This is a genomic window from uncultured Massilia sp. (assembly GCF_913773735.1).
Lineage (GTDB): Bacteria > Pseudomonadota > Gammaproteobacteria > Burkholderiales > Burkholderiaceae_D > Telluria.
Map to the genome: position 1 here is coordinate 110,986 of NZ_CAJYEB010000003.1, position 56,054 is coordinate 167,039.

General features: G+C 68.5%; 49 protein-coding genes, 1 tRNA gene and 1 pseudogene (2 of these 51 only partly in view). 23 read left to right on the forward strand and 28 right to left on the reverse strand.

All coding sequences use genetic code 11. The features are described 5' to 3' along the window. Positions 1–474: the 3' portion of a 16S rRNA (cytidine(1402)-2'-O)-methyltransferase gene (rsmI, locus tag QZ749_RS01755; RefSeq protein WP_296942604.1), read on the forward strand. 432 nt of this gene lie to the left of the window's left edge; the window shows 474 of its 906 coding nt (coding positions 433–906); its start codon lies off the left edge, out of view; the stop codon is at positions 472–474. Positions 475–584: 110 nt separating this feature from the next. Here rsmI and QZ749_RS01760 read toward each other — a convergent pair whose 3' ends face one another. The 3 genes from QZ749_RS01760 to QZ749_RS01770 form a co-directional block, all read right to left on the reverse strand. Beyond that, a complete protein-coding gene (locus QZ749_RS01760; RefSeq protein ID WP_296942606.1) occupies positions 585–1,157 on the reverse strand; it encodes a DUF308 domain-containing protein in 573 nt (190 codons plus the stop codon). Positions 1,158–1,241: 84 nt separating this feature from the next. Beyond that, a complete protein-coding gene (locus tag QZ749_RS01765; protein ID WP_296942608.1) occupies positions 1,242–1,826 on the reverse strand; it encodes a TetR/AcrR family transcriptional regulator in 585 nt (194 codons plus the stop codon). A gap of 38 nt (positions 1,827–1,864) precedes the next feature. Then, positions 1,865–2,497, reverse strand: a complete 633-nt coding sequence (locus QZ749_RS01770) for a hypothetical protein (protein ID WP_296942610.1) — start codon at positions 2,495–2,497, stop codon at positions 1,865–1,867. 111 nt (positions 2,498–2,608) lie between these two features. On the opposite strand from QZ749_RS01770, the gene QZ749_RS01775 reads away from it, so the two are divergent. Continuing rightward, a tRNA-Pro gene (locus QZ749_RS01775) sits at positions 2,609–2,685 on the forward strand. 56 nt (positions 2,686–2,741) lie between these two features. Here the strand turns inward: QZ749_RS01775 and QZ749_RS01780 are convergent. From QZ749_RS01780 to QZ749_RS01835, 12 genes are all read right to left on the reverse strand, one after another. Beyond that, on the reverse strand, positions 2,742–3,650 hold the full coding sequence (locus QZ749_RS01780) for a hydroxymethylglutaryl-CoA lyase (protein WP_296942612.1): 909 nt from the start codon (positions 3,648–3,650) through the stop codon (positions 2,742–2,744). Positions 3,651–3,663: 13 nt separating this feature from the next. Continuing rightward, positions 3,664–4,593, reverse strand: a complete 930-nt coding sequence (locus tag QZ749_RS01785) for a glyoxylate/hydroxypyruvate reductase A (RefSeq protein ID WP_296942614.1) — start codon at positions 4,591–4,593, stop codon at positions 3,664–3,666. A 77-nt stretch (positions 4,594–4,670) separates the two neighbouring features. Beyond that, the gene (locus QZ749_RS01790) at positions 4,671–6,707 is read right to left on the reverse strand and encodes an acetyl/propionyl/methylcrotonyl-CoA carboxylase subunit alpha (protein ID WP_296942615.1); all 2,037 of its coding nucleotides are present in this window, start codon (positions 6,705–6,707) and stop codon (positions 4,671–4,673) included. Positions 6,708–6,833: 126 nt separating this feature from the next. Then, entirely contained in the window at positions 6,834–7,904 is a 1,071-nt protein-coding gene (gene bioB / locus QZ749_RS01795; RefSeq protein ID WP_373896768.1) for a biotin synthase BioB, read from the reverse strand. Next, positions 7,883–8,719 (reverse strand): dethiobiotin synthase, encoded by an 837-nt coding sequence (gene bioD, locus QZ749_RS01800; RefSeq protein WP_296942619.1) that lies wholly within the window; start codon positions 8,717–8,719, stop codon positions 7,883–7,885. The genes bioB and bioD overlap by 22 nt, the downstream gene beginning before the upstream one ends. Further along, a complete protein-coding gene (bioF, locus tag QZ749_RS01805) occupies positions 8,716–9,909 on the reverse strand; it encodes an 8-amino-7-oxononanoate synthase (protein WP_296942621.1) in 1,194 nt (397 codons plus the stop codon). Before bioF ends, bioD begins: the two co-directional genes overlap by 4 nt. Further along, positions 9,906–11,249 carry an adenosylmethionine--8-amino-7-oxononanoate transaminase gene (bioA, locus tag QZ749_RS01810; protein WP_296942623.1) on the reverse strand — a complete coding sequence of 448 codons (1,344 nt, stop codon included), beginning with the start codon at positions 11,247–11,249 and terminating at the stop codon, positions 9,906–9,908. The genes bioF and bioA overlap by 4 nt, the downstream gene beginning before the upstream one ends. Before the next feature lie 19 nt (positions 11,250–11,268). Continuing rightward, a complete protein-coding gene (locus tag QZ749_RS01815; protein ID WP_296942625.1) occupies positions 11,269–12,054 on the reverse strand; it encodes an enoyl-CoA hydratase/isomerase family protein in 786 nt (261 codons plus the stop codon). A gap of 10 nt (positions 12,055–12,064) precedes the next feature. Next, positions 12,065–13,672: a carboxyl transferase domain-containing protein gene (locus tag QZ749_RS01820; protein WP_296942627.1), complete on the reverse strand. Its 1,608-nt coding sequence runs from the start codon at positions 13,670–13,672 to the stop codon at positions 12,065–12,067. 20 nt (positions 13,673–13,692) lie between these two features. Then, complete coding sequence (locus QZ749_RS01825) at positions 13,693–14,136, reverse strand: YchJ family protein (RefSeq protein WP_296942628.1); 444 nt, start codon at positions 14,134–14,136, stop codon at positions 13,693–13,695. 441 nt (positions 14,137–14,577) lie between these two features. Continuing rightward, on the reverse strand, positions 14,578–15,816 hold the full coding sequence (locus tag QZ749_RS01830; protein ID WP_296942630.1) for a D-amino acid dehydrogenase: 1,239 nt from the start codon (positions 15,814–15,816) through the stop codon (positions 14,578–14,580). Positions 15,817–15,949: 133 nt separating this feature from the next. Then, positions 15,950–17,290 carry a serine hydrolase gene (locus QZ749_RS01835; protein WP_296942632.1) on the reverse strand — a complete coding sequence of 447 codons (1,341 nt, stop codon included), beginning with the start codon at positions 17,288–17,290 and terminating at the stop codon, positions 15,950–15,952. 216 nt (positions 17,291–17,506) lie between these two features. Here QZ749_RS01835 and murQ point away from each other — a divergent pair, with 216 nt between their 5' ends. From murQ to QZ749_RS01880, 9 genes and pseudogenes are all read left to right on the forward strand, one after another. Further along, positions 17,507–18,388 (forward strand): N-acetylmuramic acid 6-phosphate etherase, encoded by an 882-nt coding sequence (murQ, locus tag QZ749_RS01840; RefSeq protein WP_296942634.1) that lies wholly within the window; start codon positions 17,507–17,509, stop codon positions 18,386–18,388. 52 nt (positions 18,389–18,440) lie between these two features. Continuing rightward, positions 18,441–19,709, forward strand: a complete 1,269-nt coding sequence (locus tag QZ749_RS01845) for an MFS transporter (RefSeq protein ID WP_296942636.1) — start codon at positions 18,441–18,443, stop codon at positions 19,707–19,709. Positions 19,710–19,772: 63 nt separating this feature from the next. Then, positions 19,773–20,927 (forward strand): acyltransferase family protein, encoded by a 1,155-nt coding sequence (locus QZ749_RS01850; protein WP_296942638.1) that lies wholly within the window; start codon positions 19,773–19,775, stop codon positions 20,925–20,927. Between the two features lie 85 nt (positions 20,928–21,012). Next, complete coding sequence (locus QZ749_RS01855) at positions 21,013–22,566, forward strand: glycoside hydrolase family 10 protein (RefSeq protein WP_296942801.1); 1,554 nt, start codon at positions 21,013–21,015, stop codon at positions 22,564–22,566. Between the two features lie 71 nt (positions 22,567–22,637). After that, complete coding sequence (locus QZ749_RS01860) at positions 22,638–23,588, forward strand: BadF/BadG/BcrA/BcrD ATPase family protein (protein ID WP_296942640.1); 951 nt, start codon at positions 22,638–22,640, stop codon at positions 23,586–23,588. Continuing rightward, a pseudogene (locus QZ749_RS01865) lies at positions 23,585–24,358 on the forward strand (N-acetylmuramoyl-L-alanine amidase); the annotation flags it as partial. The gene QZ749_RS01860 and the pseudogene QZ749_RS01865, both read left to right, overlap by 4 nt. Before the next feature lie 343 nt (positions 24,359–24,701). Beyond that, positions 24,702–25,607: a LysR family transcriptional regulator gene (locus QZ749_RS01870; protein ID WP_296942642.1), complete on the forward strand. Its 906-nt coding sequence runs from the start codon at positions 24,702–24,704 to the stop codon at positions 25,605–25,607. Next, positions 25,604–26,236, forward strand: coding sequence for a M15 family metallopeptidase (locus QZ749_RS01875; RefSeq protein ID WP_296942644.1), 633 nt, complete (start codon positions 25,604–25,606; stop codon positions 26,234–26,236). Before QZ749_RS01870 ends, QZ749_RS01875 begins: the two co-directional genes overlap by 4 nt. 157 nt (positions 26,237–26,393) lie before the next feature. After that, the gene (locus QZ749_RS01880; RefSeq protein ID WP_296942646.1) at positions 26,394–27,293 is read left to right on the forward strand and encodes a hypothetical protein; all 900 of its coding nucleotides are present in this window, start codon (positions 26,394–26,396) and stop codon (positions 27,291–27,293) included. 125 nt (positions 27,294–27,418) lie between these two features. Here the strand turns inward: QZ749_RS01880 and dacB are convergent, their stop codons facing one another. Together dacB and QZ749_RS01890 are read right to left on the reverse strand one after the other, a co-directional pair. After that, the gene (gene dacB, locus QZ749_RS01885) at positions 27,419–28,963 is read right to left on the reverse strand and encodes a D-alanyl-D-alanine carboxypeptidase/D-alanyl-D-alanine-endopeptidase (protein ID WP_296942648.1); all 1,545 of its coding nucleotides are present in this window, start codon (positions 28,961–28,963) and stop codon (positions 27,419–27,421) included. Positions 28,964–28,991: 28 nt separating this feature from the next. Next, positions 28,992–30,230, reverse strand: coding sequence for a nucleoside recognition domain-containing protein (locus QZ749_RS01890; protein ID WP_296942650.1), 1,239 nt, complete (start codon positions 30,228–30,230; stop codon positions 28,992–28,994). A 261-nt stretch (positions 30,231–30,491) separates the two neighbouring features. Between QZ749_RS01890 and QZ749_RS01895 the strand changes: the two genes are divergently transcribed. The 3 genes from QZ749_RS01895 to QZ749_RS01905 all read left to right on the forward strand — a co-directional run bounded on the left by QZ749_RS01895 (position 30,492) and on the right by QZ749_RS01905 (position 36,375). Continuing rightward, entirely contained in the window at positions 30,492–32,288 is a 1,797-nt protein-coding gene (locus tag QZ749_RS01895) for an ABC transporter substrate-binding protein (protein ID WP_296942652.1), read from the forward strand. A 180-nt stretch (positions 32,289–32,468) separates the two neighbouring features. Further along, on the forward strand, positions 32,469–35,231 hold the full coding sequence (locus QZ749_RS01900) for a TonB-dependent receptor (RefSeq protein ID WP_296942654.1): 2,763 nt from the start codon (positions 32,469–32,471) through the stop codon (positions 35,229–35,231). Between the two features lie 100 nt (positions 35,232–35,331). Beyond that, positions 35,332–36,375: an LD-carboxypeptidase gene (locus QZ749_RS01905; protein WP_296942655.1), complete on the forward strand. Its 1,044-nt coding sequence runs from the start codon at positions 35,332–35,334 to the stop codon at positions 36,373–36,375. Positions 36,376–36,505: 130 nt separating this feature from the next. On the opposite strand, the gene QZ749_RS01910 is transcribed toward QZ749_RS01905, so the two are convergent. After that, positions 36,506–37,105: an FMN-dependent NADH-azoreductase gene (locus QZ749_RS01910; RefSeq protein WP_296942657.1), complete on the reverse strand. Its 600-nt coding sequence runs from the start codon at positions 37,103–37,105 to the stop codon at positions 36,506–36,508. Positions 37,106–37,216: 111 nt separating this feature from the next. Here QZ749_RS01910 and QZ749_RS01915 point away from each other — a divergent pair, with 111 nt between their 5' ends. The 5 genes from QZ749_RS01915 to QZ749_RS01935 all read left to right on the forward strand — a co-directional run bounded on the left by QZ749_RS01915 (position 37,217) and on the right by QZ749_RS01935 (position 41,473). Next, on the forward strand, positions 37,217–38,137 hold the full coding sequence (locus QZ749_RS01915) for a LysR family transcriptional regulator (RefSeq protein WP_296942659.1): 921 nt from the start codon (positions 37,217–37,219) through the stop codon (positions 38,135–38,137). Positions 38,138–38,210: 73 nt separating this feature from the next. Further along, positions 38,211–38,654, forward strand: a complete 444-nt coding sequence (locus QZ749_RS01920) for a MarR family winged helix-turn-helix transcriptional regulator (protein ID WP_296942661.1) — start codon at positions 38,211–38,213, stop codon at positions 38,652–38,654. Between the two features lie 106 nt (positions 38,655–38,760). Next, a complete protein-coding gene (locus QZ749_RS01925; RefSeq protein ID WP_296942663.1) occupies positions 38,761–39,585 on the forward strand; it encodes an SDR family oxidoreductase in 825 nt (274 codons plus the stop codon). Between the two features lie 150 nt (positions 39,586–39,735). Then, the gene (locus QZ749_RS01930) at positions 39,736–40,197 is read left to right on the forward strand and encodes a MarR family winged helix-turn-helix transcriptional regulator (RefSeq protein WP_296942665.1); all 462 of its coding nucleotides are present in this window, start codon (positions 39,736–39,738) and stop codon (positions 40,195–40,197) included. Between the two features lie 91 nt (positions 40,198–40,288). Beyond that, positions 40,289–41,473 (forward strand): acetyl-CoA C-acyltransferase, encoded by a 1,185-nt coding sequence (locus tag QZ749_RS01935; protein ID WP_296942667.1) that lies wholly within the window; start codon positions 40,289–40,291, stop codon positions 41,471–41,473. A gap of 24 nt (positions 41,474–41,497) precedes the next feature. Here the strand turns inward: QZ749_RS01935 and QZ749_RS01940 are convergent, their stop codons facing one another. Next, the gene (locus tag QZ749_RS01940) at positions 41,498–42,406 is read right to left on the reverse strand and encodes a LysR family transcriptional regulator (RefSeq protein ID WP_307726643.1); all 909 of its coding nucleotides are present in this window, start codon (positions 42,404–42,406) and stop codon (positions 41,498–41,500) included. A 112-nt stretch (positions 42,407–42,518) separates the two neighbouring features. On the opposite strand from QZ749_RS01940, the gene QZ749_RS01945 reads away from it, so the two are divergent. Continuing rightward, positions 42,519–43,532 carry a zinc-binding alcohol dehydrogenase family protein gene (locus QZ749_RS01945; protein ID WP_296942669.1) on the forward strand — a complete coding sequence of 338 codons (1,014 nt, stop codon included), beginning with the start codon at positions 42,519–42,521 and terminating at the stop codon, positions 43,530–43,532. Positions 43,533–43,595: 63 nt separating this feature from the next. Here the strand turns inward: QZ749_RS01945 and QZ749_RS01950 are convergent, their stop codons facing one another. Continuing rightward, the gene (locus QZ749_RS01950; protein ID WP_296942671.1) at positions 43,596–43,784 is read right to left on the reverse strand and encodes a hypothetical protein; all 189 of its coding nucleotides are present in this window, start codon (positions 43,782–43,784) and stop codon (positions 43,596–43,598) included. 38 nt (positions 43,785–43,822) lie between these two features. Beyond that, positions 43,823–43,966, reverse strand: coding sequence for a hypothetical protein (locus tag QZ749_RS01955; RefSeq protein WP_296942673.1), 144 nt, complete (start codon positions 43,964–43,966; stop codon positions 43,823–43,825). Between the two features lie 474 nt (positions 43,967–44,440). Here QZ749_RS01955 and QZ749_RS01960 point away from each other — a divergent pair, with 474 nt between their 5' ends. Together QZ749_RS01960 and QZ749_RS01965 are read left to right on the forward strand one after the other, a co-directional pair. Beyond that, the gene (locus QZ749_RS01960; RefSeq protein WP_296942674.1) at positions 44,441–45,757 is read left to right on the forward strand and encodes an HlyD family secretion protein; all 1,317 of its coding nucleotides are present in this window, start codon (positions 44,441–44,443) and stop codon (positions 45,755–45,757) included. A gap of 57 nt (positions 45,758–45,814) precedes the next feature. Then, positions 45,815–47,965 carry a peptidase domain-containing ABC transporter gene (locus tag QZ749_RS01965; protein WP_296942676.1) on the forward strand — a complete coding sequence of 717 codons (2,151 nt, stop codon included), beginning with the start codon at positions 45,815–45,817 and terminating at the stop codon, positions 47,963–47,965. A 4-nt stretch (positions 47,966–47,969) separates the two neighbouring features. On the opposite strand, the gene QZ749_RS01970 is transcribed toward QZ749_RS01965, so the two are convergent. From QZ749_RS01970 to QZ749_RS02000, 7 genes are all read right to left on the reverse strand, one after another. Next, on the reverse strand, positions 47,970–48,563 hold the full coding sequence (locus QZ749_RS01970; RefSeq protein ID WP_296942678.1) for a GNAT family N-acetyltransferase: 594 nt from the start codon (positions 48,561–48,563) through the stop codon (positions 47,970–47,972). Next, on the reverse strand, positions 48,560–49,687 hold the full coding sequence (locus QZ749_RS01975) for an acyl-CoA dehydrogenase family protein (RefSeq protein ID WP_296942680.1): 1,128 nt from the start codon (positions 49,685–49,687) through the stop codon (positions 48,560–48,562). Before QZ749_RS01975 ends, QZ749_RS01970 begins: the two co-directional genes overlap by 4 nt. A gap of 32 nt (positions 49,688–49,719) precedes the next feature. Beyond that, positions 49,720–50,388: an SDR family oxidoreductase gene (locus tag QZ749_RS01980; protein ID WP_296942682.1), complete on the reverse strand. Its 669-nt coding sequence runs from the start codon at positions 50,386–50,388 to the stop codon at positions 49,720–49,722. Between the two features lie 133 nt (positions 50,389–50,521). Continuing rightward, positions 50,522–51,721, reverse strand: a complete 1,200-nt coding sequence (locus QZ749_RS01985) for an acetyl-CoA C-acyltransferase (protein WP_296942684.1) — start codon at positions 51,719–51,721, stop codon at positions 50,522–50,524. Next, the gene (gene aceK, locus QZ749_RS01990) at positions 51,714–53,552 is read right to left on the reverse strand and encodes a bifunctional isocitrate dehydrogenase kinase/phosphatase (protein WP_296942686.1); all 1,839 of its coding nucleotides are present in this window, start codon (positions 53,550–53,552) and stop codon (positions 51,714–51,716) included. The genes QZ749_RS01985 and aceK overlap by 8 nt, the downstream gene beginning before the upstream one ends. Positions 53,553–53,712: 160 nt before the next feature. Next, complete coding sequence (locus tag QZ749_RS01995) at positions 53,713–54,897, reverse strand: isovaleryl-CoA dehydrogenase (protein ID WP_296942688.1); 1,185 nt, start codon at positions 54,895–54,897, stop codon at positions 53,713–53,715. A gap of 94 nt (positions 54,898–54,991) precedes the next feature. Then, a complete protein-coding gene (locus QZ749_RS02000; protein ID WP_296942805.1) occupies positions 54,992–55,393 on the reverse strand; it encodes a MerR family DNA-binding transcriptional regulator in 402 nt (133 codons plus the stop codon). Positions 55,394–55,546: 153 nt separating this feature from the next. On the opposite strand from QZ749_RS02000, the gene QZ749_RS02005 reads away from it, so the two are divergent. Continuing rightward, on the forward strand, positions 55,547–56,054 hold the 5' end (the start) of the coding sequence (locus tag QZ749_RS02005; protein WP_296942690.1) for an MBL fold metallo-hydrolase. The gene runs 542 nt beyond the window's last position; 508 of the gene's 1,050 nt are visible here — the first part of the coding sequence; it begins with the start codon at positions 55,547–55,549; its stop codon lies off the right edge, out of view.

The window sequence follows — 56,054 nt, forward strand, 5'->3', positions numbered from 1 at the left end:
GCCAGCGGCCTCGTCAACGACCGCTTCCACTTCGTCGGCTTCCTGCCGGCCAAGGCGAAACAGCGCGAGACGGAATTGGCCGCGCTCAAGCCGCTGGCGGCCACCCTGGTCATCTACGAGGCGCCGCACCGCATCGTCGATTGCGTCGAGGCGCTGGCGGCCGTGTTCGAGCCGGCGCGCCAGGTCGTGTTCGCGCGCGAGCTGACCAAGCTGTTCGAGGAAATCCACCGCTGCCCGCTGGGCGAGGCGCTGGCCTGGGTCAAGGCCGACGCCAACCGCGAGCGCGGCGAATTCGTGGTGCTGGTCGAGGGCGCGGCGCCCGATGCCGACGCCGGCGACGCCGAGGCGCTGCGCATCCTCGACATCCTGCTGGCCGAGTGCTCGGTGAAGCAGGCGGCGAGCCTGGCGGCGCAGATCACCGGGCGCAAGAAGAACGCCCTGTACGAGCTGGCGCTGCAGCGCAAGAGAGCATAAGCCATGCCGTCGCCCCGGCGCAGGCCGGGGCCCGATGTCCGAGCGTTGCCGTAATGCGTGCGGATTGGACCCCGGCCTGCGCCGGGGCGACGTGCCAGCGCCGCCGGATGCTAGGCCGTCCTGCCGCGCAGCGCGCCGAAGCGCAGCCACAGCGCCGACACCAGGAAATAGAAGGCGCCCACGCCCGCATAGCCGGCGACGTTGGCGATCGACGGGATGGCCGGCATGCGCGCCTGCGCGATGAAGAAGGTGCCCGCCAGCGCCGATTGCGCGCCGCTGAGGATCATCGCCCACTGCGCGCCGGAGGTCTTCCAGCGGCGCAGCGCCGTGCCCAGTTGCAGCAGGCCGGACAGGATCGCCCAGGCGCCGAACACCCCCAGCACCAGGTGCATGTCGCGCAGCGCCAGCAGCACCGCGAGCGTGGTCGCCAGGCTGACGCCGACGTTGACGGCCTGGGTCCGGTTGGCGCGCAGGCCGCCGCTGCGCCGGGCATCGACGAGGTTGGCGAACGCATCCCAGGCCGGATAGCCGACCAGCAGGACCGCGGCGACGGCCGGCAGCCGCTGGCCGAGGGTCAGCGCCAGCGCCACCCAGGCGATCGAAAAGGCGGCGCGGAGCGCATAGTAGTGCATCAGCCAGCGTTCCTGGACGGCGCCGGCGTGGTTGGCATGGGACTGCGTCATGTGTTCTCCTTCATGGTTGTCTGCCTACTAGTCGGTAGGTGATTGATGCAATGAAAAGCCCCGCTCGGGGGCATGGCGCTGCCATTACCGGGATGCCGGAAGACGCTGCAGCAGCGGCGCGAGGATGATGCCGAACATCGCCGGGTCGCCGTAGGCCCGGGCCGACAGCATGGCCCCGTGCACGGTGGCCATGAACGCTTCCGCTTCCACCCGCGCCGGTCCCGCCAGCCGGATCGTGCCCTGCCGCACGCCGCGTTCCAGCACCGAGGCCAGCCACGCCGACAGGAACCGGAAATGGGCGCGCACCTCGAGCGCGACTTCCGGCGGCAGCAGCGGCAGTTCGCTGCCCAGCATCGCGCACACGCAGTACGGCATGCTGCCGTCGGCCAGGCAGGTTTCCCAGTAGCGGACATAGGCCTGCAACTGGGCCAGCGGTTCCGGCACGCCGCGCTCGAGCTGCGCGATCCCCGCTTCCACGTCTTCGCGGTAGCGCGCGACGAGCGTGCGCACCAGGTCGGCCTTGGCGGGGAAATGGTGGTGGATGCTGGCCTTGCGGATGCCGACGGCCTCGGCGATGTCGGCATAGCTGAACCCGTTGTAGCCGCCGCTCGCGATCAGCGTGCGGGCATGCGCCAGGATGGCATCGGAAGTCGGGGAGGATGTCTTCATTCGGCCATCCTACCTGTTGGTAGGCTGGCGGTCAAGCGCTACCACTTGCAGCCGCTGTCCTTCTTGTCCATCGCCAGGAAGATCGGCGCCAGCAGGCCGCCTTGCACGCCCTCCCTGCAGTCGCGCCGCCTGGCCGACTTGATCGCCCGTTCGAACTTGCTCTCGGTCTGCAGCGGCGGCTTGGGCAGGCGTTCCAGCGCGGTGCCCACCCTGGCCGGATCCGGCGCGTTCGCGACCTTGCGCGCCGTCTTGAGCGCGGCGTCCAGGTCGAACCCGGGTGCGGGCGGCGGCTCCGGTTGCGCCGGCAGCGCGGGTGCGGGCTCGACCGTATAAGTGTCGCCGCTGGACCGGCGGATGCTGGGATCGACGGCGATGACGGCGGTGGACGGCCGCGGGGCCGCCTGGCGCCGCGGCGCCGGCCTGGGCGCGGGTGCCGGTCCGGCGGGCACCGGCGCGCGCACGGCGGGCACGGGCGGCGCCGGCGGCGGGCGCAGGCGCACCGTCAGCGGCGCCGCGGGCGCGGGCAGGACGGGCGCGGCCGGCTGGCGGTGGACGGCCAGCAGCACGGCGTGCAACACGAGCGACAGCGCGATGCCGGCGCCGATGCGGGCGAGCTGGCGGCGCCGCGGCCCCGGCGCGCCGCCGTGGAAGATGTCGAAAGTGGCATTCACGTCGCGTCCCATCGAGGGTTGTGCCGGAAAGCCGCAATCGCGCGGGGTGCACGCGCATTTGCGGCGCTTTCCTTGACCGGGGCATCGTCCGAAGGTTATGATGGCCGTCTTCGGAGTGTAGCGCAGCCCGGTAGCGCATCTGGTTTGGGACCAGAGGGTCCAAGGTTCGAATCCTTGTACTCCGACCAAGTATAGCGACAAAGGCCGACGAGCGATCGTCGGCCTTTGTCATTTCCGCGCCGTATCAGCCGGCGCGCTTGGCCAGCAGCGCGTTGCCCGCCCGGCTCGCGCCCTTGCGGCCCAGGTGGCGCGAGATGAATTCGCCCGCGTCGACCACCTGCGCCAGGTCGATCCCGGTCTCGATGCCCAGCCCGTCCAGCATGTAGATGACGTCCTCGGTGGCGACGTTGCCGGTGGCGCCCTTGGCGTAGGGGCAGCCGCCCAGGCCCGCGACGGACGCGTGGAAGATCGCCACGCCCACTTCCAGGCTGGCGTAGATGTTCGCCAGCGCCTGGCCGTAGGTGTCGTGGAAGTGCCCGGCGATGCGCTCCAGCGCGAAGGCGCGCGCCGCCGTCTCCATCACGGCCTGGGTCTTGCGCGGGGTCGAGACGCCGATGGTGTCGGCGATGTCGATCTCGTCGCAGCCCAGGTCGCGCATGCGTCCCACCACGTCGGCCACGGCCCCGAGCGGCACCTCGCCCTGGTAGGGGCAGCCGAACGAGCAGCTGATGCTGCCGCGCAGGCGCAGGCCGTGTTCCTTGGCGGCGCGCGCGACCGGCTCGAAGCGCGCGATCGATTCCGCGATCGAGCAGTTGATGTTCTTCTGCGAGAACGCTTCCGAGGCCGAGCCGAAGATCACGACCTCGTCGGCGCGCGCCGCCAGCGCCGCCTCGAAGCCCTGCATGTTCGGCGTCAGCGCGGAATAGATCGTGCCGGGACGGCGCGCGATGCCGGCCATGACCTCGCCGCTCGTCGCCATCTGCGGCACCCACTTCGGCGACACGAAGGACGCCGCCTCCACGTTGGCGAAGCCGGCGCGCGACAGGCGGTCGACCAGTTCGATCTTCACGGCGGCGCCGACGTTTTCCTTCTCGTTCTGCAGGCCGTCGCGCGGGCCCACTTCGACGATCTTCACGTTGTGCGGCAGGTTCATGCTTGTCTCCTTGTCAGTATCCACGTTCGCGGTCGATCACGTCGGCGACCGGCTCGCCCCGTTCCAGCAGCGCGATCTTGGCGACGATCTGCTGCACGGCTTGCGTACGCAGCGTCACCGCCGCGACGTGCGGCGTGATCGCGATGCGCGGTTCGTTCCAGAATGGATGCGGCGCCGGCAGCGGCTCGTTGCGGAACACGTCCAGCATGGCGCCGGCGACGTGGCCTTCGCGGATCAGCGCCAGCAGGTCCGGTTCGGCCACCAGGCCGCCGCGCGCCACATTGACCAGGTAGGCGCCCTGCGGCAGCCGCGACAGGCGCGCGCGGTCGAGCAGGTGGGTCGTCTCCGGCGTGAGCGGCAGCATGCAGACCAGCACCCGGGTGCCGGCCAGGAAGTCGTCGAGCGCATCCAGGCCGGCGAAGCATGCCACGTTCGGCAGGTCCTTCGGCGTGCGGCTCCAGCCGCGCACCGGGAAGCCGAGCTGGCGCAGCGTGCGCAGCACCGGTACGCCCAGCTTGCCCAGCCCCAGCACGCCGACGCTGAAGTCTTCCTTGCGCCGGGGCGGCAGCGGCTGCCAGCTGCCGGCGCGCGCCTGGCGCTCGTAGTCGTCGAAGCGGCGGAACCAGCGCAGCACGGCGCCGGCGACGTAGTCGGCCATCTGCTCGCCCATGCCGGCGTCGCCCAGGCGCACGATGGGCACGTCCGGCAGCGCCGCGCCGAACTTCAGGAGCGCGTCGGCGCCGGCGCCCATCAGGAAGATCGCCTTCACGTGGGCCAGGTCGGCCAGCAGGGCCGGCGGCGGCGCCCAGATCGCGGCGTAGTCGCAGGGCGGGGTCGGCACGCCTTCGCGCCACGCGACGATCTCGACGTGCGGCAGGGCGGCGGCGAAGTCGGCGGCCCAGGGGGCGATGTCGCCGTCGCCGCGGTACAGCAGGATGCGCATGGTGGTCTCCGTTATTGTCGTTGGTGGCTGAACACCGGGGTCAGAGCCCTTTGAAAAGCAACACCGGGCTCTGACCCCTATGCTGCCTTGAAAGCCAGCAGCGGCGCCCCGTCCGCCACCTGGTCGCCCACCTGGTACAGGACCTCTTCCACCAGCCCGTCGCTCGGCGCAGCGATCGTGTGTTCCATCTTCATGGCTTCCATGATCACCAGCGGCTCGCCTTTCTTGACGGCCTGGCCGTTCGCGGCGATCACCGCCACGACCTTGCCCGGCATCGGCGCCGTCAGGCGTCCGCCCGCGGCCTCGTGTTCGCCGGCATGGGCCAGCGGGTCGTTCCACGCCAGCTGGTGGTGCGCGCCGCCGCAGAACACGTGCAGCACGTCGCCGTCGCGCCGCACGGTGCCCCGCACCGCGCGGCCGTCCAGGCGGATCGCCAGCCTGCCGCCGTCGTCCGTCACCAGCTGCAGTGCGTGCGACGCGCCTTGCGCATCCAGCGTCCAGCTGTCGCGGCCATAGGTCAGGCCGATGCGGTAGGCATTGTCGCCGCCGGCCGCGGCGCTGGATTCGTCCGCGAACGACAGCACGCGGCGGTAGCTGCCGTTCATGCGCCAGCCGTGCGTGCCGGCCCACGGATCGGCCGGGTTGGCCGCCGGGGAGGCGGGGTTGCCGGAGGCGGCCAGGAACACGCCCGCCAGCGCCAGCGCGTCCAGCGGCGCCGGCGCCGCGGGCGGGAACAGGCTGGCGTGGTTGCGTTCGATCAGGCCGGTGTCGAGGTCGGCCCGGGCGAACGCGTCGCCCTCGACCAGGCGCTTGAGGAAGGCGATATTGGTCGCCAGGCCGACGATGTGGAATTCGGCCAGCGCCTGCGCCATGCGCGCCAGCGCCTGCTCGCGGTCCGCGCCCCAGACGATCAGCTTGGCGATCATCGGATCGTAGAACGGCGAGATCGCGTCGCCCGCGCGCACCCCGGAATCGATGCGCACGGCGGCCGGCGCGGCCGCGTCGCCGCCCAGTGCGAACGCCGCGTGGGCCGGGGTGTCCATGCAGCGCAGGGTGCCGGTCGAGGGCAGGAAGCCCTTTTCCGGATTCTCGGCGTAGACGCGCGCCTCGATCGCGTGGCCATGGATGGCCAGTTCGTCCTGCCGCTTCGGTAGCGGCTGGCCGGCGGCGACGCGCAGCTGCCATTCGACCAGGTCGGTCCCCGTGATCATTTCCGTCACCGGGTGCTCGACCTGCAGGCGCGTGTTCATCTCCATGAAGTAGAACGAACCGTCCTGGTTGGCGATGAATTCGACGGTGCCGGCGCCGACGTAGCCGACGGCGCGCGCCGCCGCCACGGCCGCTTCTCCCATCGCGGCGCGGCGCTCGGCGGGCATGCCCGGCGCCGGCGCTTCTTCCAGCACCTTCTGGTGGCGCCGCTGCACCGAGCAGTCGCGCTCGTGCAGGTAGACGCAGTTGCCGTGCGTGTCCGCGAACACCTGGATCTCGATGTGGCGCGGGCGGGTCAGGTATTTCTCGACGAGCACCTTGTCGTCGCCGAAGGAGGAAATCGCTTCGCGCTTGCACGAGGCCAGCGCGGCCTGCAGGTCTTCGGAGCGCTCGACCACGCGCATGCCCTTGCCGCCGCCGCCGGCGCTGGCCTTGAGCAGCACCGGATAGCCGATGCGGTCGGCCTCGCGCTGGATCAGCTGCGGATCCTGGTCGTCGCCGTGGTAGCCCGGAACCAGCGGCACGTTGGCGCCTTCCATCAGCTGCTTGGCGGCCGACTTCGATCCCATCGCGCGCATCGAGCCGGCCGGCGGGCCGATGAACACGAGGCCGGCGGCGGCGCAGACCTCCGCGAACTCGGCGTTCTCCGACAGGAAGCCGTAGCCCGGGTGGATGGCCTGGGCGCCGCTGGCCCGCGCGGCTTCGATGATGCGGTCGCCGCGCAGGTAGCTGTCGCGCGCGGGGGCGGGGCCCAGCAGGATCGCTTCATCGCACACCGCCACGTGCTTGGCGCCGGCGTCGGCTTCCGAATAGACGGCTACGGTACGGATGCCCAGGCGGCGCGCGGTGGCGGCGACCCTGCAGGCGATTTCGCCACGGTTGGCGATGAGGATCTTGGTGAACATGTGGTGTCTCGTCTGTTTTGAATTTTATGAAAATCGCTTGCGTCGCCTCGGCGCAGGCCGGGGCCCAAGTTGCACGCTGTGCCGCGACGCGACATTGGACCCCGGCCTGCGCCGGGGCGACGGGTATCAGCACCCGCAACGCTCCTTCGGCGCCGATTCCAGCGTCGTCGCGCGCGTCTTGAGGCCCAGCTTTTCCAGCAGCGCTCGGTCGTCGTTCGCTTCCGGGTTGTCGGTGGTGAGCAGCTTGTCGCCGTAGAAGATCGAGTTGGCGCCGGCCATGAAGCACATCGCCTGCACCGCTTCGCCCAGCTCGCGCCGGCCGGCCGACAGGCGCACGCGCGCCTGCGGCATCGTGATGCGGGCCACCGCGATGGTGCGCACGAATTCGATCGGGTCCAGCGGCGGCAGGCCGTGCAGCGGCGTGCCCTCGACCTGCACCAGGTGGTTGACCGGCACCGATTCCGGGTACGGGTTCATGTTGGCCAGCTGGGCGATCAGGCCGGCGCGCTGCGCGCGGGTCTCGCCCATGCCGACGATGCCGCCGCAGCAGACCTTCAGGCCGGCGTTGCGCACGCGGCCCAGCGTGTCCAGGCGGTCGCGGTACTCGCGCGTCGAGATCACGTCGCCGTAGAAGTCGGGCGCGGTGTCGATGTTGTGGTTGTAGTAGTCCAGGCCGGCGGCCTTCAATTGCTCGGCCTGGCCGTCTTCGAGCATGCCCAGCGTGGCGCAGGTTTCCATGCCCAGCGCCTTCACGCCGCGCACCATGGCCTCGACCTTTTCCATGTCGCGTTCCTTCGGGCTGCGCCAGGCGGCGCCCATGCAGAAGCGGGTCGCGCCCTTGGCCTTGGCTTCGCTGGCGGCGGCCAGCACGGTGTCGAGATCGAGGATCTTCTTGGCTTCGACGCCGGTATCGTAGCGTGCCGCCTGCGGGCAGTAGCCGCAGTCTTCCTCGCAGCCGCCGGTCTTGATCGACAGCAGGGTGGCCAGTTCGACGTCGCCGTCCGGGAAGTTGGCGCGGTGCGCCTGCTGCGCGCGGAACATCAGTTCCGGCAGCGGCAGGTCGAACAGGGCCAGCACGTCCTGCAGGGGCCAGGTGGCGTCCTTGGGCAGGGTGACCGGGGCGACCGGAGGATGAAGGGTGAGGACTTGGGACATGGGCTTCCTTGTTTCGGGTTCTAGGTGCGCGTGGCCGGCCATCCCGGCAGGCCCGCGAGTTCGATATGGGCGGCCGCGGCGGCGGCCGTGGGCTGGTCCAGGCGCGGCACGCGGCCCAGCAGCGGGGCCGGCATGCGCTGCGCCAGGGCGGCGACGTTCTCGTCCACGAAGCGCATGGCCGGGTCGACCTGGTTGGCGACCCAGCCGGCCAGCACCAGGCCGCGCGCGACGACGGCTTCGGCGGTGAGCAGGGCGTGGTTGATGCACCCGAGGCGCAGGCCGACCACCAGGATCACCGGCAGGTTCAGCTCCACCGCCAGGTCGGCGCTGTCGAAGTCGTCGGAGAACGGGACGCAGAAGCCGCCCACGCCTTCGACCACGGTGGCGTCCGACGCCGCCAGGATTTCCGCGTAGGCCGTCATGATCGGCACCGGGCCGATCGTCACGTGTTCCAGCGCCGCGGCGATGTGCGGCGCGCACGGTTCGCGCAGCATGAACGGCGTGGTGATGTGCTGCGGCAGGTTGACGTTGCCGGCCGCGCGCAGCATGGCGGCGTCGTCGTTGTGGAGTTCGCCGTCGCGTTCTTCCGCGCCGGCCGCGATCGGCTTCATGCCGCAGGCGCGCTGGCCCCGCTGCACCAGCTTGTGCAGGATCGCGCTGGCCACCAGCGTCTTGCCGATCTCGGTGTCGGTGCCGGTGACGAAGCAGGCGAAGCGTGTCGGGATGCCTTCGGCGGCCAGCGCGGCCGGCACCTCGACGGTCTTCGGGGCGGTCGTGGCGGACGGCTCGGCGAAGCCGACGCCCGGTTCGGCGGCGCCGGTCCGTTCGGGGGCGTTGACGGGGTCGTTGAGGCTCATGCTCGGCTCCTTTCCAGGCGATTGAGTGCGGAAGTCAGTTGCGCGACGTCGGTGTCGAGGTGCGCCGCGCACAGGGTCACGCGCAGGCGCGCCGTGCCCGGCGCCACGGTCGGCGGCCGGATCGCCGGCACCCACAGGCCCTGCGCGTGCAGGTCGGCGGACACCGCCAGCGCCTCGTCGTTGGCGCCGATGACGATCGGCTGGATCGCGGTGTGCGACGCGGGACGGCGCCAGCGTTCCAGGCGCAGTTCGCGCTCGAACTGGGCGATGCCCGCCCGCAGCTGCGCGCGCAATGCGCGGCCCTCGTCGCCGTCGATGATGTCGAGGCTGGCCAGCAGCGCATGCGCCAGCGCCGGCGCCGCCGCCGTCGTGTAGATGTAGGGGCGGGCGCGCTGCACCAGCAGTTCGACCACGTCCGCGTGCGCGGCGACGAAGGCGCCGCCGACGCCGGCCGCCTTGCCCAGCGTGCCGACGTAGACCAGGTGGGGCGAGCGCAGCCCGAAATGCTCGAGCGCGCCGCGGCCGTGTTCTCCCAGCACGCCGAAGCCGTGGGCGTCGTCGACGACCAGCCAGGCGCCGTGGCGTTCGCACAGCGCCAGCAGCGCGGGCAGCGGCGCCAGGTCGCCGTCCATGCTGAACACGCTGTCGGTGACGACGATCTTCGTGCGCGCCGTGCTGGCGGCCAGCTGGGCGTCCAGCGCCGCGGTGTCGCCGTGCGGGTAGACCGTCACGCCGGCGCGGGCCAGGCGCGCGCCGTCGATCAGCGAGGCGTGGTTCAGCGCTTCCGAGAAGATCGCCGCGTCGGCGGCGCCGCCCAGCGCCGTCAGCACGGCCAGGTTGGCCATGTAGCCGGTGCAGAAGTACAGCGCGCGCGCCGACGCCAGGTGCGGCGCCGCGAAGGCGGCCAGGCGCTCCTCGAGCAGCGCGTGGGCGCGCGAGTGGCCCGACACCAGGTGCGAGGCGCCGCTGCCGGCGCCGTACAGCGACGCGCCCTCGCGCAGCGCCTCCACCACGCGCGGATGCGCCGCCAGGCCCAGGTAGTCGTTGCTGCAGAACGCCAGCATGGCGCGGCCGTCGACGACCTGGCGCGGCGCGCACGGCGTCTCGGCCGTGCGGCGCCGGCGCACCAGGCTGCGCGCGGCCAGCGCGTCGAGCTGGCCGCGGACGTCGGCAAGCAGGTCCGTCGTCATGCCGCGATCACCGCTTCGAACACCTGGCGCGTGCGCGCGGCCAGGCCGACGATCTCTTCCTCGTCGAGCACGTACGGCGGCATCAGGTAGACCGTGCGGCCGATCGGGCGCAGCAGCAGTTCGTTCTCGACGGCGCCGGTGAAGAAGCGCCGCGCGAAGGTGGCGGCGCGCGCCGGGTCGGGCTCGACCGCGTCGAACGCCAGGATCATGCCGCGCTGGCGGAAGTGCGTCGCGCGCGGGTGGTCGAGCAGCGGCGCCAGTTCCAGCGTCAGGCGCGTGGCGGTAGCGCGGTTGCGCGCGAGCACGTCGTCCTCCTCGAAGATGGCCAGCGTGGCCAGCGCGGCGCGGCAGGCCAGCGCATTGCCCGTGTACGAGTGCGAGTGCAGGAAGCCGCGCGTGACGTCCTCGCTGTAGAAGGCTTCGTAGACCTTGTCGGTGGTGAGCACCAGCGACAGCGGCAGGTAGCCGCCGCTGATGCCCTTCGACAGGCACATGAAGTCGGGCCAGATGGCGGCCTGCTCGCAGGCGAAGAAGGTGCCGGTGCGTCCGCAGCCAACCGCGATCTCGTCGGCGATCAGGTGCACGTGGTGCTTGTCGCACAGCTCGCGCAGGCGCTGCAGGTAGAGCGGATCGTGCATCGCCATGCCGGTGGCGCACTGCACCAGCGGCTCGACGATGATGGCGGCGATGTGGTCCGCGCGTTCGGCGAACAGGGCTTCCACGTCGCGGATGGCGCGCTGCGCCACGTCCCGGGCCGATTCGCCGTCGCGGGCGTTGCGCGCGTCCGGCGAGGCCACCGTGCGCGCCGCGCGCAGCAGCGGGCCGTAGGCGTCCTTGAACAGGGCGACGTCGGTGACGGCCAGCGCGCCGATCGTCTCGCCGTGGTAGGAACCCTGCAGGCAGACGAATTCCTGCTTGGCCGGATGGCCGGCGTTGCGCCAGTAGTGGAAGCTCATCTTGAGCGCGATCTCGACCGCGGAGGCGCCGTCCGAGGCGTAGAAGGCGTGGCCCAGGTTGTGGCCGGTGAGCGCGGCCAGCTTTTCCGACAGTTCCACCACCGGCTCGTGGGTGAAGCCGGCCAGCATCGCGTGCTCCAGCCTGTCCAGCTGGTCCTTCAGCGCGCCGTTGATGCGCGGGTTGGCGTGGCCGAACAGGTTCACCCACCACGAGCTGATGCCGTCCAGGTAGCGCCGGCCTTCATGGTCGTACAGCCACGGCCCCTTGCCGTGGCTGACGGCGATCAGCGGCACCTCTTCGTGGTGCTGCATTTGCGTGCATGGATGCCAGACGCTGCGCAGGCTGCGCGCGATCCAGTCGGAGGAGGTGGTGTTCTGCTTCAAGATGGGTTCCGGGGTTGTGCTAGTCCAGCCAGGATGGCCGGCGTTTTTCGAGGAAGGAGGCGACGCCCTCGCGCCCTTCGAGCGAGGCGCGGATGGCGGCGATGCGTTCGGCCGTGTCGTCCAGCAGCGCCTGCGTGACGGGCTGGCCGGCGACGTCGCGCACCAGGGTCTTGGCTGCGCGCACCGCGTTCGGGCTGTTCTTGGCCAGCGCGTCGGCCAGCGCGGCGACGCGCGCGTCGAGGTCGGCTGCCGCCACGACCTCGTGCACGAAGCCGATGCGGTGCGCCTCGCGCGCGTCGAAGCGTTCGGCGGTCAGGAAGTAACGGCGCGCCGCGTTCTCGCCCATCGCCTTGATGACGTAGGGAGAGATCGTCGCCGGGATCAGGCCCAGCCTGGCTTCCGACAGGCAGAAGCTGGCGGTATCGACGCCGACGGCGATGTCGCAGGCGGCCACCAGGCCCATGCCGCCGGCGTAGCAGTCGCCCTGCACCTTGGCGACCACGGGTTTCGGGCACAGGTAGATGGTGCGCAGCATGTCGGCCAGGCGCATGGCGTCGGCGCGGTTTTCCTCGTTCGAGTAGCCGGCCATCTTCTTCATCCAGTTCAGGTCGGCGCCGGCGCAAAAGGCCGGCCCGTTCGCCTGCAGGACGATGGCGCGCACCAGTTCGTGGCGTCCCAGCGCGTCGAAGGCCAGGGCCAGCTCGGCGATGGCCTGCTCGTTGAAGGCGTTGCGCAGTTCCGGGCGGTCCAGCGTGACGTGGGCGATGCGGCCGTCGATGGCGACGGTCAAGGTCTGGTAATCCATCTTCCTCTCCTCACATGCGGAATACGCCGAACTTCGTGTCTTCGATCGGCGCGTTGAGCGCGGCCGACAAGCCCAGGCCCAGCACCATGCGCGTGTCGGCCGGGTCGATGACGCCGTCGTCCCACAGGCGCGCGGTGGCGTAGTAGGGGTGGCCCTGGTGCTCGTACTGGTCCTTGATCGGCTGCTTGAACGCGGCTTCTTCCTCGGGCGTCCACTGGCCGCCCCTGGCCTCGATCCCGTCGCGCTTGACGGTGGCCAGCACGGACGCGGCCTGCTCGCCGCCCATCACCGAGATGCGCGCGTTCGGCCACATCCACAAGAAGCGCGGCGAGAACGCGCGGCCGCACATGCCGTAGTTGCCGGCGCCGAAGGAGCCGCCGATGATCACGGTGAACTTGGGCACGGCGGCCGTCGCGACGGCCGTCACCATCTTGGCGCCGTTGCGGGCGATGCCTTCGTTCTCGTACTTGCGGCCGACCATGAAGCCGGTGATGTTCTGCAGGAAGACCAGCGGGATCTTGCGCTGGCAGCACAGTTCGATGAAGTGCGTGCCCTTCAGCGCGGACTCGGAAAACAGGATGCCGTTGTTGGCGATGATGCCCACCTTCATGCCGAAGATGTGGGCGAAGCCGCACACGAGCGTCGTGCCGTAGCGCGCCTTGAACTCGTCGAACTCGCTGCCGTCGACGATGCGCGCGATCACCTCGCGCACGTCGAACGGCTTGCGGGTGTCGACCGGGATCACGCCGTACAGTTCTTCCGGCGCGTACTTCGGCGCGGCGGATTCGCGCACCACGCCCTGCCGGGGCTTGGTGCGGTTGAGGTTCGCGGCGATCGTGCGCGCCAGCGCCAGCGCGTGGGTATCGTCCACCGCCAGGTGGTCGGCCACGCCGGACAACCTCGTGTGCACGTCGCCGCCGCCCAGGTCCTCGGCCGACACCACTTCGCCGGTCGCGGCCTTCACCAGCGGCGGGCCGCCGAGGAAGATCGTGCCCTGTTCCTTGACGATGATCGACTCGTCGCTCATCGCCGGCACGTAGGCGCCGCCGGCGGTGCACGAGCCCATCACGACAGCGATCTGCGGGACGCCCTGCGCCGACAGGTTGGCCTGGTTGTAGAAGATGCGGCCGAAGTGGTCGCGGTCGGGGAAGACGTCGTCCTGGTTCGGCAGGTTGGCGCCGCCCGAGTCGACCAGGTAGATGCAGGGCAGCTGGTTCTGTTCGGCGATCTCCTGGGCGCGCAGGTGCTTCTTGACCGTCATCGGGTAGTAGGTGCCGCCCTTGACGGTGGCATCGTTACAGACGATCACGCATTCCTGGCCCGCCACGCGGCCGATGCCGGTGATGATGCCGGCGCTCGGGGCGGCGCCGTCGTACATCTGGTAGGCCGCCAGCTGGGACAGTTCCAGGAAGGGCGTGCCGGGATCGAGCAGCATCTCCACGCGCTCGCGCGGCAGCAGCTTGCCACGCGCGACGTGCTTCGCGCAGGCCGCCTCGCCGCCCCCTTGCGCGACGGCGGCGACTTTCGCGCGCAGGTCGTCGACCAGGGCTTGCATGGCGGCGGCGTTGGCCTTGAAGTCTTCCCCGCGCGGGTTCAGTTTGCTCTCGATGGATGGCATTGCGTCTCCTGGTCTCTTTCTTAATCTGGGAAAGTGCCGTCCAGGTAGAACCACCGCATCTTGCCGCCAACGGCAGGATCGGGCTCGCGCACGAAGCGGCTGATTTCGTGCAGGCGGTATGCGCGGCCGTTCACCTTGTAGCGTGCGACGAACTCGACGGTGTCCTTGTCTGGATCTTCCGGCTGGTCTGCTTGACGTTTACGTAAACGTAAAGAAGATTTTATCTCAAGTCCGAGCCATTGGATATGTTCTTTCTTGTCCACGATGGGCTCGCTGGGACGGGTGCTCGGATGCCAGGTGTCGCGCAGGTAATCCTCCTGCTGCATCTTGAAGGCGGTATAGCGCGAGCGCATCAGCGCCTCGGCGGTCGGTGGCAGCTCGGCGCCGGCGATGTACGGACCGCAGCAGCGCATGATGGCGGGACCGCCGCAGGGGCAGGGAGGGTGTTGGGCAGGGGTGGGCATGGCGGCAATTATCCGCCATTTCCTGGCCATCAGGCAGCCCGTGCGCCGAATCCGGTTTGGCGAGATGGCCGCACGTTGGCCGCAGTTGCCTCATCTGCAGCCATTTTTTGCCGAAAATAAATTGAACCGTCTAGAAAACCCAGCCGAATTATTTTGCGAAACCTCAAACCGGGGTCAGAGCCGGGGTCAGAGCCCGATTTTAAGAAAGGTCCATCAAGAAACCCGATTCGGGAGCAATGCCCGGGGCAAAGCATGCTGATTGTCCCCGCCAGTGGTTAGCTGGCAGGAAACACGTCCAGCGCAGCGTGACGGCGAACAACGCATCCGGCGGCAGGAGAACCCGGCGCCGAACGCGCATTGCAGTGGCCGCGCACAGGGGCCGAGTTGGTGGCAGGAAGTTGCCAAAAACCGGGCTCTGACCCCGGCTCTGACCCCGGTTTGTTAGAGCGTAAGGCCGTCGAGGGGGAATGGCGTGGGTTTGTCGCGCATCAGGTCGGCCAGCAGGCTGGCGGTGCCGCAGGCGAAGGTGAAGCCCAGCGGGCCGTGGCCGACGTTCAGCCACAGGTTGGCGTAGGGCGTCGCGCCGATGATCGGGGAACTGGTCGGCGTGGCCGGGCGCAGGCCGGCCCAGGGGGTGACTTGGGTGTAGTCGGCGGCGCGCGGCATCGTGTCGCGCACCTGGCGCACCAGGCTGGCGATGCGTTTCTCGTCCAGGCTCAGGTCTTCGCCGACCATGTCGACCATCGCCGCCACGCGCAGCTTGTCGCCGATGCGCGCGTACAGGACCTTGCGCTCGAAGTCGGTCACGCTGATCTCGGGCGCGACGTCGTCCTGGCGGATCGGCGCCGTCAGGCTGTAGCCCTTGAGCGGATACAGCGGCAGGGAGATGCCGGCGGTGCCGGCCAGCGCGCGGCTCTGCATGCCGGCCGCCAGCACGTAGGCGTCGGCGTGCAGCGAGCCCGCCGGGGTCTCGATGCCGGTCACGCGGCCGTGCATCGTCGCGATGCGCGTCGCCTCGCCGTGCACGACGCCCTGGAAGCGCGGGTGCAGGCGCAGCCGTTCGGCCAGCGCCACGCAGAAGGCGTAGCAGTCGGCCACCGCCTCGCCACCGTTGTAGATGCCGCCGGCGAGCCGGTCTTCCATCGCGGCGAGCGCGGGTTCGCGGGCGACGCACTCGGCGGCGCTCCAGACCTGGCGCGTGCCGGCCGGATCCGGCTTGGCCACGGCGGCCTCGAAGGCCTTGCGGGTGCGGTAGACCACCAGCTTGCCGGCGTCGCGCCAGGCGAAGGCGTCGAGCGGCACGATGGGCTGCAGCCGGGCCATGCCCTGGCGCGACAGTTCGCCCAGTTCGAGCAGCTTGTCGGTCATGCGGCGGTTGACGTCGGCGCGGCAGTTGGCGAGGAAGGCGGCCAGCCAGCGCCACTGGTGCGGGTCGAACTGCGGCTTGAAGCGCAGCGGACCGTGTTCCTGGAACAGCCACTGGACGGCCTTCAGCGGCACGCCGGCATCGGCCAGCGGCGAGACGTAGCGGTAGCTGAGCTGCCCGCCATTGCTGTAGCTGGTACCGGTGCCCACTTCCGGTGCACGTTCGAGCAGGGTGACGCGGTAGCCGGCCTCCAGCAACCACCAGGCCGAGGCCAGGCCGACGACGCCGCCACCGATGACGATTACTTGTTGCATCCGCGCACACTATGGTCCATTGACATGACTCAGGAGCTTAGGCGCTGGCCGGTGCCGCGGCCAATGAATGTAGCGCAGGCAGGCATAACCGGCAGTCATGCGATGCACTATTTGGAAGCTTATCGGTGATAATTCACGCTTTTTGCACCAGGATGGCGCGCCGATACAGCACCGTCAGGATGCGCTCCTGGAAGCGCGCCAGCGCCGAATAGCGGCCCTGGTTGGGCGGCGCCAGCGGGTCGCTCGCGGTCCCGCCGACCAGCACGATCATGCCGTTGCGCCGCGCGAGGTCCGCCAGGAACATCGATTGCAGCCCGTAGGCATCGCCCAGGTGCCCCACCGCCGCGAAACCGCCGCCGTCCACGAGGCGGGTACGGTCTTCCGGCCGGTCCGGGAACTGCGCGTTGCCCAGGCCCCAGCAATGGAACAGGCCGTCCAGCGTGTCGCCGTTGCTGCCGTCGTAGGTCCACTGGCGCGCGAACATGCGCGCCAGCGTGTCCGCGCGCAGGAGGCGCCGGCCCTCGTGCACGCCGCCTTGCATCAGCATGCGCATCACGGTGCCCAGCCCGCGCGCCGAGATGCGCAGGCCGCCCGTCGGACTGAAAGGGGTGGCGTTGACGCCGATCGGATGGCGTTCCAGGCCGGCCGGCGGCGCCGGCGGGTGCAGGTGGTAGTCGTCGGCCTGGGCGATCCAGGGACCGCGCGCGTCCCAGACCTCGGTGTCGACGGTGCGCTTGCGGTACAGCGTGGCCAGGTTGGCCAGGGCCGCCGGCGCCAGCGCGGCCGGGTCGTAGCCGGCCTGCAGGCCGAGCGGATCGAGCAGCAGGCGCCGCATCAGCCGGTCGAAGCGCTCGCCGCTCACGCGTTCCATCAGCGTGCCGATCACGCCCCAGCCCAGGTTGCAATACGTGAAGTAGTCACCGGGGCCGGCCTGCGCCGACCACATCCCGGCGGCATCGGGCAGGAGCACGTCGCGTAGCGCGGTGCCGGCGGGCCAGGAATAGCCGGCGTCGTCGCGCAGCGAGGAGGTGTGCGTCAGCAGGTGGCGCAGGGTGATGGCGCGGTCCGGGAAGTGCGGATTGCGCAGCGCGAAGCCGAGGGCCGTGGAGACGTCCGCATCCAGGTCGACCCGCCCTTCCTCGACGAGGCGCATCAGCCCCAGCGTGGTCATCATCTTCGATACCGAGGCGATGCGGTACAGGGTGTCGACGCCGGCCGGCAGGTCGGGCGGGTCGCCGGCGCCGCCCGTGCCGATGAAGCGCCGCCCGCAGGCGTATTCGTAGGCGACGGCGCCGTCGCGGATCGCCAGCACCGCCAGGCTGGCCAGCTCGCAGCGCGGGTCGAGGGCGATCGCCTCCAGTTCCCGGTCGAGCGTCGCCGCGCCCCCGGGCGCGGCGGCCGGGAGCGCCGCCAGCAGCGGATTGGCCACGCCCAGCAGGGCCATTCCCAGTACCTTGCGCCTGCCACCATGCATGGAAGCCCTCCCCGGAAGTATGATGGAGCGAGAATACGGACTCGGCGGGCGCCAGGCAATGGCAGGAATGAACGGCATGCATAACCCGGGGATATGCACCCTGGTTCTTGCATAACTTTTCGGAATGCCAGCGCCCGATCCTTTCATGGCAAGCCGGTCCTGATTGGTACTACACTGGTCATATCGACAATCCACGCAGCCCCACGTTCCCAGGCCATGCTCAATACCGAAACCCCCGCCCGGCAGCACGCCACCCTCGACCAGTACCCGACCACCGAACTGGTGAACGTGCTGGTCGACGACCAGTTCCAGGCCGTCGAAGCGGTCCGCGCCGCGGCGCCGCGCATCGCCGCCGCCGTCACGGCCGCGCTGCCGCGCATGGAGGCGGGCGGGCGCCTGGTCTACGTGGGTGCCGGCACCTCGGGCCGCCTGGGCGTGCTCGACAGCGTCGAACTGTACCCCACGTTCTCCTGGCCGCACGAGCGCGCGGTGGCGCTGCTGGCCGGTGGGGAAAAGGCGATGTTCGTCGCCGTCGAGGGGGCCGAGGACGACCTCGCCCAGGGCGCGGCCGACATCGCCAACGCCGGCGTGGGGCCGAACGACGTGGTGCTGGCGCTGGCCGCATCCGGCGCCACCCCGTACGTGCTGGGCGCGCTGCGCGCGGCGCGCGCGGCCGGCGCCCTGACCGTCGGCTTCGCGAACAATCCGGACGCGCCCGTCGCCGGCGAGGCGGAAATCGGCGTCACCCTCGATACCGGCCCGGAAGCGATCTCCGGCAGCACGCGCCTGAAGGCCGGTACCTCGCAGAAGATCGCGCTGAACACGTTCTCGAGCGCCCTGATGGTGCGTTTGAACAAGGTTTATGGCAACCTGATGGTAGACTTGAAGGCGACCAATGCCAAGCTGGTCCGGCGCGCCATCCGCCTGACGACGTTCGCCACCGGCGCCGACGACGACAAGGCGCGGGCGGTGCTGGAACAGTGCGGCTTCCACGTGAAGGTCGCGATCGTGGCCCTGTCCAGGAATACCTCGGTCGAGCAGGCGCGGGCGCTGCTGGAGGCGGCGCACGGCAGCGTGCGCGGCGCCCTGGCCGCCTGAGCCGGCGCCGGGCGTCCCGGCGCGCTTCACGCCCGCAGACCACGAAAGAACGATGCAAACGACTTCGCCAACCAGGACCCCGTGGCTGTGGGTGCCCTCCCTGTACTTCGGACAGGCCATTCCCTACGTCGTCGTGATGTACCTCTCGGTCATCATGTACAAGGACATGGGGATTTCCAACACCGACATCGCCTTCTACACCAGCCTGCTGTACCTGCCCTGGGTGATCAAGCCGCTGTGGTCGCCCCTGGTAGACATGTTCGGCACCAAGCGCGGCTGGACCGTCACGCTGCAGCTGGCGCTGGCGGCCTCGCTGGGCGCGATCGGCGCCACGCTGCACCTGCCGGCCTTCTTCGTGGTCAGCCTGGGCGTCATGTGGGTGATGGCGTTCGCCTCGGCCACCCACGACATCTCCGCCGACGGCTTCTACATGCTCGGCCTGCGCCAGCAGCAGCAGGCGGCCTACGTCGGCGTGCGCAGCACCTTCTACCGCCTGGCCACGCTGGCCGGGCAGGGGCCGCTGGTGATCCTGGCCGGCTACCTGGCGACCACGCTGGGCGACGTCCGCCAGGCCTGGGCCATCGTGTTCTTCGTGCTGACCGGGCTGTTCTTCGCCCTGTTCGCCTGGCACCAGGCGGTGCTGCCGCGCCCCGACGCCGACCGCAAGGCGGGCGAAGGCCGCAACCCGCTGCGCGAGTTCGGCGCCACCTTCGCCAGCTTCTTCCGCAAGCGCGACATCTGGCTGATCCTCGGCTTCATCCTGACCTACCGCCTGGGCGAGGCGCAGATCCTGAAACTGGTCGCGCCGTTCCTGAAGGACCCGGTGAGCGAGGGCGGCCTGGGCTTGAGCACGGCGCAGTACGGCACCGCCTACGGCACCGTCGGCATCATCGCGCTGACCGTCGGCGGCCTGTTCGGCGGCTGGCTGATCTCGCGCCTGGGCCTGAAGCGCTGCCTGTGGCTGATGGTGTGCGCGGTGCACCTGCCCGACCTGGTGTTCGTCTACCTGTCGGCGGCCCAGCCGCAGAGCCTTCCGGTGATCGGCGCCTTCCTGGCGCTCGAGCAGTTCGGCTACGGCTTCGGCTTCACCGCGATGATGATGTACATGATCATGGTCTGCGACGGCCCCTACAAGACGGCGCACTACGCGATCTGCACCGGCCTGATGGCGCTCGGGATGATGGTGCCGGGGATGTGGAGCGGCGCGCTGCAGGAAATGCTGGGCTACCGCCACTTCTTCGTCTGGACCTGCCTGGCGACCCTGCCGGCGTTCGTGATGGCGGCGCTGGTGAAGATCGATCCGGAATTCGGCAAGAAATAAACCCACCGCCTTGCCGTTCCCGCCGGCGCGGGAACGGCGGCGACAACCCCCTGGAGACATCCGTTGCGCGAAACCCCGTCCCGCCTGGCCTCGCTCGACGCCTTCCGCGGCTTCACCATCGCCGCCATGGTCCTGGTGAACAACCCGGGCGACTGGGGCCACCTGTACGGCCCGCTGGCCCACGCGCACTGGAACGGCTGGACCTTCACCGACTGCATCTTCCCCTTCTTCCTGTTCATCGCCGGCGTGTCGATGGCGCTGTCGCTCGGGCGCCAGGTGCAGGCCGGCGCCGACAAGCCGCGCCTGCTGCTCCGGCTGGCCAGGCGCGCGGCCCTGATCTTCCTGATCGGCTTCCTGCTCAACCTCGTGCCGTATTTCCACTTCGACCGGGTGCGCATCCCCGGCGTGCTGCAGCGCATTGCCCTGTGCACCTTGCTGGCCGCCCCCATCGTGCTGTGGTGCGGCTGGCGCCTGCAGCTGGCGGCCATCGCCGTGCTGCTGGCGTCGTACGCCGTGCTGATGCTGTGCGTGCCCGTGCCCGGCATCGGGGCGGGGGTGCTGGAGCCGGGCATGGACTTCGGCGCCTGGGTCGACCGCGCCCTGCTGGGCGGCCACCTGTGGGTGCAGTCGAAGACCTGGGACCCGGAAGGCCTGGTGTCGACGCTGCCGGCCACCTGCAACCTGCTGGCCGGCGTGCTGGCCGGACGCTGGCTGGCGGCGGGCCCGAAGGCCGGCGTCGACCGCAGCGAGCAGACCGTGTGGCTGCTGCTGGCCGGCCTGGCGTGCTGCTGGATCGGCTGGGTTTTGGATACCATGCTCATGCCGATCAATAAAAGCCTGTGGACGCCCTCGTTCTGCCTGATGACGACGGGCTGGGCGCTGGTGACGTTCGCCGCGTGCTGGTGGTTGCTTGACGCCAACCCGTATCCGGCGCTGCGCGCGCGGGCGGCATGGTGGGCGCGGCCCTTCGTCATCTACGGGATGAACGCCCTGTTCGTGTTCGCGTTCTCCGGTTTCGTCGCGAAGATGCTGGGCTATGTAAAATTCGCCCGTCCGGATGGCAGCGTCCGGTCGTTGGGCAGCGTGTTGTACGAGCCGATCGCCGCCTTGCCGATCGGCGCCGTCAATACGTCCCTGCTGCACGCGGTGCTGTTCGATGCGTTCATGTTCCTGCTCGCCTGGATCATGTGGCGCAACAAATGGTTCGTCAAAGTCTGAAGATTCATAAGCGGAGTGGTTCTTGCAACAACCTGATCAGAAACGACGCGCATTCGCGTTCGCGGGCGTCGCCGGTGCGCTGGCGATGGGTGGCCCGCTGGGCGGCTTCCTGGCCGGCTGTACCACGGCGCCGACCGCCACCGACCTGCCCGCCGGCGACCAGCCGCCGCCGGCGCCGCGCGAGTTCCGCGCCGCCTGGGTCTCCACGGTCGCCAACATCGACTGGCCCAGCAAGCCGAACCTGCCCGCCGACAGGCAGCAGGCGGAAGCGATCGCCATCCTCGACCGCGCGAAGGCGCTGAACCTGAACGCCATCGTGCTGCAGGTGCGCCCGTCGGCCGACGCCATCTACGCGTCGAAGATCGAGCCGTGGTCGGAATACCTGACGGGCCTGCAGGGCCAGGCGCCGCAGCCCTGGTACGACCCGCTGAAGTTCTGGGTGACGCAGGCCCATGCGCGCGGCCTGGAGCTGCACGCCTGGTTCAACCCCTACCGCGCGCGCAACAACGGCGCCCGCTCGCCGGCCGCGCCGAACCACATCTCGCGCACCAACCCGGCCGCCGTCAAGTCCTACGGCAAGTTCCTGTGGATGGACCCGGGCGAGGACGCGGCCGTCAAGCAGACGCTGGACGTGGTACTGGACGTGGTGCGCCGCTACGACATCGACGGCGTCCACATCGACGACTACTTCTATCCCTATCCGATCGAGACGCCGAACGCGTCCGGCGCGGAAGGGGCGGCGCTGGACGGCAAGGTGGCGAAGTCGGAACTCGACTTCCCGGACGAGCCGTCGTGGCAGCGCTACGTGACCAATGGCGGCAAGCTCGACCGCGCGTCCTGGCGCCGCGCGAACGTGAACAAGCTGATCGAGGCGCTGTACGAGGGCATCCACCGCGAGAAGAGCTGGGTGCGCTTCGGCATCAGCCCGTTCGGCCTGGGCCGCCCGGACCGCCGCCCGGCCGGCATCAACGGCTTCTCGCAGTACGACAAGCTGTACGCCGACGCCGAGACCTGGCTGCAGAACGGCTGGCTCGACTACTTCACGCCGCAGCTGTACTGGTCGATCCGCCAGCCGGGCCAGGCCTACGACGTGCTGCTCGACTACTGGCTGGCGCAGAACGTCAAGGGCCGCCACATGTGGCCGGGCCTGTTCACCAGCCGCATCGGCGCGCCCACGCGCGACTACCAGCCGCAGGAAATCCTGGAGCAGATCGACGTCACGCGCCTGCGCGCCGGCGCCACCGGCCACGTGCACTTCAGCATGGCCGCGCTGATGCAGAACCGCAAGGGCATCGGCGACCAGCTGCGCGCCGTCACCTACCAGGGCCCGGCGCTGGTGCCGGCCACGCCCTGGCTCGGCAACGACGTCCCGGGCACGCCGGGCGTGGCGGCCGCGCGCAAGGGCGACGGCGTCGCCCTGAAGCTGGCGGCCGGCAAGTCGAACGCGATGTACGCGATCTGGTCGCGCTACGGCAGCCAGTGGCGCTTCGCGGTGGCGCCGGCCTCGCGCGTGGACTGGTCGGTGCCCGACGACGCGAAGCTGGGCAAGGTCGACGCCGTGTTCGTCAGCGCCGTCGACCGCCTGGGCAACGAGAGCCCGCGCGTGCAGGCCTGGGCGCGCGACGTGGCAAAGGCATAACATTGGCTCATGCGTCCAGCGCCGCTATTCATTCGCAGGACGCGGGGCCGCAGCGTACACTTCGCCAGACCATGACCGATCCGCAACCCGACAATCCGCATCGCACCGACGGCCTGGGCCTGGGCATCGACGCCGGCGGCACCCAGACCCGCTGGGCGCTGGCCGCGCCCGGCGGCGCCGTCGTGGCCGAGGGCACGGTGGCCGGCCTGTCCGCGCTGCAGATGGGCAGCGCGCACGGGCGCGAGGCCGTGCGCGCCACCTTCGCCGAACTGGCCGGCGCCGTGCTGGTGCACGGCGTGCCGGCGCGCGTGGAGGCCGGCCTGACCGGCTTCGGCGGCGACAGCGAACTGCTGCAGCGCTGGCTGGCCGAGCTGCTGCACGTGCGGCCGGACGCCGTGCGCCTGCGCAGCGACATGGAGATCGCCTACCGCGCCAGCTTCGCGCCCGGCCAGGGCTACCTCGTGTACGCGGGCACCGGCTCGATCGGCGCCTTCATCGACGCGCACGGCACCTTCCACCGGGCCGGCGGGCGCGGCGTGGTGCTGGACGACGGCGGCGGCGGCTTCTGGATCGCGCGCGAGGCGCTGCGCCACATCTGGCGCCTCGAGGACGAGCGGCCCGGCGCCTGGCAGGAGTCGCCGATGGCGCGCGCCGTGTTCGACTACGTCGGCGGCGCCGACTGGGCCTGCTCGCGCCAGTTCATCTACGGCCAGGAGCGCGGCGCCATCGGCAAGCTGGCGCTGGCCGTGGCCGCGGCGGCCGACCAGGACCCGGCGGCCGCCGTCATCCTGCGCGCCGCCGGCGCCGAACTGGCGCGCCTGGCGCGCGCGCTGCTGAACCGCTTCGGGCCGCGCCCCGTGGCCGTCGCGGGACGCGCGACGCAACTGCACCCGATGATCGTCGAGGCGATGCGCGCGGCGCTGCCCGGCGTCGACCTCTCCGCGGACGGTGCGCACGGCGCCCACCACGCGGCCGCGCGCATGGCGCTCACCCCTTCCACCACCATACCTGCCAACCCATGAAGACCCTCGTCGCCACCCTGCTGATCGCGCTGCTGGCCGGCTGCGCCACGCCGCCGTCCGGACCGCAATACGACCATACCTACACCGCCAAGGGCCAGGCCAGCCGCGCGCGCTTCCTGGTGCTGCACTACACCGTCCAGGACCGCGACAGCTCGATCGTGACCCTGACCCAGAAGGAAGTCAGCGCCCACTACCTGGTGACGGACGATCCCCGCCCGGTGATCTACAACCTGGTGGACGAAAAGAACGCCGCCTGGCATGCCGGCAATTCGAGCTGGAAGAACTTCACCCAGCTGAACAACAGCTCGATCGGCATCGAGATCGTCAACGCCGGCTGGAAGGACACGCCGAACGGCCGCGTCTACGCGCCGTTCCCGCAATCGCAGATCGACGCCATCATCCCGCTGGTGCGCGACATCGTCACGCGCCACCACATCGCGCCGGAGAACGTGCTCGGCCACTCGGACATCGCGCCGCTGCGCAAGCAGGACCCGGGCCCGATGTTCCCGTGGCGCCAGCTGGCCGACGCCGGCCTGGTCGCCTGGCCGAACGCCGCGCGCGTGGGCGCCGTCATGCCGATCTTCCAGCAGCAGTTGCCGGACGTGGCCTGGTTCCAGCGCAAGCTGGCGACCTGGGGCTACGGCATCGCCCAGTCGGGCCAGCTGGACGAGCAGACCCGCACCGTGCTGGCCGCGTTCCAGATGAAGTACCGTCCGGCGAACATCGCCGGCATCCCGGACGTCGAGACGGCGGCCCTGCTGGAAGCGCTGACCAACCCGGCCGGCCCGCTGCCGCCGGTGCCGGTAGCGGTGCCCGAGTTCCGTCCGGTCCAGCCGCCGCAGCCGCAGCCGGGCCAGCCCGTGCCGCCGCCGGCCCCGGACCAGCCGACCCCGCCGGTGCCGTCGCAGCCGGTCGCGCCGGTGCCGGCCGTGCCGCCGGTCCCGCCCGCGCCGCCGGCCGGCGCTGGCGTTCCCGCAACACCGCCGGCGCCGCCGCAGCGTTGATGCGTCGCGACGCTTCTATGCCGGGAAGGTTTTCCGCTATGCTTTCGGCATCCGCGCCCGCGAGGACGCTCCCCGGGCGCGGCGTCTTCCCAGCATAAGGAACCGAAGGATGCGCCTGCGCCACATCGAAGTCTTCCACGCCATCATGCAGGTGGGTACCATCAGCGGCGCCGCCCAGGTGCTGCACATCTCCCAGCCCGCCGTGACCAAGGTGCTGCAGCATGCCGAGCTGCAGCTGGGCATGCCGCTGTTCGAGCGCGTGCGCGGCAAGCTCTACCCGAAGCCCGAGGCGCACCGCCTGTTCGCCGAGACCGAGAAGCTGAACCGCGACCTGCAGGGCATCCGCCGCCTGGCCGCCAGCCTCAAGAACCGCGCCGGCGAGACGGTGCGCCTGGTGTCGACGCCGACCATCGCCGTCAGCGTGCTGCCGGCCGCGCTGACCGTGTGGCGGCGCGAGTTCGCCCAGACCCGCTGCGAACTGGCGACCTTTCATACCAGCGAGATCGTGAACGCGCTGCGCCTGGGCGAGGCCGACCTGGCGCTGTCGCTGCAGGACCCGCGCCACCCCGGCATCGAGGCCGAGCCGATCGCCCAGGGCATGCTGACCGTGCTGGCCCCGGCCGGCACCTGGAGCGCGGACGAATGCACCCGGCCGATCACGCCGGCCGACCTGCGCGGCGAACTGATCGGCCTGGCCGACAGCGACCCGCTCGGCGAGATGGTCGTCGCCGCCTGCGAGGCCCAGGACGTGCATCCGGTCTTCCAGACCGTGGTGCAGACCTACCAGATCGCCCGCTCGCTGGTGGAGGCCGGCGCCGGCACCGCCGTGCTCGACCCGTTCACCGCCGCCTCCGCGGCCGCCGGCAAGGTGCAGTGCCGCCGCTGGGAGCCGGCGCTGCCGGTCCAGCTGTATCTATTGACCGCCAGCCACGCGCCGCTGTCGCACGGCGCGCGCGAGCTGGCCAACTGCATCGGCGCGGCCGCGCGCGCCCTGCTCGACAAAGGATCCCGATGAGCGTTACCGAGGCCGGACCTGGCTTGACCGTCGCCAGCGAGGACATCGCCGCCGACCCCGCCTTCCGCCACCTGTCCACCATCGACGGCATCGCCGTCGACCTGCGCTACGCGACCCCGTACAACTTCGTCGGCCGCGACCTGTACTCTCCCTACGACTGCGCCTGGCTGCACCGCGACGCCGCCGCCGCGCTGGAGCGCGCCGTCGCCTGGCTGCGCGCGCGCCGCCCCGGCCACACCCTGCTGGTGCTGGACGCGCTGCGCCCGCAACGCGTGCAGCAGCAGCTGTGGGATGCCCTGGCGGGCACCGAGCTGCGCATGTACCTGGCCGATCCGCAGCGCGGCTCGATCCACTCGTTCGGCATGGCGCTCGACATCACCATCCTCGACGATGCGGGCCGCGAGCTCGACATGGGCACCGGCTTCGACGACATGACGGAACTGTCGCACCCGGCGCTGGAGGCGCGCTTCCTCGCCAGCGGCGCGCTGGCGCCGGCCCAGGCCGCCAACCGGCAACTGCTGCGCGACGCCATGTTCCAGGCCGGCTTCGTCGGCATCAACAGCGAGTGGTGGCACTTCGACTGCGGCGACCGCAACGTGGTGCGCTCGACCTTCCGCCGCGTACTCTGAACCCGGGCGACGCGCCTGTCGCGCGCCGCCCACGGCACCGCAGCACGCTTGAGATATCGCATTCCCTGCGCATCGATGTTCCGGAAAATCGGGACGGTCATGCGGGACGGGTAGCCGTTCCGTCTTCCATCGCATCGCCCAGGGAAAGGAGTCCGAGATGAAGCGCCTGCAGATCGCCTGCACCCTGCTGCTCCTGGCCGCCGTGCTGGCGGGGTGCCGCAGCAATGGCGACAACATGTTCGCCGCGCGCGACAGGACGGTCGAGTACTACCGCGTGTTCGACATCAGGACGAACGCCGCGCCCGACGCCGTGACCAAGGCCGCCAGCGCGGGCATCGAGCGCAACGTGAAGGGGGCCGAGATCGCCACCCCCGCCGCCGCGGCCCCGGCTGCGCCGGGCGAGGCACCGGGCCGCCTGCAGATGGCCGCGCCGGGCACGGCGCCGTCCGCATCGGCCTGCGAGGGCGCCGCCTGGAGCGCGAAGGCCGCGCCCGCCGTGCGCGGCGGCGACAACATGCACCTGATCGCCTGCCTGTTCCCCTACCGCAGCGGCTACCACCTCGACATGTACGCCGTGTTCACCCGGCCGGAAGGCGGCCTGCTGGCCTGGCCGCGCCGGCTCGGCGGCGCCGTGCTGGGCACGCCGGAACAATTCACGGAAAGCACGATGATGGACCTGGTGCGCGCGATCCGCGAAGGTACGGGCGCCACGATCTCGCTGGTCGAGGCCAGGCCGGAACTGGCCGGCGCGCCGTGGATGGGAACGGGACCGGGGAGGGCGGCGCAGGACGCTGCCGCTCCAGCGACCGCTGCGGTGGCCGCGCCGCCGGCACCGGTCCAGCCGCCAGCCGCGGTGACGGCACCTGTCGCGGCGCCCGTGGCGGCACCGGCAGCGCCGATCGCGCCGGTCGCGCCGGTCGCGCCGGTCGCACTGCCGGCCACGGCGCCCGCGCCGGCACCCGCTGCCGCGCCGGCCCCGGCCCCTGCGCCTACGCCGGCAACCGCGGCCCCGCCAAGCCCGGCCGTGTCGGCCACGATGCCCGACGCATTACGGTAATCGACGAGCCGGACGGTCGTAGGGTGCGCACCCCGTGCGCACCAGGGCGCATGCGGAATGCCGGCGTTTGGTGCGCACGGGGTGCGCACCCTACGATGTTGACATAAGCGATCTACAAGACGCGATCATTGCTGCGGTGTCGGTGTCGGTGTCGGTGTCGGTGCCGGTGCCGGCATCGGCACCGGCGCGGCGCCACCCGCCGTCCCGGTCTCGTCCAGCCGCGCCACCCAGTCGACCAGCGCATCGAGCACCGCGCGCCCGCGCCCATTGCCGGCGAGGTTGCTGTTGACCATGGCCACCAGCACGCACTGCCTGCCCTGCGCATCCGGCACGTAGCCTGCCAGGGCCACGACATTGTTCAGCGTGCCCGTCTTCATGCGCGCGCGTCCGGCTGCCGGGCTGTCGTGCAGGCGCCGGCGCATCGTGCCGTCCACCGCCACGATCGGCATGCTGGCCAGGAATTCCGGCGACCAATTGCTGCGCAAGCCTGCCTGCAGCACGCCCGCCATCTGGACCGGGCTGATGCGCTCGGTGCGCGACAGGCCCGAGCCGTTTTCCAGCACGAGGCCCGTGTCGTCGATGCCGTGGCCGCGCATCCAGCCGCGGATCGCCGCGTCGGCGCGCGAGAACGTCGTCTCGGCGCTGCCCGCCTGCGGGCGGCTGCCCAGCAGCGGGTCCGGCTCCAGCGCGCCCAGGCTCAGGAAGATGGTGCGCGCCAGGGCGTTGTCGGACGGCTTGTTGGTGTCGCGCACCAGTTCCGGCAGCGTGCGCGAGACGTGCTCGGCCAGCAGGCGCGTCGTCGGCGGCGTGACGGCTTCGACGGTGGCGCCGGCGATCCTGCCGCCCAGCTGCTTCCAGGTCAGGCGCAGCAGGCGGTCCACGTATTCCTGGCGGTCGAGGACGTTGACGGCATACGCGGCGGCGCAGCGTTTCGGGAACGTCCCGTGCAGCGTGAGCTGGATGCCGCCGTCCGCTTGCGGGATGGCTTCCGGCGTCTTCCAGCCGTCTTCCCACCTGGCGCAATCGGCGTCGACCAGCTTCATGTCGCTCGCGGCCTTCACGCCGGCCAGTTCCGGCTGCATCCTGACCTTGACGCGGCCGCTGCCGTCGGTCGTGCGCATGTCGAGCTGCACCATGTTCTTGTTGACCAGCAGCGCATCCGGGATGACGTTGTAGTAGGCATCCGGGTATTCGTCGAACGGGGGCTGGCCGAGGTCGCCGCGCGCCGGATTGAACAGCTGGCGGTCGACGACGAGGCGGCCGGCGATGGTGCGGATGCCCTGGTTGCGCAGGCTGCGCAGCATCGTCGTGAGCGTGTCCGTCGACAGGTCCATGTCGGCGCCGCCGCGCAGGTAGAGGTCGCCCTGGAGCACGTCGCCGCGCTGTTCGCCGTCGGTGCGCAGCTCGGTGCGGCCGCGGAACACGGGGCCGAGCCGTTCGAGGCCGATCAGCGTGGTGACCAGCTTCATGGTCGAGGCCGGCTGCAGCGGCCGGTCGGCCAGGTGCGACAGCACGGTCCGGTCGCCGCGCAGCACCAGCACGCTCAGCGCATCCTCGGGAATCGTCGTCGTGCGCAGGGCGGCGGCCACCGGTTCGGGCAGCTGGGCCGCGGCCGGCAGCCAGGCGGCCAGCAGCGGGAGGGCAAGGGCGAGGGCGAAGCGTCTTGGCATGCGGGTCCTTGTCGAAAAGATGGCGGGATCAGCCGAAGAATACGTAGGCGACCGAGATCGCGGCGATGATGCCGGCCAGGTCGGCGATCAGCCCGCAGGAAATCGCGTAGCGGGTCTTGCGCACGCCGACCGAGCCGAAGTACAGCGCGACGATGTAGAACGTGGTGTCGGCCGACCCCTGGAAGATGCAGGCGAGGCGGCCGACGAAGGAATCCACGCCGTAGGTCTTCATGGCATCGATCATCAGCGCGCGCGAACCGCTGCCGGACAGCGGCTTCATCAGCGCGGTGGGCAGGGCCGGCGTGAAGCTGGTGTCCAGGCCCATCTTGGCGATGACCCACTCGAGGCCGCCGACCACGTAGCCGAGCACGCCCGAATTGCGGATCACCGAGATCGCCACCAGCATGCCGACCAGGTAGGGGATGATGGTCAGCGAAGTCTGGATGCCGCCCTTGGCGCCCTCGATGAAGGCTTCGTAGACGTTGACGCCCTTGCGCAGCGCGCCGACGATGAAGACGACGATGATGGCGAACAGGATGAAGTTGCTGGCGACCTTGGAGACGGTCTCGATCTCGGTCTTGCTGAGGAAGTTCGTGAAGTACCAGATCATCAGCGCGATCGCCGCCGTCATGCCGCCCAGCCAGCCGAGCAGGACGCCGTCGAGCAGGTTGATGCGCTGGCGCAGCGAGACGGCGATGATGCCGGTGACGGTGGCGACGTAGGTCGCGACCATGCAGGGGATGAAGATGTCGGACGGGTCGGCGGCGCCCAGGATGGCGCGCTGGGCCATGATGGCCAGCGGGATCAGGGTCAGGCCGGAGGTATGCAGCACCAGGAACATGATCTGGGCGTTGGTGGCCGTGTCCTTGTGCGGATTCAGCGTCTGCAGGCTTTCCATCGCCTTCAGGCCGAAGGGCGTGGCGGCATTGTCCAGGCCGAGCAGGTTGGCCGAGAAATTCATCACCATGTGGCCGGTGGCCGGGTGGTCCTTCGGCACTTCCGGGAAGATGCGCGAAAAGAACGGCGAGATGACTTTCGCCAGCCAGCCGATGGCGCCGGCCTTCTCGCCGATGTTCATGATGCCCAGCCACAGCGTCATCACGCCGGCCAGCGGCAGGGCGATGTCCATCACGCCCATCTTGGCGGATTCGAAGGTGCCGTCGATGATGCGCTTGAAGACCTCGGTATCGCCGAACAAGACCAGTTGCGCCAGCGCCGCAACGAAGCCGACCAGGAAGAAGCCGATCCAGATGTAATTCAGTGCCATGTGTTGTCGCCCTTACCGTATGCAGCGAAGAGTATAGGCGCATGGCAAGCTGCACTGATGAAAGAATGCGGCGGGGTTATGCAAAAAAGTTATGTGGGATAGTTCTTAAAAACCATTGGGCCCCGGCCTGCGCCGGGGAGACGCTGGTTGAAGGCATGGTTGCGTCGTCCCGGCGCAGGCCGGGACCCAATTCGCACGCATATTGCTTCCGTCTAATCCCTGCGCCTATGATACGCAACGCCTCCAGCACCCCCCTCAGCCATGCCCACACTCCGCTCCCTCGCCGCCGCCCTGCTGTTCGCCACGCTGCCCGCCACCCTCGCCACCGCGGCCGCCCCGGCCGCGCCCAAGGTGCTGCACATGTTCCTGTCGACCAGCGAGACGGGGCTCGACCCCGCCGTGGCGTCCGACATCGCCACCCTGTCGCTGCTGGAAAACCTGTTCGACCCGCTGCTGCGCTACGACTACCTGGCGCGTCCGGTCAAGCTGCAGGGGAACACGGCGACAAGCCTGCCCGAGGTGTCGAGCGACGGCTTGACCTATACCTTCCGCATCCGCCCCGGCATCCTGTTCACGCCCGATCCCGCCTTCAAGGGCGCGCGGCGCGAGGTGACGGCGGCCGACTACGTCTATAGCATCAAGCGCCTGTACGACCCGGCGCTCAAATCCCCGTGGTCCTTCCTGTTCGACGGAAAACTGCTGGGCGACGCGGCGCTGAAGGAGACGTTCAGCTACGCCACCGAGATCCCGGGCCTGCAGGCGCCGGACCGCTACACGCTGCGCATCCGCCTGGCCGCGCCGGACAACAACTTCCTGTTCTACCTCGCCACCCCGGCCAGCGGCGTGGTGGCGCGCGAAGTCATCGAGGCCTACCCGGGCCAGGCCGGCAACCATCCGGTCGGCACCGGCCCGTTCATGCTGGGCGAGTGGAAGCGCAGCGACCGCATCGTGCTGCTGGCCAATCCGGATTCGACCGCCGTGTTCCACGGCACGCCGGGCAGCGATCCGGCCGACCGGGCCACCGCGCAAGCGCTCGAGGGCCAGCGCCTGCCGCGGGTGGACCGCGTCGAGGTCAAGATTGCCGAGGAATTCCAGGGCCGCATGCTGGGTTTCCTGAACGGCGAATACGACTACCTCGAGCAGGTGCCGGAATCGATGACGGACATGGTCATCCGCGACGGCCGGCTCAAGCCCGAACTGGAACGGCGCGGCATGCAGCTGTACCGCTTCCCCGTGCTGCAGACCTACTACATGTGGATCAACATGGACGATCCGGTGCTGGGCGGCTATGGCAAGGAACGGGTGGCGCTGCGCCGCGCGATCTCGCTCAGCTACGACAGCGCCGAGGACATCGCCCTGCTCAAGAAGGGGTTCGCGATCAAGGCCGAGTCGCCGCTGCCTCCCGGCGTGCTGGGCTACGACCCCGGCTACCGCAGCCCGGTGCCGCACGATCCGGCCCTGGCGAACGCGCTGCTGGACAAGTACGGCTACGACAAGCGCGACCCGGACGGGTTCCGGCGCCAGCCGCAGGCGGGCGGCGGGACGGCGCCGCTGACGCTGGTGATGAGCAGCGAGGCGACCGTCGGCGGCCGCCTGCGCGACGAACTGTGGCGCAAATGCCTGAACGCCGTCGGCCTGCGCGTCACGTTCAAGTCGGACAAGAAGACGGAGATCATCAAGGCCTCGCGCCTCGGCAAGGTGCAGATGTTCGAAAGTAACTGGATCGCCGACTTCCCGGACGGCGACAATTTCTACCAACTGCTGTACGGCGGCAATGCCGGGCGCGCCAACTATGCGCGCTTCAGGCTGCCGGCCTACGACGCGCGCTACGAGCGGGCGCGCCAGCTGGTCGACGGCCCCGCGCGCCAGCGGCTGTACTTCGAGATGAACCAGCTGATCCACGCCTACAACCCCTGGGTGCCGCTGACCCACGTACTGTCGGCGGATATCCGTCAACCGTGGCTTAAAAACTACAAGCGCCACCCCGTCGAATTCACGCAATGGCGCTACCTGGACGTGGATGTTGCGGAAAGAGAACGCGCCACGAGAGTGAAATGATAGATTTGGCGAGATTTTCCCTAACCAAACATTCCGTCTAGTTATACTCGGCGCCGGAATTTTCATTAGCAGGCGCAAAACGCTGCGCTTACCTTTGAAAACACAAATATCGTAATGCAAAGACATTACGCCAATACACCATCCTGAGCCAACGCCAAGTCGAACCCGAAGGAGAAGCGCGTGAAGTTGAAAACCCTAGCCTCTATGATCGCCCTGATCGGCACCGCCGCCCCCGCGGTCGCCCAGCAGGCCGCCTCGCAAGCCCCCATGCAGCGCGTCGAGATCACGGGTTCGAGCATCAAGCGCATCGCGCTCGAAGGCGCGCTGCCGGTGCAGACCATCTCGGTCGAGCAGATGGACAAGCAGGGCATCACCAATGCCGAGCAGATGATGCGCCTGATCTCGGCAAACGGTACCGGCGCCGACAACATGACTTCGGGTAACAACGTGTTCGGCGCCGACGCCGACCGCGTCAGCGGCGGCGGCTCCTTCGCCTCGCTGCGCGGCCTCGGCCCGACCGGCACCCTGGTCCTGATCAACGGCCGCCGCATCGCGGGTTACGGCCTGTCGGGCAAGGCGGTCGACCTGAACACGATCCCGCTGGCGGCCGTCGCGCGCGTGGAGGTGCTGAAGGACGGCGCCTCGGCGATCTACGGCACCGACGCCGTGGGCGGCGTGATCAACTTCATCCTGAAGACCGACTTCGAAGGCGTGCAGGCGAATGCCAGCGGCAACTTCACCGAACACGGCGGCGGCGCCACCCGCCGCCTGCAACTGGTCGCGGGCAAGGGCAACCTGGACACCGACCGCTTCAACGTGATGGCGGCGATCGGCTACGACAACAATTCGCAGCTGAACTCCAGCCAGCGCGACTTCGCCAACGGCTTCCAGCCGTCGCGCGGCCTGTCGCCGGACACCACCGGCACCCCGGTGGCGAACCAGCTGACCGGCGCCGGCACCGCGCTGGGCACCGGTTTCAAGATGCCGGGCAGCAATAGCACCTATCTGCAGGCCGGCCTGCTGAGCCTGCAAGGCAAGTGCGACAGCGTCGCCGGCATGCAGCAGTACGCCAGCAACCTGTGGGCCAACGTGACGTCGCCGCTGCGCACCACCTATTCCTGCTCGTACGACTACGGCGGCGACTACGTGATGCAGCTGCCGACCGAGCGTACCAACTTCGTGGCGCGCGGCACCTTCCAACTGGCGCCGGAACACCGCCTGTACGCCGAGACCGTCGGCGCCCATACCAACAGCCTGGCGATCCTGACCCCGGCCCAGATCTCGACCTCGCTGGCCAACGGCAACGCCTACCCGGTCGGCGGCCAGTACTACCAGGACCTGTCGCCGTACATCTCCACCTTCGACAAGACCAAGCCGATCATCTACAAATGGCGCGCCTGGCCGCTGGGCGACCGCACCCAGAAGTACGCCACCGACACCGCGCGCCTGCTGGTCGGCGCCGAAGGCACCATCGCCAGCAAGTGGGACTACCGCCTCGACCTGTCGCACAGCTTCAGCCGCACCACGACCGACCTGGTCGACGGCTATGCGAACACCGCGGCGCTGTACAAGGTGCTGGGCAGCGGCATCGTGAACCCGTGGGCCGCGCCGGCGCAGGGCCAGACCCAGGCCGCGATGGATGCGCTGGAAGCGACCAAGTTCTACGGCCGCCTGCAGCACGGCAAGACCACGCTGACCCAGTTGAACGGTTCGATCTCGGGCGAGCTCTTCCAGCTGCCGGCCGGCGCTCTCTCGGGCGCGATCGGCACCGACCTGCGCCGCGAAAGCTACCAGTTCAAGCAGGACACCGACGCCACCCAGATCCTGCTGGCGCCGGGCAACGCCAACCAGGACCGCGTGGCGCGCAACATCAAGGCGGTGTACGCCGAGCTGGCCGTTCCGGTCATCAAGGACCTGGAACTGCAGCTGGCGATCCGCCGCGACGACTACAGCCTGATCGGCGCGACCACCAATCCGAAGATCGCCTTCAGCTACAAGCCGACCAGCTGGCTGATGCTGCGCGGCTCGGCCAACAAGGGCTTCCTGGCGCCGAGCTTCGGCCAGCTGTACGCCGGCCGCCTGAGCCAGGAACTGCCGAACGGCGTGTCCGACCCGATCGGTTGCGCCTCGCACCCGAACGATCCGCGCTTCTGCGCGATCGAGCGCCTCGACTACTTCAGCGGCGGCAACCCGAACCTGAAGCCGGAAACCTCGAAGCAGGGCACGCTGGGCTTCATCGTCGAGCCGAACGCCAACTTCTCGGTCTCGGTCGACTACTGGGCGATCAACGTCAAGGACCGCATCCTGAACCGCACCCCGCAGGTCGTGCTGGCCAATGCGGCCTACCTGCAGAATTACATCCACCGCGACGCCGACGGCGTCATCGAGTACATCGACGCCGGCTGGATCAATGCGGCGGGCCTCAAGACGCGCGGCGCCGACGTCGGCCTGCGCGGGCGCGGCAACCTGCCGGGCGGCTACAAGTGGAACGCGACGCTGGACGGCACCTGGACCCAGAGCTACCAGTTCGCCGAGTTCGAGGGCCAGCCCTACGTGGAATACGTGGGCAACTTCTACACCCGCGACATCTACCTGCGCTGGAAGCACAACGCGACCTTCAGCGTGAGCCGCGGCGACTGGAGCGCGCTGTTGAGCAACCTGTTCCGCGACGGCTACAAGGACCAGCTGCCCGACGGCGGCAAGAGCACGCCGCCGGCCGGCTTCAAGTCGCACGTGTCGAGCTACACCACCTGGGGCCTGTCGGGCACCTATTCGGGCTTCAAGAACACGACGATCACCGTCGGCATCCAGAACCTGTTCGACCGCGATCCGCCGTTCACCGCGCACAACGTCGATGAAGTGGTGGGCGCCGGCTGGGATCCGCGCGTGGCCGACCCGCGCGGCCGTTCGCTGAGCTTCGACGTCAAGTACAAGTTCTTCTGACCCTTGACTGCCCATCAGGCATGACAGGCACGGCCCGCCGTCGAGGGGATCCCCTTCGGAAGCGGGCCGTTTTCATTCGACTCCGCCGAAGCCGCACCGCATGCACGACACCAACCGCCGCACCTTCCACCGCCTGCTGGCCACGTCGCTGCTGCTGCCCGCCTTCCCGGCGCTCGCAAGGCAATCCATGCAACCCCTGATCAAACCCCCACGCCTGCGCCGGGGCGACCTCGTCGGCCTCGTCGCCCCCGGCGGCTACACCAGCGACGCCGCCATCCAGAAGGCGGTGCGGCACATCGAATCCCTCGGCTTCCGCGTCAAGCAGGGCAACTGGCTGCGCGAAGTCTGGGGCAATTACGGCGGCACCGTCGCCGCCCGCATCGCCGACCTGCACGGCATGTTCCGCGACCCCGAGGTGAAAGCCGTGTGGGCGATCCGCGGCGGCTCCGGCTGCATCTCGCTGCTGAAGCACCTGGACTACGGCCTGATCCGCGCCAACCCGAAGGTCCTGCTGGGCTATTCCGACATCACCGCGCTGCACCTCGCGATCCGGCGCCGGGCCGGCCTGGTGACCTTCCACGGCCCGGTGGCGTCGAGCACGCCGTCGCCGTATTCGGACGGCCACCTGCTGGCGCTGCTGACCGATCCGCAGCCGACCACGACGATCGCGATGGCGCCGGAGAACGCCCGCCGCGCCGCCGAGGAACCGCACTACGCGGTACGCACGGTACACGGCGGCGTCGCCACCGGGCCGCTGGTGGGCGGCAACCTGTCGCTGGTGAGCGCGCTGGCCGGCACGCCGTACGCGGCCGACTGGCGCGGCGGCATCCTGTTCATCGAGGAAGTCAACGAGGAACCCTACCGCATCGACCGCTGGATGACGCAGCTGGACCTGGCCGGCGGCTTCGACAAGGCCGCGGCGCTGATGATCGGCATCTGCGACAACTGCGGGCCGCAGGGCGACGGGTCGTCGTTGACGCTGGACCAGACCTTCGACGTGCACCTGCAGCCGCTGCACGTGCCGGCGGTGACCGGCTATTCGTTCGGGCACATCCGCAACCAGTTCACGATACCGGTCGGGATCCAGGCGCGGCTCGACACGGCGGCGCAGACGCTCACCTTGCTCGAGCCCGCGGTGGCTTGAAAACGGTGGGCACGGGATGCCCACCCGCAGGGGTCAGAGCCCGGTGTTGATTTTCGAGGGCTCTGACCCCGGTGTTTGCCGAAGCCGAGGGTGCGCACCCCGTGCGCACCATGCCCGTGGCAAAGGTGTATCACACCACCGCGCCGTCGATCTGCGCCGCCACCTCGTCGAACGCCGCCGCCTCGCGCTCCGGCCCCATCTTGACGCCCTCGGCGTAGATGAACTCGACGTCGGTCATGCCCAGCAGGCCGAACACGCCCTTCAGGTGCGGCACCTGCGCATCGTTGGGCGTGTCGCGGTAGATGCCGCCGCGCGCCAGGCCGACATACACCTTCTTGCCGGTGACCAGGCCTTCCGGCCCGTTGGCGCCGTAGCGGAACGTCTCGCCGGCGCGGATGACGGCGTCGAGCCAGGACTTGATCTGCACCGAGACGCCGAAGTTATACATCGGCACGCCCAGCACGATGACGTCGGCCTGCTGCAGTTGCGCGATCAGCGCGTCGTCCAGCGCCACGCGCGCGGCCTGCTCGGGCGTGCGCTGCGCGGCCGGCGTGAACAGGGCGGTCAGCGCCGCCTCGTCCAGCACCGGATGCGGGTCGCGCGCCAGGTCGCGCAGCGTGAGCGAGGCGTCGGGATGGCGCTCCCGCAGGCGCGCCACGATGGCGTCGGCCACGCGGGTGGAATGCGAGCCGTTCAGGCGGGCGCTGCCGTTGATTTGCAGGATGTGCATCGTCGATCTCCAGGTGGGGTGAATGGAGGCCATTCTATTTGTCTTAATCATGGAAATTAAGTGGCCTGGTCGAGTATCATTGTTCCATTTTTGGAATAAGCGAGGGCTGCCATGGTCGATGCGAATGACCTGATCCTGTTCGTGCGGGTGGTCGATGCGGGCAGCTTCACCCAGGCCGCCGAGCGCATGGACTTGCCGAAGTCCACGCTGTCGCGGCGCCTGGGCCTGCTGGAAGAGACGCTGGGCGAAAAGCTGTTCGTGCGCAGCACGCGGCGCCTGGCGATCACCGAGTTCGGCGAACGCATCCTGGAGCATGCGCGCCGCCTGGTCGACGAGGCTGAGGAAGTGTCGGCGCTGGCCCAGCACCGCCAGGCCACCCCGCGCGGCGAACTGCGCGTGTCGATGCCGCCCGACTTCATCGAATTCGACTTCGCCGGCTTCTGCCTGGCATTCCGGGCGCGCTATCCCGAGATCGACCTGCGCCTGGACCTGTCGCCGCGCCGCGTCGACCTGCTGGGCGAGCGCTTCGACGTGGCGATCCGCGCCGCCTTCCACCTGCCGGACGACGCCACGCTCACCGCGCGCAAGCTGTTCGACATGCGCCAGGGCCTGTACGCCAGCCCTGCCTACCTGGCGCAGCATGGCGCGCCAGGGGAGCCGGAAGACCTGGCGCGGCACACCTGCCTGCCGGTCGCGGCCAGCGACGGCCAGCCCGTCTCGTGGTCGCTGGAGCGCGGCGGCGAACGGCGCGACGTGGTGCAGCACGGCCCCGTGCTGAGCAATTCGCCGCGCCTGCAGCGCGAACTGATCGTGCGCGGCGCCGGCATCGCCGGCCTGCCGGTCGACTTCGCCCTGCAATCGCTGGTCGACGCGGGCCGGCTGGTGCGCGTGCTGCCCGACTGGAACCTGCCGACGGCCGGCGTCTGGTGCATGCTGCCCGGGCGGCGCCTGCTGCCGGCGCGCACCCGCGTGTTCGTCGATATGCTCAAGGCCCATATCGAGGCGCTGCCGGGGCGCTGTCCCAAGCGTTGAGCGCGCACCGCTTTTTTCTCGCTCGCGCCAGAAATCGCTTGACATGTGTGTGCACACACATAATACTGTGCCCATGACTGCTTCCGCACGACTCTCGCTCTGCAACTGCTTCGCTTCGCGCAAGGCGGCGCGCCTCATCACCAAGCTGTACGAGGACCGCCTGGCGACGGTGGGGGTCACCAGCACGCAGTTCTCGATCCTGGTCTACGTCGACGAAGTGAATGCGGCGTCGATGAAGGAACTGGTCGAGGTGCTCGCGATGGAACGCACCAGCGTGGTCCGCGCCCTGCAACCGCTGGAGCGCGACGGCTTCCTGGCCATCGGCCCGCACGAGGAAGACGCGCGCCGCAACGTGGTGCGCCTGACCGACGCGGGACGGCGCAAGCTGGCCGAGGCGATGCCGGTGTGGCAGGCGGCGCAGGAGGAATTCGAGCGGCGCTTCGGCCAGGAACTGGCTGGCCAACTGCGCGAGACGGTGCACGAGATGGCGCACGAAATGGGGCACGAGATGGGGTAGGACGGCAGCAAAATTTTTTGCACCTATATGTGTGTACGCACATAAGGTGCCATCCGATGGAAACGACCCGGCCGCCAGCGGCCACCAACGAACGAGGAGAACCACCATGAGCAACGCCAGCAACGCATCCCTGGGTACCGCAGTCGTCACCGGCGCATCGTCGGGCATCGGCGCCATCTACGCCGACCGCCTGGCCAGGCGCGGCTACGACCTGGTGCTGGTGGCGCGCAGCGCCGAGCGCCTGCACGCCCTGGCCGAACGCCTGAAGGCGACCCACGGCCGCACCGTGCGCACCATCGCCGCCGACCTGACGCAGGACGCCGACCTGGCGCGCGTGGAAGACCTGCTGCGCAACGATGCCGGCATCACCCTGCTGGTGAACAATGCCGGCGTCGGCGGCGCCGGGCCGCTGCTCGATTCGGACATCGGCAAGATGCAGGACATGATCGCGCTGAACGTGACCGCGCCCACGCGCCTGGCCTACGCCGCCGCGCCGGGCTTCGTCGCCCGCGGCAGGGGCGCCTTCATCAACATCGCCTCGATCGTGGCGATCGCGCCGGAAGTGCTGAACGGCGTCTACGGCGGCAGCAAGGCCTATGTGCTGGCGTTCAGCCAGTCGCTGCGGCACGAACTGGGCGCCAGGGGCGTGCGCGTGCAGGCCGTGCTGCCGGGCGCCACCGCCACCGACTTCTGGCAGACGGCCGGCGTGCCGCTCGCGCACCTGCCGCAGGAGATCGTGATGCGCGCCGACGACATGGTCGACGCCGCGCTGGCCGGCTTCGACCGCGGCGAGTTCGCCACCATCCCCGCGCTGGAAGACGGCGCCAAGTGGGATGCCTACGAGGCCGCGCGCGTGGCGATGCATCCGGAACTGTCGGGCACGAAGCCGGCCAGCCGCTACGGCATCGTGCCGGCGGCGCGGGCCGCCTGAGCCTGGCCCGCCGCCGGTCCCGGCATGCCGCAGCGGCGCGGCGGCGTTGCCGACCGGCGCAGAAGCAAGCGATAGGATGATGTGCTGCATGAAAAACCGCGCGGTTATACTCGGCGCGGACATGCACGTCCACCGACCACGGAAATGCCCATGACTTCGCGCGCCGAATCGAACCTCAGCTTCTGCAACTGCCTCGCGCTGCGCCAGGCGTCGCGCTACATCACCGGCGCCTACGACCAGATGCTGAGCGGGACCGGCTTGCGCGTGACGCAGTTCTCGATCCTCTACAAGCTGTCGGCGCTGGGCCCGATGACGGTCAACCAGATGTCGGCCGAACTGGTGATGGACCGCACCACCCTGACGCGCAACCTCAAGCCGCTGGAACGCGATGCGCTGGTCGCTTCCGGAGCCAGCGAACACGACCGCCGCGAGCGCGTGATCGCGCTGACCCCGGCCGGCAAGGCCAAGGTCAAGGCGATGCTGCCGCTGTGGCGCAAGGCCCAGCAGACTTTCGAGCAGCACTTCGGCGCCGCGCGCGCGGACGAGTTGCGCGGCCTGCTGCGCGCCGTCGTCGAGACCGGCATCCACGACGTCCAGGCCGGCAAGCGCTGATTTTTTTGTCGCGGGCGGGACCGGCCGCCCGCGCGCAAGCGCCGAAAAAAGTGCATATACTCCTATCTGTATCCAATCGAAAGGAGTGATCATGGCTTCCCGCGACATCGTCCTGTGCGCACCGGTCCGTACCGCGATCGGCGCTTTCAACGGTACCCTCAAGGCCATCCCGGCCGTGGAACTGGGCGCCGTCGCCGTGCGCGCTGCCGTCGCGCGCGCCGGCATCGATCCCGGCCGCATCGACGCGGTCCTGATGGGCAACGTGATCCAGGCCGGCAACCGCATGAACCCGGCGCGCCAGGCCGCCGTGCATGGCGGGATCCCCGTCGACGTGCCGGCGATGACGCTGAACCGCGTGTGCGGCTCCGGCGCCCAGGCGGTGGCCTCGGCGGCGCTGGAAATCCTGGCCGGCGAATCCGAGGTCGTGCTGGCCGGCGGCATGGAAAACATGGACATGGCCCCCTACCTGCTGCCGCAGGCGCGCTGGGGCGCGCGCATGGGCCACGCGCAGATGCTCGACAGCCTGCTGCACGACGGCTTGAACGACGCGTTCTCGTCCCAGCACTCGGGCTGGCATACCGAGGACCTGGTGCGCGAGGCCGACATCGCGCGCCACGACCAGGACCGCTGGGCCGCGCGCTCGCAGCAGCGCTTCGCGCAAGCCCAGGCGGCCGGCCTGTTCGAGGCGGAGATCGCGCCGGTCGAGATCAAGGCCAGGGGCGGCGTCACGCAATTCGCCACCGACGAGGCCAACCGTCCCGACACCACGCTCGACAAGCTGGCCATGCTCAAGCCGGCGTTCCGCCCGGACGGCACCATCACGGCGGGCAATGCGCCCGGCCTGAACAGCGGCGCCGCGGCCCTGATCGTGGCCGAGCGCGGCGCGGCGGAACGCCTGGGCCTGCAGCCGGTGGCGCGCCTGGTCGCGTCCGCGGTGGCGGCGGTGGAGCCGGGCATGTTCGGCCTCGGACCCGTGCCGGCCGTGCGCAAGGCCCTGCAGCGCGCGGGGTGGCGCATCGGCGACGTCGACCGCTACGAGATCAACGAAGCCTTCGCGGCGGTGCCGCTCGCCGTGGCGCGCCGGCTGGGGCTGGCGGAAGACGTCGTCAATCCGGAAGGGGGCGCTGTGGCGCACGGGCACCCGATCGGCGCCACCGGCGCCATCCTGGCGGTGCGCCTGCTGCACGCGATGCGGCGCGGCCTGGCGCGGCGCGGCGTGGTCACGCTGTGCATCGGCGGCGGCCAGGGCATCGCGCTCGCGCTCGAGACGGTCTGACCCGCGCGCCCCGGCGGGCCGGCGTCACGGGCCCGCCAGCGCCCGTACCTTCTCCACCAGGAATTCCCTGAGCACCCGCACCGCCGGCGATACCTGCCGGCGGTTGGCCAGCACCATGTACAGGGGCACGTTGTTGCCTTTCCAGTCCGGGCAGACGAGGCGCAGCCGGCCGCCGGCGAGGTCGGCGCGCACGTCGATCAGCGAGCGGTAGCACAGGCCCAGGCCGTCGAGCGCCCAGCGCCGCACGATCTCGGAATCGCCGGCCACGCGGTCGCCGCGCACCGCCACCTCGATGTCCTCGTCGTCCTTGCGGAAGCGCCAGCGGTCGTTGACGGCGTCGTCCAGCATGAAGCACAGGCAGTTGTGCGCGACGAGTTCGCGCGGCGTGGCCGGCGTGCCGCGCCGCGCCAGGTAGGCCGGGGCGGCGCACAGCACGCGCGGATTGTCTTCCAGCAGGGGCAGGGCCACCATGCTCGACTCCGGCGGCTTGCCGAAGCGTAGCGCGATGTCGACCGGTTCGCGGTAGATGTCGGCCAGGCGGTCGGTCAATTGCAGGCGCAGGCGCACGGCGGGATGGCGCGCCTGGAACGCGTTCAGCCAGGGCAGCACCACGTGGCGTCCGAGGTCGGACGGCATCGAGATCTGCAACTGGCCCTCTACCTTGTCGTGGCCTGCCACCAGTTCGTCCTCGGCATCGCGCAACCCCTCCAGCAGCGGCTTGCCGCGCGCCAGCAGGCGCTCGCCGGCCGCCGTCAGGCGCATGCTGCGCGTGGTCCGCACGAACAGCGCCGTGTCGAGGCCGGCCTCCAGGCGCTTGAGCCCCGCGCTGGCCACGGCCGGCGAGATGTCGAGCAGGCGCGCCGCCGCCGACAGCCCACCCTGTTCGGCCGTCGCGACGAAGATCTCGAGATCCTGCAGGTTGCGGATTTTCATGGCTGGTTTTTCAAAATAATATTGAAGGTGATTCCTCGATTACCTAGTTTATCAAAGATGCCGGACGGTCCAGAATGCCCCCATCGATCACCACCCCACGAAGGAATCCGCCATGAAAGCCATCGGCTACCAGACCAACCTCCCCATCGGCGACGCGCAATCGCTGGTCGACATCACCCTGCCGGACCCGGTCGCCGCCGGCCACGACCTGCTGGTCGAGGTGCAGGCCGTTTCGGTCAACCCGGTCGACACCAAGGTGCGCAACGGCAGCAAGCCGCCCGAGGGCGAGTGGAAGGTGCTCGGCTGGGATGCGGCCGGCATCGTGCGCGCCGTCGGACCGGACGTCACCCTGTTCCGCCCCGGCGACCGCGTCTGGTACGCCGGCTCGATCGCCCGCGCCGGCAGCAACAGCGAGCTGCAGTTGGTCGACGAGCGCATCGTCGGCAAGATGCCGCAGTCGCTGGACTTCGCCGCCGCCGCCGCGTTGCCGCTGACCGGCCTGACCGCCTGGGAGATGCTGTTCGACCGCCTGGACGTGCCGCAGGGCGATGCTGCGACAGGTAAAAGCCTGCTGGTGATCGGCGCGGCCGGCGGCGTCGGCTCGATCCTGGTGCAGCTGGCGCGCCAGCTGACGGGCCTGACCGTCATCGGCACCGCCTCGCGTCCCGAGACGCGCGACTGGGTGCTGCAGCACGGCGCCCACCACGTGATCGACCACGGCAAGCCGCTGTCGGAAGAATGCAAGCGCGCCGGCCTGGCCGCGCCGGACTACGTGATTGGCCTGACCCATTCCGACCACCACTTCGACGAGATCGTCGAGCTCATCGCGCCGCAGGGCAAGTTCGGCCTGATCGACGACCCGGACCTGATCGACGTGCGCAAGTTCAAGCGCAAGGCCGTGTCGCTGCACTGGGAACTGATGTTTACGCGCTCGTTGTTCGGGACCGCCGACATGATCAAGCAGCACGAGATCCTGGACCGCCTCGCCGACCTGGTCGATGCGGGGACGATCCGCACCACGGCCAACGAGAACTTCGGCAGGATCGATGCGGAGAATTTGAAGCGGGCGCATGCGCTGCTCGAGTCGAATCGGGCGCAAGGCAAGATTGTGCTGGAAGGGTATTGAATTTAAAGTAAGTCATTTTTCAGAAATTAGGGGTGAACAGGAGTTCACTCCCTAATGGAATGATCAATGAGTTATTTTGTAAAGCATCCCGCCGAGCTTGTAGCCGAAATCTAATGCTGAACCTCCGAGTGCAACGATTCCCGCTGCTACTGCAACAACCGGAAGACCGCCCGACACGATAGTGACCTCATCGTCACTCAATTCATGAAAATTATTGAGTTGGCGATAGTCAAGGGTTGAAATTTCATTCATTTTAGCTCCTTTTCAATTCTAAAGAGAGTTGTCAAAAATTACTGCTTCTTTTTCTTGGCCTCGTCATTCCAGCCGGCAGCCATCCCGATTACCACAAGAACGACGACAGCTGCGACGATCAGACCGGCACCGACTCCAGCCCCAGAGACTTCGTCAATCTCAAAACTTGTCAGTTCTTGCATGCTGTCCTCCTCAATGAGCTACGCGGTAAATCATCGCACCCACAGTTTTACCTAAATCAAGCGCCTGACTCATAACCGCCAAGCATAAAAAAGAAACAACTATCGCTTGATAATAATCGGGTAAATTGTTTAGCCAAACACAGAACTCGTTACATAAATCTCTCATAGACACCTCATAAAAAATATGAATACCAAGTCATGTTGTACCTGATAAGGGCACAGGATGATCATAGAGGTAAATTTTTCAATAATATTGCATTGAGTCAATAATATTGAGTTTGAGAATGATCTATTCAGTGGTGTAGAAATATTAATTTTTTGGTATTTGGAGTAAGTTCAAATTAATTTTTAATTTTTATCAATGCGAATTATTTTATGAGAGAAAAAATTAATTTTACATTTTTCTTTGATTTAAGTAATTGAGGTTTGGAAACATATTGTGGAGAATTTCCATCTTTATGATAATTCCTCGCCATGGGACATGCAGAAAAGACAGCAAAAGTTGATGCATCATCAATCGCCTTGTCTACTAAATCGTTTTTTCGCCAAGAAGCGATAGATTTTGTCAGTACCAGACAATACGGAACAGTCATTCTTACAGTTCACAAGAGCCACAAGGTACTGACCATTGTCTTCATGGCGATCATTGTCGCCGTCATCGCTTTCTTTGGTTTCTTCACTTCGGCACGCAGGACAGACATTTCAGGTGTGCTATTGCCGAGTCAAGGCTTGATTCGTGTGCGTGCGGGGCAAACAGGAATCGTCACAAGCTTGCGGGTCAGCGAAGGCCAGCATGTAAAACCCGGCGACGTATTGTTCGTGCTATCCAGCGAGCGTCATACCGGCACCATGCTCTCGGCCGAAAGCACCGTGTCTGCCTTGCTGGCGAATCGGCGCGACATTTATCGCGACGAGTTGTTGCAGATGAGCCGCCAGTCCGATCACCGCGTGGCGGCGGCACGGAAAAGGGCGACCGCTCTGCTGGAAGAAGGAACACGCCTGGATGCGCAGATCGCGTTGCAGCGCTCACACGTACTGCTGGCCATGCAGTCCTTTAAGAGATTCAGGGATCTGCATGCCACCAACTATATCTCAGCGGCCCAGATGGAAGAGAAGGAGGGTGAACTGCTGGACCAGCGCCAGCGCCTGGCCGAACTCGAACGCCTCAAGGGCAGCAATGGACGTGACCATGCCTCCGCCGATGCCGAATACCATGACCTCGTGTTCCAGGCGCAGCGCGACGAGGCAGCGCTGAAGCGCAACGAGCTGGCCATCCAGCAGGACCTGGCCGAAAGCGAAGCGCGACGGGAAATCCACGTGGTCGCGCCGACCGCCGGCACGGTCACGGCCATCGCCGCGGAAATCGGCAAGCCGGTCGCCGCCGACGCCACACTGGCCTCCGTGCTGCCGGCCGGCTCGGAGCTCGAGGCAGAAATCTATGCGCCATCCCGCTCGGTGGGCTTCATCAAGCCGGGAATGAAAGTACTGCTTCGTTACCAGGCATATCCCTACCAGAAGTTCGGCCAGCAGGAGGCAACCGTACACGAAATTGCGGGTACGTCCATGCCGGCGCAGGAGCTGACCCTGCCCGGTGCCGCGACGGCTGCGAATCAGTCTTCCGAACCCTTGTACCGCATTCGCCTGACGTTGAAGCGGCAAACCGTCCTCGCCTATGGCAAGCCGGCAGAACTCAAGGCGGGCATGTTGCTGGACGCCAGCATTATCCTGGAACACCGGCGCTTGTATGAGTGGGTGCTGGAACCCTTGTTCAGCATATCCGGGCGCCGTTAAGCCAAACAGCCGGTCGCGCGTCCATCCTGCCGTCCCATCATTTGCGAGTGTGCGCTCATGAAAATCGCTTCCTCCTTGCAGCTGGCGTTCTGGCGCGGCAAGCGCCTCCCGTTGATCCTGCAGACCGAGGCCGCCGAATGCGGCCTGGCATGCGTCGCGATGGTGGCTTCCTATTGGGGACACCGGATCGACCTGTCGAGCATGCGGCAACGGTTTCCCATCTCACTCAAGGGCGCGACGCTGAAGGGCCTGATGGCGATGGCACAGCGTCTGGAATTGCAGCCGCGGCCACTGAAGCTCGACATGCAGCATTTGCCCCAACTGAAACTGCCCGCCGTGCTGCACTGGGACATGAACCATTTCGTCGTCCTGAAACGCGTCACCTCCACCCATGCGCTCATCCACGACCCTGGCGTCGGGGAGCGGCGCCTGGCGTTGGCGGATGTCGCCAATCATTTCACCGGCGTCGCGCTCGAACTCACGCCGACCGGTGCGTTCGCGCCGAAAAATGAAAGCCGGACGATCGCGCTGCTGGCCCTGATGGGCCGGGTGACCGGATTGAAGGGCGGCCTCGCCCGGATACTGCTGCTCGGGCTGGCCTTGCAGGTCTGCGCGCTCATCGCCCCGTTCTACATGCAATGGATGGTCGACGAAGCCCTGCTGGCGGCCGACCGCGACCTCGTCACGGTGCTCGGTTGCGGCTTCCTGCTGCTTGTCGTGCTGCAGGCGTCGATCGGCGCCGTCCGTTCCTGGATGACGACCGTCCTCTCGACGAACCTCAATTTCCAATGGTTCGGCAACGCCTTCGCGCACCTGATGAAACTGCCGTTGCCTTACTTCGAGAATCGTCACACCGGTGACATCGTCTCCCGCTTCGGCTCGATCCAGACGATCCAGAAGAGCATGACGATCCAGTTCGTCGAGGGCATCATCGACGGCGTGCTCGTAGTGGGAACACTCGCGATGATGTGCCTGTACAGCCTGCAGCTTGCGGCCGTCGCGTGTGCGGCGGTGGCGTTGTACGTGGCCTTGCGCCTGCTGGTCTTCGCCCCGTTGAAAGAAGCGACGTCCGAACAGATCATCCATGCGGCCAGGCAGCAGACCCATTTCATGGAGTCCGTGCGCGGCGTCCAGAGCGTGCGCCTGTTCGGACGCGATGACGAACGCCGGGCCGGCTGGTTGAATGCGCTTGCCGACGAGTTCAATGCCGACCTGCGGATCGCCAGGCTGGGCCTGTCGTACCAGACCGCGAACACCTTCCTGTTCGGCGTGGAGCGCGTCGTCGTGATCTGGCTGGCAGCACTGGCCGTCATGGATGCGAAGTTCTCGGTCGGAATGCTGTTCGCCTTCATCAGCTACAAGGACCAGTTCAGCCAGCGCATGGCCAGCCTGGTCGACAAAGTGTTCGAATTCACGATGCTGCGCCTGCACGGGGAACGCGTGGCCGACATCGTGCTTGCGCAGCCCGAACAGGATACCTTCACCCATGAGATCGACCCGGCGGGGATCGTCCCGTCGATCGAATTGCGCCAGCTCTGTTTCCGCTATTCGGAAGGAGAGCCCTATATCGTCAAGGACCTCGATCTCGTGATCGATCCGGGAGAATGCATCGCCCTGACCGGTCCTTCGGGCAGTGGCAAGACGACATTGATGAAGCTGCTTCTTGGCCTGCTCGAACCCACGAGCGGAGAGATTCTCGTCGGTGGCGTGAAGCTGTCCAACCTCGGCCTGTCGAACTACCGTCAACTGGTCGGCACGGTGATGCAGGACGATACCTTGTTCGCTGGTTCGATATCGGACAACATCAGCTTTTTCAGCACCTCGCCCAGGCAGGAGCACGTCGTCGAGTGCGCGCGGCTTGCCGCCATCGACAAGGAAATCATGGCCATGCCGATGACCTACAACACCCTCGTCGGCGATATCGGTACCGGCCTGTCGGGCGGCCAGAAGCAGCGCATCCTGCTGGCGCGCGCGCTGTACAAGAATCCGCAACTGCTGGTATTGGACGAGGCCACCAGCCATCTCGACGTGTGGAACGAGCAGGCCGTCAACGCGGCAATCCAGAGCATCGCGCTGACACGCATCATCGTGGCCCATCGGCCAGAGACCATCGCCATGGCCGAACGGGTCGTGGTGCTCCATGGTGGAAAAATCGTGCAGGACATGAGGCAGGAGCGGCGCCAGTCGGAGAGCGTCCAGGCCGCGTGACCAGCTAGCGCAGCTTCAGGGTCATGTAGCTCAGGTCATGGCTGGCGCCATCGATCCTGAGCATGTCGGCGAGGCGCGCAACGGTGTCGAAGCCCGCCTGCACGTAGAGCGCGCAGGCGGGCGTGTTGGCCGACAGGACTTCCAGGTCGATCCAGTCGATGCGCGCGCCGCCGTCACGGTGCGGGGTGGCGCGCGCCCAGTCGACGGCGGTGGCCAGCAGGCGCAGGCCCAGGCCGCGCCGGCGCCAGGCGCGGTGCACGCCCATGCCCAGCATCGCGCGGTGCGGCGCGCCCGGCTCCGGGCGGCCGCGCAGGTCGACGTGGCCGGCGATGTCGCCGGTCGGGCCCAGCGCCAGCCACAGGCGGCGCCAGCCCGGCTCGCCGATGTCCAGCGCCACGCCGCGGATGAAGGCCAAGCGCAGGCCGGGCGGCATGCGCGCGCTGTCGCGCGGCAGCGGCTGGAACAGCGGGGTGCCGTCGATGCCGTTGTCGCGCAGGTGGTCGTCCAGGTAGGCGAAGAAGGGCGCCAGGTCGGCCTCGCCCGCCGGTCGGATCGCGGCCTGCGGCGCCATGGCCTGGCGGGCCGTCGCTGCGTTCACAGGGCCCTGGCGATCAGGATCTTCTGGATGTCGCTGGTGCCTTCGTAGATCTGGCACACGCGCACGTCGCGGTAGATGCGCTCGACCGGGAAGTCGGCCACGTAGCCGTAGCCGCCCAGCACCTGCATGGCATCCGACACCACGCGCTCGGCCATCTCGGAAGCGAACAGCTTGGCCATCGCCGCTTCCTTCAGGCAGGGCAGGCCCGCGTCCTTCATCGCGGCCGCGTGCAGGATCAGCTGGCGCGCCGCCTCGATCTGCGTCGCCATCCCGGACAGGCGGAACTGCACGGCCTGGTGGTCGAAGATCGCCGTGCCGAAGCTGGTGCGCTCCTTCGCGTAGGCCAGCGCCGCCTCGAACGCGGCGCGCGCCATGCCGACCGATTGCGAGGCGATGCCGATGCGGCCGCCTTCCAGGCCGGACAGGGCGATCTTGTAGCCCTGTCCTTCTACGCCGATCAGGTTCTCCGCCGGGATGCGGCAATGTTCGAACACGATCTGCGCCGTGTCCGAGGAGTGCTGGCCCATCTTGTGCTCGATGCCGGCGACGATATAGCCGGGCGTGTCGGTCGGCACCCAGAAGGCGCTGATGCCCTTCTTGCCTGCCGCCTTGTCGGTCACCGCCATCACGATCGCCACGTCGCCGTTCTTGCCGCTGGTGATGAACTGCTTGGTGCCGTTCAGGACGTAGTGGTCGCCGTCGCGCACCGCCGTCGTGCGCAGGGCGGCGGCGTCGCTGCCGGTATGCGGCTCGGTCAGCGCGAACGCGCCCAGCAGCGCGCCGCTGGCCAGCGGACGCAGCCAGCGTTCCTTCTGCTGCGCGTTCGCATACGCCATGCCGATCGAGCATACCGGGCAGTTGTTGACCGAGATGATGGTGGAGGTGCCGCCATCGCCGGCCGCGATCTCTTCCAGTACCAGCGCCAGCGCCACGTAGTCGAGGCCGGCGCCGCCGTGTTCCTCGGGCACGGCCACGCCGAACGCGCCCAGGCGCGCCAGTTCCTGCAGCTCTTCCCGCGGGAAGTGGTGTTCGCGGTCCCAGCGCGCGGCGTGCGGCGCGAGGCGCTCCTGCGCGAAGCTGCGCAGGGCGTCGCGGATCATCTGGTGTTCTTCGGAAAGGATCATGTCTCGTGAATGGTTGTAATGATATGAATGGTTTACCACGGAATCGGCGTGCCGTCGTAGTTGAGGAAGGCGCCGTTCTGCGACGCGTCCGCCTGCGCCAGCGTGGCGCGCAGCGCCGTCACGCTCTCTTCGACCGTCAGCGCGGCGCCGGCGCCGCCCATGTCGGTCTGGACCCAGCCGGGGTGGAAGCTCAGGCAGGTCGCGCCCTGCTGGCCCCAGGTGAGGGCGGCGTCGGCCAGCACGGAGTTGAGCGCCGCCTTGCTGGCGCGGTACAGCGAGCCTTCCGGATTGCTGCGCTCGCCGATCGAGCCCATGCGCGAGGACAGCACGGCCAGCTTGCCGCGCGTGTTCGCCACCAGCAGGCCGACGATCGGCAGCAGGCGCATCGCGGCCAGCACGTTGGTGTGCATCACCTCGTCGAATTCCTGCTGGGTGGGAAAGCCCGCGTGGCGCGGGCCGTAGACGCCGGCGACCAGCCAGGCCGTGTCGACCTTCTCGTCGTCGAGCTTCCAGCCCAGGCCGGCGAGCGATTCGACGTCGTTGACGTCGAGCTGGTGCGCCTCGGCGCCCAGCCGCGCGAGGGCGGCGACGTCGTCCGGCTGGCGCGCGGTGGCGATCACGCGCCAGCCGTCGGCGCGGTACTGGCGCGCCATTTCGTGGCCGATGCCGCGCGAGGCGCCGATGATGAGAGCGGTGGACATGGTGGTTCTCCTCGGATTGGATGTAGGGTGGACGGGTCCCCCGTCCACGCGTTCAAGCAACGTATGAATGATGCATCATATCCATTCATGAGGAATCTGGACGCGTGGACCGGGAAGCCGTCCACCCTACGCATCACACCATCTCGATCGCCATCGCCGTGGCCTCGCCGCCGCCGATGCACAGCGACGCCACGCCGCGCTTGCCGCCGGTCTTCTTCAGCGCGCCCAGCAGCGTGACGATGATGCGCGCGCCCGAGGCGCCGATCGGGTGACCCAGCGCGCAGGCACCGCCGTGGATGTTGATCTTGTCGTGCGGGATGTCCAGCTCGTGCATGGCCGCCATCGGCACCGCCGCGAAGGCTTCGTTGATCTCGAACAGGTCGACGTCCTTCGGGGTCCAGCCGGTCTTCTTGAACAGCTTGTGCAGCGAGCCGATCGGCGCGGTGGTGAACTGGTCCGGTTCCTGGGCGTGGGTGGTGTGGCCGACGATGCGGGCGATCGGCGTCACGCCCAGTTCCTTCGCGGTCGATTCGCGCATCATGACCAGGGCGGCGGCGCCGTCGTTGATCGACGAGGACGAGGCCGCGGTGATCACGCCGTCCTTCTTGAAGGCCGGACGCAGCGTCGGGATCTTGTCGACCTTGGCCTTGAGCGGGCCTTCGTCCTTCTCGATGACGTTCTCGCCCAGGCGGCTGGCCACCGTCACCGGCGCGATCTCCCAGTCGAACGCGCCCGATTCGGCGGCGGCCTGCGCGCGCTTGACGGAGGCGATCGCGAAGGCGTCGATGTCTTCGCGCGAGAAGCAGTACTTGGCCACGCATTCCTCGGCGAAGGTGCCCATCGAGCGGCCTTCGCCGGTCTTTTCGTTGCGCGAATACGCGTCTTCCAGGCCGTCCAGCATCATGTGGTCGAACATCGGCGCGTGGCCGATGCGGTAGCCGCCGCGCGCCTTCGGGATCAGGTAGGGGGCGTTGGTCATCGATTCCATGCCGCCGGCCACGACGACGTCGGCGCTGCCGGCCTTGAGCACGTCGTGGGCGAAGATCGCCGCCTGCATCGCCGAGCCGCACATCTTCGACAGCGTGACGGCGCCGGTCGACAGCGGCAGGCCGGCCTTGATCAGCGCCTGGCGCGCCGGGGCCTGGCCCTGGCCGGCCATCAGGCAGTTGCCGAAGTAGACGTGTTCGACCAGGCTGGCGTCGACGCCGGCGCGCGCGACGGCCGCCTGGATCGCCACCGCGCCCAGGTCGCTCGCGGATTTCGAGGAAAAGTCGCCCTGGAAGGCGCCCATCGGGGTGCGGGCGGCGCCGACGATAACGATAGGATCATTCATTGTGTAGTGTCTCCAGATAGTGGGAATGCGGCGGACCGGCCGCCGCGTCGGGGTGCTCGTGTTGCCGGAAGCGGATCTGTTGCGGATAGGGGAACACGTCGTCGACGTCGCCGGCCAGGATCCGTTCCTTGTGGGCCTGCCACCAGGCGCGCGTGAGCAGCTCGCCATGGTGCGCCAGGAAGTGCTTCCTGATGCGCGGGTCCCCGAGCAGGAAGCGCGCGAACTGTTCGGGGAAGACGTCGTGCCGCCCGACCGGGTACCAGGGTTCGGACGCCATCTCGTCTTCCTCGTTGCGCGGGGCCGGGATGTCGCGGAAATTGCAGTCGCTGACGTATTCGATCTCGTCGTAGTCGTAGAACACCGCGCGGACGTGGCGGCCTTCGCCGGTGATGCCGAAGTTTTTATACAGCATGTCGCCGGGGAAGATGTTCGCCGCGACCAGGTCGCGGATCGCGTTGCCGTATTCGACCACGCCGCGTTCGACGAGGGCATCGTCGCCGGCGCGCGCGGCGTCGGCCAGGAACAGGTTCAGCGGGACCATGCGCCGTTCGATGTACAGGTGGCGCAGGACGATGCGGTCGCCCTCGATCTCGACCAGCGACGGCGCGAACTTGCGCAGTTCGTCCAGCAGCTCCTCGGAAAAGCGCGCGAGCGGGAAGGCGACGTCGGAATACTCGAGCGTGTCGGCCATGCGGCCCACGCGGTCGTGCTGCTTGACCAGCAGGTACTTGCCCATGATGGCCTCGCGCGTCGTCTCCTTGGGCGGCGGGTACCAGTCCTTGATCGCCTTGAACACGTAGGGAAAGGACGGCAGCTCGAACACCAGCATCACCATGCCGCGGATGCCGGGCGCGATGCGCAGGACGTCCGAGCTGTGCTTCAGGTGCTGCAGGAAGTCGCGGTAGAACAGCGTCTTGCCCTGCTTTTGCAGGCCGAGCACGGTGTAGATCTCGCTGCGCGGCTTCCTGGGCATCAGGCCGCGCAGGAATTGCACGTAGCCCGATGGCACTTCCATGTCGACCATGAAGTAGGCGCGCGTGAACGAGAACAGCAGCGTCACCTGCTCCGGGTCGGTCAGCACGGTGTCCAGCACCAGCTTGCCGCCGGCGCCGTGCAGGATCGGGATCACGAAGGCGTGTTCGCGGCTGCCGTTGACGGCGCGCCCGACGATGTAGGCACCCTGGTTGCGGAAGAACAGGCTCGACAGCACCTGCAACTGCTGGTTCGGCGCGCGCGCGTGCAGGCCGAACGCCGCGTCCATGCGCGCCTCGACCAGCGCGACGTCGCCCGCGAGGTCGGCGAACGGGCGCTCGAGCTGGAAGTTGGTGACCACGCGCGCCAGCGCGCCGTGCAGGCCGTCGGCGGCCGGGTAGTAGACGCGGTAGGTGGGCGCCGGCTCGTCGGTCTCGATGTAGTCGGTCGAGACGGCGGGACGCACGAACAGGAAATCGTTGCGGTAGTAACTGCGGTGCAGGATCCGGCAGCTGACCGAGTTGAAGAAGCTCTCGGCCAGTTCGGGGCGCTTGTGGCCGGTGAGCAGGCCGATGTAGTGCAGCTTGGTCTCGCGCCAGGTGTCGTCGCCGAGCTCCTCCGGCGCGTACTCGTCCTCCAGCGCCGCCACGCATTCCTGCACGCGGCGGTCGTAGAAGTCGATGCGTTCGCGCGCGGCCTGCCGGGCGGCGATCCAGTCGGCCTGCTCGAAGTGGCGCCTGGCGCCCTGGCTGGCCTGGCGGAACAGGGAATAGTGACGGTCGAAGCCGTCCAGGATGGCGCGCGCGATGTCGAAGGCGATCCGGGACGACAGCAGCTTGGGGAAGGTGGACTGGGTCATCGTTGTTGCACGCGCCTGGGTGAGGATGGGTGTCGACCGCGATTGACCCGTCATTCCCGCTCGCGCGGGAATGACGTTTCAACGTTTGCGGGCTGGCGGCGGCCTGTACGGCTCTGTATGCATGTGGACGCAGCCCGCGTCTCCCCTCTCCACAAATCGTTTACATCGTTTCGCCGAACAGCTCGCGTCCGATCAGCATGCGGCGGATCTCGCTGGTGCCGGCGCCGATCTCGTACAGCTTGGCGTCGCGCCACAGGCGGCCGACCGGGTATTCGTTGATGTAGCCGTTGCCGCCCAGCGTCTGGATCGCCTCGCCGGCCATCCAGGTCGCCTTTTCGGCGCTGTACAGGATGGCGCCGGCGGCGTCCTTGCGCAGCGCGCGCACGGCCTCCGGCGACTGCGCGCGGTCGCAGGCCTGGCCGACCGCGTAGACGTAGGCGCGGCACGCCATCATCGTCGAGTACATGTCGGCGATCTTGCCCTGCATCAGCTGGAATTCGCCGATCGCCTGGCCGAACTGCTTGCGTTCGTGGATGTACGGGACCACCACGTCCATGCAGGCCGCCATGATGCCCAGCGGGCCGCCGGACAGCACGGTGCGCTCGAAGTCCAGGCCCGACATCAGCACGTTGACGCCGCGGCCGACGCCGCCCAGCACGTTCTCGACCGGCACTTCGCAATCCTGGAACACCAGTTCGCCCGTGTGCGAGCCGCGCATGCCCAGCTTGTCGAGCTTCTGCGCGATCGAGAAGCCCTTGAAGCCCTTTTCGATCAGGAAGGCGGTCATGCCGCGCGGGCCGGCCTCGATGTCGGTCTTGGCGTAGACGACCAGGGTGTCGGCGTCGGGGCCGTTGGTGATCCACATCTTGGTGCCGTTCAGGACGTAGCGGTCGCCCTTCAGTTCGGCGCGCAGCTTCATGCTGACGACGTCGGAACCGGCGTTCGGCTCGGACATGGCCAGCGCGCCGACGTGCTCGCCCGAGATCAGCCTGGGCAGGTACTTGCGTTTTTGTTCTTCGTTGCCGTTGCGCTTGATCTGGTTCACGCACAGGTTCGAGTGGGCGCCGTAGGACAGGCCGACCGAGGCCGACGCGCGCGAGATTTCCTCCATGGCGACGATGTGCGCCAGGTAGCCCATGCCGGCGCCGCCGTATTCCTCGCCGACGGTGATGCCCAGCAGGCCCAGTTCGCCCATTTTCTTCCACAGGTCCATCGGGAACTGGTCGGTGCGGTCGATTTCCGCGGCGCGCGGCGCGATCTCGCTCGCCGCGAACTGTTGCACCGCTTCGCGCAGTGCGGCGATGTCCTCGCCGTGGTCAAAGGTCAAGCCTGGCAGGTGCAGCATTGTCGTCCTCGTTCTCGTCTGGTTTGATGGCTGGTGCCCAACCGGATGATAGCGCGGAGTGACGTTAACGTAAACGTCAACCGCGCGTGGCCCCTCAAGCCGCGTCCTTGCGGTCGGCGTCCGCCAGCAGGCGGCGGCACTCGTCCTCGTGCACGGCGATCTCGGCCAGCGACATCTCGATGTCCGCGCGCTGCTGCTCCAGGGTCTGGCGCTGGTGCGCCAGCACGCCCAGGAAGCGGTCGATCTGGGCCACGGTGTCCTTCGGCGTCTCGTACATGTCGATGATGCTCTTGATCTCCGACAAAGTGAGGCCCAGGCGCTTGCCGCGCAGCGTCAGCTTCAGGCGGGTGCGGTCGCGCGGCGTGTACACGCGGTTGCGGCCGCCCTGGCCCTCGCGTGTCGGGCTGAGCAGCCCCTGGTCTTCATAGAAGCGGATCGCGCGCGCGGTGATGTCGAACTCTCGCGCCAGTTCGGCGATGGTATAGGTCGTGGCCATGGTGTCCTGCGGGTCGAAAGGTGGCGGCATCCGGAATCGCTTAGAATCGGCATCGGCGCCCATGTTTTCCGTTTACGTCAACGTCAATATCGATGTCAAGCGCATTGTAGCGCGCCGTCCCTGTCCAGCCCCGAAAACCGCGAAAGATCCCGCATGAACGCTCTCGAATCGCAACTCGACTATCCCTTCGGCGACCAGGTCCCGCAACCGGGCGCCGCCGTCGACATCCTGCCCGGCCTGGCATGGGTGCGCATGCCGCTGCCCTTCGCCCTCGACCACATCAACCTGTGGCTGCTGGACGAGCGTGGACAGCACGGGGAGGGCTGGTCGCTGGTGGACAGCGGGGCCGGCACCGACGCCACCCGCGCCGCCTGGGAGCGACTGTTCGACGAGGTCATGGGAGGGCGGCCGCTGGCGCGCGTGTTCGCCACCCACTGCCATCCGGACCACGTGGGCCTGTCGGGCTGGCTGTGCGAGCGCTTCGGGGCGCCGTTCTGGACCAGCGCGGCCGAGTTCGCGTTCATGCGCATGATGGCGGCCGCGTTGCCCGGCGTCGACGGGCCGGCGGCGATCCCGCATTTCCAGCGCCACGGCCTCGCCGACCCCGCGCTGCTCGCCCAGATGGGCAGCCGCAGGAATTACTATCCGTCGCTGGTGCCCA

Excerpts from the sequence above, each read along its gene's own strand:
- QZ749_RS01760 (WP_296942606.1), bottom strand. The coding sequence starts at position 1,157 with ATGACGCAGTCCCATGCCAACCACGCCGGCGCCGTCCAGGAACGCTGG.
- QZ749_RS01765 (WP_296942608.1), bottom strand. The coding sequence starts at position 1,826 with ATGAAGACATCCTCCCCGACTTCCGATGCCATCCTGGCGCATGCCCGC.
- QZ749_RS01780 (WP_296942612.1), bottom strand. The coding sequence starts at position 3,650 with ATGAACCTGCCGCACAACGTGAAGATCGTCGAAGTGGGCCCGCGCGAC.
- QZ749_RS01785 (WP_296942614.1), bottom strand. The coding sequence starts at position 4,593 with ATGCGCATCCTGCTGTACCGCGGCGACGGCGACATCGCCCCCTGGGCC.
- QZ749_RS01790 (WP_296942615.1), bottom strand. The coding sequence starts at position 6,707 with ATGTTCACCAAGATCCTCATCGCCAACCGTGGCGAAATCGCCTGCAGG.
- bioB (WP_373896768.1), bottom strand. The coding sequence starts at position 7,904 with ATGGCCGGCCACGCGCACCTAGAACCCGAAACAAGGAAGCCCATGTCC.
- bioD (WP_296942619.1), bottom strand. The coding sequence starts at position 8,719 with ATGAGCCTCAACGACCCCGTCAACGCCCCCGAACGGACCGGCGCCGCC.
- bioF (WP_296942621.1), bottom strand. The coding sequence starts at position 9,909 with ATGACGACGGACCTGCTTGCCGACGTCCGCGGCCAGCTCGACGCGCTG.
- QZ749_RS01815 (WP_296942625.1), bottom strand. The coding sequence starts at position 12,054 with ATGGATTACCAGACCTTGACCGTCGCCATCGACGGCCGCATCGCCCAC.
- QZ749_RS01820 (WP_296942627.1), bottom strand. The coding sequence starts at position 13,672 with ATGCCATCCATCGAGAGCAAACTGAACCCGCGCGGGGAAGACTTCAAG.
- QZ749_RS01825 (WP_296942628.1), bottom strand. The coding sequence starts at position 14,136 with ATGCCCACCCCTGCCCAACACCCTCCCTGCCCCTGCGGCGGTCCCGCC.
- QZ749_RS01830 (WP_296942630.1), bottom strand. The coding sequence starts at position 15,816 with ATGCAACAAGTAATCGTCATCGGTGGCGGCGTCGTCGGCCTGGCCTCG.
- QZ749_RS01835 (WP_296942632.1), bottom strand. The coding sequence starts at position 17,290 with ATGCATGGTGGCAGGCGCAAGGTACTGGGAATGGCCCTGCTGGGCGTG.
- murQ (WP_296942634.1), top strand. The coding sequence starts at position 17,507 with ATGCTCAATACCGAAACCCCCGCCCGGCAGCACGCCACCCTCGACCAG.
- QZ749_RS01845 (WP_296942636.1), top strand. The coding sequence starts at position 18,441 with ATGCAAACGACTTCGCCAACCAGGACCCCGTGGCTGTGGGTGCCCTCC.
- QZ749_RS01855 (WP_296942801.1), top strand. The coding sequence starts at position 21,013 with ATGGGTGGCCCGCTGGGCGGCTTCCTGGCCGGCTGTACCACGGCGCCG.
- QZ749_RS01860 (WP_296942640.1), top strand. The coding sequence starts at position 22,638 with ATGACCGATCCGCAACCCGACAATCCGCATCGCACCGACGGCCTGGGC.
- QZ749_RS01870 (WP_296942642.1), top strand. The coding sequence starts at position 24,702 with ATGCGCCTGCGCCACATCGAAGTCTTCCACGCCATCATGCAGGTGGGT.
- QZ749_RS01875 (WP_296942644.1), top strand. The coding sequence starts at position 25,604 with ATGAGCGTTACCGAGGCCGGACCTGGCTTGACCGTCGCCAGCGAGGAC.
- QZ749_RS01880 (WP_296942646.1), top strand. The coding sequence starts at position 26,394 with ATGAAGCGCCTGCAGATCGCCTGCACCCTGCTGCTCCTGGCCGCCGTG.
- dacB (WP_296942648.1), bottom strand. The coding sequence starts at position 28,963 with ATGCCAAGACGCTTCGCCCTCGCCCTTGCCCTCCCGCTGCTGGCCGCC.
- QZ749_RS01890 (WP_296942650.1), bottom strand. The coding sequence starts at position 30,230 with ATGGCACTGAATTACATCTGGATCGGCTTCTTCCTGGTCGGCTTCGTT.
- QZ749_RS01895 (WP_296942652.1), top strand. The coding sequence starts at position 30,492 with ATGCCCACACTCCGCTCCCTCGCCGCCGCCCTGCTGTTCGCCACGCTG.
- QZ749_RS01905 (WP_296942655.1), top strand. The coding sequence starts at position 35,332 with ATGCACGACACCAACCGCCGCACCTTCCACCGCCTGCTGGCCACGTCG.
- QZ749_RS01910 (WP_296942657.1), bottom strand. The coding sequence starts at position 37,105 with ATGCACATCCTGCAAATCAACGGCAGCGCCCGCCTGAACGGCTCGCAT.
- QZ749_RS01915 (WP_296942659.1), top strand. The coding sequence starts at position 37,217 with ATGGTCGATGCGAATGACCTGATCCTGTTCGTGCGGGTGGTCGATGCG.
- QZ749_RS01920 (WP_296942661.1), top strand. The coding sequence starts at position 38,211 with ATGACTGCTTCCGCACGACTCTCGCTCTGCAACTGCTTCGCTTCGCGC.
- QZ749_RS01925 (WP_296942663.1), top strand. The coding sequence starts at position 38,761 with ATGAGCAACGCCAGCAACGCATCCCTGGGTACCGCAGTCGTCACCGGC.
- QZ749_RS01930 (WP_296942665.1), top strand. The coding sequence starts at position 39,736 with ATGACTTCGCGCGCCGAATCGAACCTCAGCTTCTGCAACTGCCTCGCG.
- QZ749_RS01935 (WP_296942667.1), top strand. The coding sequence starts at position 40,289 with ATGGCTTCCCGCGACATCGTCCTGTGCGCACCGGTCCGTACCGCGATC.
- QZ749_RS01940 (WP_307726643.1), bottom strand. The coding sequence starts at position 42,406 with ATGAAAATCCGCAACCTGCAGGATCTCGAGATCTTCGTCGCGACGGCC.
- QZ749_RS01945 (WP_296942669.1), top strand. The coding sequence starts at position 42,519 with ATGAAAGCCATCGGCTACCAGACCAACCTCCCCATCGGCGACGCGCAA.
- QZ749_RS01950 (WP_296942671.1), bottom strand. The coding sequence starts at position 43,784 with ATGAATGAAATTTCAACCCTTGACTATCGCCAACTCAATAATTTTCAT.
- QZ749_RS01955 (WP_296942673.1), bottom strand. The coding sequence starts at position 43,966 with ATGCAAGAACTGACAAGTTTTGAGATTGACGAAGTCTCTGGGGCTGGA.
- QZ749_RS01960 (WP_296942674.1), top strand. The coding sequence starts at position 44,441 with ATGGGACATGCAGAAAAGACAGCAAAAGTTGATGCATCATCAATCGCC.
- QZ749_RS01965 (WP_296942676.1), top strand. The coding sequence starts at position 45,815 with ATGAAAATCGCTTCCTCCTTGCAGCTGGCGTTCTGGCGCGGCAAGCGC.
- QZ749_RS01975 (WP_296942680.1), bottom strand. The coding sequence starts at position 49,687 with ATGATCCTTTCCGAAGAACACCAGATGATCCGCGACGCCCTGCGCAGC.
- QZ749_RS01980 (WP_296942682.1), bottom strand. The coding sequence starts at position 50,388 with ATGTCCACCGCTCTCATCATCGGCGCCTCGCGCGGCATCGGCCACGAA.
- QZ749_RS01985 (WP_296942684.1), bottom strand. The coding sequence starts at position 51,721 with ATGAATGATCCTATCGTTATCGTCGGCGCCGCCCGCACCCCGATGGGC.
- aceK (WP_296942686.1), bottom strand. The coding sequence starts at position 53,552 with ATGACCCAGTCCACCTTCCCCAAGCTGCTGTCGTCCCGGATCGCCTTC.
- QZ749_RS01995 (WP_296942688.1), bottom strand. The coding sequence starts at position 54,897 with ATGCTGCACCTGCCAGGCTTGACCTTTGACCACGGCGAGGACATCGCC.
- QZ749_RS02000 (WP_296942805.1), bottom strand. The coding sequence starts at position 55,393 with ATGGCCACGACCTATACCATCGCCGAACTGGCGCGAGAGTTCGACATC.